Raw genomic sequence first — 57,671 nt, 5'->3', positions numbered from 1 at the left:
AGTCCAGGCCGAGCTTCTCCAGCGACACGTCGAAGGCGCGCAGCGTGGCGTCGTACCCCTGGTCGCTGTTCCAGAGCTTGGTGGTGACGAAGAGGTCCTCGCGCGGGACGCCGGACGCGGCGATCGCCCTTCCGGTGCCCTCTTCGTTGCCGTAGATCGCGGCTGTGTCGATGCTGCGGTACCCGGACTCCAGTGCGACGGCCACCGCCCGCTCCGCCTCGTCGTCCGGCACCTGCCAGACGCCGAAGCCCAGCTGGGGCATCTCTACACCGTTGTTGAGGATGATCGGGGGGACCTTGCTGCTCACGAGCTCTCGATCCTTCAGTCGTCGGGTGGTACTCATATCGTCAACGATCACGGGCCGTACCGCATTCCTGACCGCGAAATCCGTCCGGACACGCCGCCTGATCGATGCCCTCGGGCGAAGATTGGCGAGAAATGCATCCGACCTTTTCGGTCCGGACCATTGACCGCGGACCGTCGTGCCGCAACTCTGAAACACGCCGCCGGACGTGTGCGTGAACACGATACGTACCTGTGAACGTTTGTGCCTGTCGGGCCTCCGGGGAAGTACTTCCCCGGACGAGCGTGTCTGCGCACAGCGGCAGGTCACTCTCCAGGTTTCTGTAGCCAGCACATCGTATGCAGGAAACATCGGATGAAAAGGTGTGGCGAAGGCCTCGTTGACCCGGGCGCACAGGACGCTCTGGACGGCGGCGGCCCGCGATGCCTCCTCGCCCTCACCAACTGATCAGTCGGTCAATAGACCGGGAAAGGGAGGAACATGGGACGCCGACGTCTGCGCACGGGCCTGACCGCCGCGGCCCTCGCCACCGTCACCCTGAGCGGAGCGGCCCCACCGCTCGCGACGGCGGTCACGGCGAGCCGGCCGGCCGCCGCGCCCGACTGGTCCGTGGCCGTCGTCGACTCCACGGCGGCCCGCTACACACCGAGCACCATCGGCGGCTGGTCGTACCCGGTCGGCCTCTACCTCTACGGCCAGTACCTCACCTACAGGCGCACCCACGACCCCCGCTACCTGGCCTACATCAAGAGCTACGTCGACCGCTTCGTGAAGAGCGACGGCTCGATCGACCAGTCCTTCGACAGCCTCGACAGCATGCAGGCCGGCCGCCTCCTGGTGGTCCTCCACCACGAGACCGGCCAGGACCGCTACCGCAAGGCCGCCCAGAAGATCCGCGACCGCCTCGACACCTACCCGCGCACGAGTGACGGCGGCTTCTGGCACGCCGACAGCAGCAGCCGCGCCCATCAACTCTGGGCGGACGGCGTCTACATGGTGAACCCGTTCCTCGTCGAGTACGGCAAGGAGTTCGGCGACAGCGCGTACACCGACGACGAGGCGTCCCGGCAGCTGTACGTCTACGGCAGTCATCTCCAGGTAGCGGGCGGCCTGTTGAGGCACGCCTACGACGAGTCCCGCACCGCGAGTTGGGCCGATCCCGGCACCGGACTCGCGCCGGAGCACTGGTGCCGCGCGGTCGGCTGGTACGCGATGGCCGTCACGGACGTCCTCGACGCGCTCCCCGCCGGCCATCCGCGACGGCCTCAACTCCTGGCCATCTTCCGCTCGTTGGCGGCCGGGCTGGAGAAGTACCAGGACCCGGCGACCGGGCGGTGGTTCCAGATCATGGACAAGGGCGGCCGGAGCGACAACTGGACCGAGACGTCCTGCTCCAGCATGTTCGCCTACGCCCTCTCGCGCGGCGCACAGCGGGGCTATCTGGACCGGCACTACGCCGATGTCGCCCGGCGCGGCTACGAGGGCGTCCTCGCGAAGCTCTCGGTCGGCACCGACGGCCGCACGGACCTGGCCGGCATCTCCGTCGGCACGAACGTCGGCGACTACGCGTACTACGCCGCGCGCACCCGGGCCACGAACGACCTCCACGGCCTGGGCGCCTTCCTGATCATGAACGAACAACTGCGAGGTGATTAGTGTCATGAGCACGTCCAGAAGGGCGGTGCTCGGCGCCGCTCTAGGCGGAGCCGCCGGCGCGGCGGCCGGCCTCACGCCCGCCACGCCCGCTCACGCGGCCTCCTGGCAGCAGAAGTGGGCACCGACCGCGAGCGGCGACGGCCTCGGCGCCTTCGAGACCGTCGAGGACGACCGTGCCGACTCGCACCCGGCGGGCCACCCGCACATCCTCCCCACCGGGGACAACTGGCGTTTCACCATGCACACGGTCGACCGCGACACCTCGACCGACCGGCAGCGCCAGGAGGTCACCGGGCTGCGCACCGGAAGCGGCAGCTACCTCAAGTGGACCCGGGGGCAGACCTGGCGGATCACGTACTCGATGTACATCCCCAGCTCCCTGAAGGCGACCACGACCTTCACGCACATCATGCAGATGAAGCAGCCCGGCGACGGCACCTCGCCGATCGTCGTGCAGTCGCTGCGGCGGGTGAACGGGGCGCAGACCATCGAGCTGGACCTGCCGATCGCCGGTGTCCTGGTCGGCCGTACCGACCTCGGTCCGCTGCACGACCGCTGGACCGACGTCGACTTCCGGATCACGGTCGCCGACGGCACGGCCGGTTCGGTCCGCTGGATCCTCAACTCCGGCTCCACGACCGTGATCGACACGTCGAGAACTGGCGTCGACACCTTCCTCGCCGACCGGGTCCGCCCCAAGTGGGGCATCTACCGCTCTCTCGGCGACACCTCCGGGTCCCTTCAGGACACCTACCTCCTGCTCACCGATCTCCGCGGCCACCAGCTCGTGTGAGGAGCCCGTGCCATGAGACCCCCCACCGGATTTCGCATGAAACCCCCGATGTACAAGCGCAGTTGGGCGGCGAGCATGTTCTTCGCGTTCACCGTCGTCCTCGGCCTCGCCCACCCCTCGGCCCTCGCGGCGGCACCGCCCGCACCGCACGCCGCCGTGTACGACGTACGCGACTACGGCGCCAAGGGCGACGGGTCCGCCAACGACACCCCGGCCGTCAACAGGGCCATCACGGCGGCCAACGCGGCGGGCGGCGGCACGGTCCGCTTCCCCGCGGGCACCTACAAGTCCAAGAACACCATCCACATGAAGAGCGACGTGACGCTCCAGGTGGACACGGGCGCCACGATCCAGGGCTCGTCCGCGGACACCTACGACGCCCCCGAGTCCAACCCGGACGACCAGTACCAGGACTACGGGCACAGCCACTTCCACGACGCGATGATCTACGGCGACCGGCTCACGGACATCGGCTTCGTCGGCGGCGGGGTCATCGACGGACTGGGCAACCTGATCACCGGCAACCCCGAGCCGGGCGAGGCCGACAAGATCCTGTCGCTGACCCGCTGCGACGGACTGCGCATCGGTGACGGCCTCACCCTGCGCCGGGGCGGCCACTTCGCCGCGCTGATCAACGGCTGCACGAACGTCACCTCGGACCACCTGACCATCGATACCGCGAGCGACCGCGACGGCTGGAACATCATCTCCACGACGAACGTCACCGTCACCAACGCCAGCATCAGGGCGAACGACGACGCCCTCGTCTTCAAGAGCGACTACGCGCTCGGCGCGAAACTCCCCAACGGCCATGTGCGGGTGAGCGATTCGTATCTGTCGGCCAAGTGCTGCAACGCGCTCATGTTCGGCTCCGAGACCTGCGGGGACTTCTCCGACTACCAGTTCGCGAAGATCCGCATCGAGGGCGCCGACAAGTCCGGCCTCGGCATGGTCTCCATGGACGGCGCGAATATCTCCGACGTCCACTACCGCGACATCACCATGACCGGCGTCCACTCACCGATCATGGAGAAGATAGGCACGCGCAGGCGCTGCGGCGACAGTCCTGGGGTCGGTTCGATCAGCGACGTGACGTACGACGACATCACGGCCACCGGCAACAGCCCGTCCTTCAGCCCGACCCTGTGGGGCGAGAGCGGCCACCGGATCAGCGGGATCACCTTCACGAACGTCCACATCACCGTCCCCGGCGGCAACGGCACCATGTCCACCGGCGTGCCGGGCAACGACCCCAAGGACTACAACCCGAAGGCCATCGGCACCCGGCCGGCCTACGGCTGGTACCTGCACAACGCCGACACCGTCCACTTCACCGACAGCTCGGTGAAGTTCGCGGCGAACGACGGCCGCCCCGCGGTCATCGCCAACGCGGCGAGCGGTGTCCGGTTCTCCGGCTTCACCGCCCAGCGCGGTACGAACTCGCCCTACGACCTGGGCTTCCAGGACGTGGACGGCTACTGCGTCACCGGCGCCGGCGCCCCACGCGTGTCCAGCACCGGTTCCACGGAGAACTGCGCGACCGGAGGGGCCAGGGGGACCGGGGTGACAGGAGCGACCGCCGCGACCGCGAGCACTCGCCTGCCCGGTGCCGCCGCCCGCCCGCTCGACCTGGAGAACCCCCGCCAGGACTTCCTCCGGGGCTCGGTCGGCGGCCTCTTCCTCCACTGGGGCCTGCACACCGCGCCCGCCCACACCAGTTGCGGCGCCTGGGAGAGCGATGTCACGTCCGGCGGCTGGACCCCCGACTACTGGATCGACGAGGCCCGGAAACTGCACACCCAGTACCTCGTCCTGGCGACGTTCCACAGCCGCCTCGGCTACGCCCGCCCCTGGCCGTCCGGCATCCCCGGATCGTGTTCCACCCGGCGGGACTTCCTCGGTGAGCTGATCACCGCCGCGAAGGCCAAGGGCATGAAGGTCATCCTCTACATGACCGACGACCCGCAGTGGCACGACGAGGGCGGGCACGAATGGCTCGACTCGGCCGCCTACTCCGCCTACAAGGGCAAGAGCGTCGACCTGACCACCCGCGACGGCTTCGGGCAGTTCAGCTACGACAACTTCTTCGAGGTCATGGACCGCTATCCCGACCTCGGCGGCTTCTGGATCGACAACGACAACGCGTACTGGGAGAGCCACGACCTCTACCGGCAGATCTACCAGAAGCGCCCCGCCTGCACGCTCAGCAACAACAACGAAGACACCCCGATCATGGACATGATCAGCAATGAGCAGAAGACGGGGATGACCCCGGCCTACGACTACCCGCAGGCCGTCTACACCGCCCAACCCCGCCTGACCGAGGCCGACTTCAAACTGCCCTCGACCGGAGCCTGGTGGTACGACGGCTCCGACCCGGCCGTCGACCGGAGGCTCACCCTCGGCCGCCTCGTCACCAACGCCGGCTCCTCCGTCAAGGCGCCCACGGCGTCACCACCGTCAACCGCACCGACCCCGACCTCCAGTACATCCACGTCCTGACCCCGCCCAGCACCAGCACGCTGCGCATCCGCGACAACGGCTACCGCATCGCCTCCGTCACCAACCTCCGTACCGGAGAAGCGATTTCGTGGTCCCAGTCCGGCGGGGTGCTCACCCTCAGCGGCCTCGGCGGCTGGGACCCGTACGACACCGTCTTCAAGGTCACCACCGCCGGCCGGCAGGGCATCCTGTCCGGCGTCACCGTGAGCGCGAGCGCCTCGGCGAGCGGCCACGCGGGCTCGGCGGCGGGGGACGGCGACCACCTCACCTACTGGGACAACGGCAAGACCCTCCCCGTCACCCTCACCTTCGACCTGGGCAGTGCGAAGAAGGTGCGGTACATCGGGCTCAACCAGCGCGAGGACTCCGTCGCCTACGCCCGTTCCGACACCGAGCAGTCGGCGCGGATCAAGGCGTACAAGGTGTTCCTGAGCAACGACGGCACCACCTGGGGGAGCGCGGTCAAGACCGGCGAGATGCCAAGTCGGCGCGGAATCCAGGGGATTGACCTCACCGCGGCCACCGCGCGCTACGTCCGTCTCGAAGTCGACTCCACCTGGGCCGCCGCCACCGACACCACCCGCTACCAGCGGCTGCGCATCGACGAGGCGTGGATCGGCACGTCCTACGCGACGCCCGCGACGGCCTTCACCCCGAGGTTGGACAACGGCCGGTCGCAGCGCCCCGCCATGGGCTGGAGCAGCTGGAGCCACGTCCGCCGCACGCCCACCGAGGCGAAGATCAAGGCCCAGGCCGACGCCATGGTGGCGAGCGGCCTCAAGAACCACGGCTTCGTGTACGTCAACCTCGACGACTTCTGGCAGAAGTGCGACGCGAACGGCTTCACCGTCGACTCCTACGGCCGCTGGGCCGTCGACCCGGCCAAGTTCCCGTCCGGGATCAAGGCGCTGGCCGACCACGTCCACTCCAGGGGACTGAAGTTCGGCTTCTACGTCACCCCCGGCATCGCCAGGAACGCCGTCACCGCGAACACCCCGATCGAGGGCACGCCGTACCACGCGAAGGACATCGCGGACACGTCGAGGACGGAGAAGAACTACAACTGCAAGAACATGTACTACATCGACTACGGGAAGCCGGGCGCACAGGAGTTCGTCGACTCGTGGGCGAGGCAGTTCGCGTCGTGGGGCGTCGACTACCTGAAGATCGACGGTGTGGGCGGCGCCGACATCCCCGACGTCCAGGCCTGGGACAAGGCGCTGCGCGCGACCGGCCGTCCCATCGACTTCGCGCTCTCCAACAGCCTACCGATCGCGGACGCGGCCATCTGGCGCCGGTACGCGAACAGTTGGCGCACCCAGGGCGACGTCGAGTGCTACTGCGGTCCGGGCGCCAACGGCAGCGGCTATCCGCTCACCGACTGGTCGCACGTCTCCGCGCGCTTCGACACCGCCGCGTCCTGGCAGCCGTACGCCGGGCCGGGCGGCTGGAACGACCTGGACTCGCTGGAGGTCGGCAACGGCGACCAGGTGGGGCTGACCGCCGACCAGCGGCGCTCCCACTTCACCCTGTGGGCGATGGCGGGCTCACCCCTGCTGCTCGGCACCGACCTCACCCACCTCGACACCGTCGACACGGCGATGCTCACCAACGACCGCCTCATCGGCGTCGACCAGGACGGCGTCGCCGCGCGACGCGTCGTGAACAGCGGTGTCAAGCAGGCATGGAGCAAACGCGAGAGCGACGGCGCCCATGTGGTCGCGCTGTTCAACACCGGTACCTCCGGGAGCGCGACGGTCTCCGTGAACTGGTCGCAGGTCGGCTTCACCGGCACCGGCGACGTCACCGACCTCTGGTCCGGCTCCCACAAGGGCACGATCGCCGACGCGTACAGCGCGACACTGCGGCCGGGCGAGACCCGTCTGATCCATGTGAACCCGGTCAACAGCAGCCTGAGGGGGCGGTCATGACACGCGAAGGAAGGCTCGCACGGGGCGCATGGGGTCTCTCCCTGGTCCTCGCCCTGCCGCTCGCCGGACTCACCGGCGCCACCGCGCACGCGGCGAGCACCGACTACCAGGCCGAGGACGCCACCGTCGTCCAGGGCACCGTCGCCACCAACCACACCGGCTACACGGGCACCGGTTTCGTCGACTACACCAACGTCACCGGTTCCTCTGTGGAGTTCACGGTGAACGCGGCCGGCACCGGCACCGCACCGGTCGCCCTGCGCTACGCCAACGGCACCGCCGTGGACCGCCCGATGGACATCTCCGTCGACGGCACGGTCGTAGCGCCCGCGGTCTCCTTCCCGGCGACCGCCGACTGGAACACCTGGGCCACGAAGACCGTGAACGTCCCGCTGACGGCCGGCACCGACAGGATCCGGGCGACCGCGACCACCGCGAACGGCGGCCCCAACCTCGACCGCATCAGCGTCGGCACCGCGACCGACGGCCAGGCCCCGACCCGTCCCGGCCCGCCGAGCTGCTCGGACATCGGCGAGAACGGCCTCACCCTCACCTGGGGCGCCTCCACCGACGACGTGGGCGTCACGGCGTACGACCTCTACGAGCACGGCAACAAGATCGCTGAGGCGGCCGGGAGTTCGACCAGCAAGGCCCTCACCGGACTCGCCCCGAATACCACCTACGACCTCACCGTCATCGCCCGGGACGCGGCCGGGAACACCTCACCCGCCAGCCCGGTCGTCGACTGCACGACCGAACCCAGCTCCGACACCACCCCGCCCACCGCCCCCGGCACCCTGTCGGCCGCCGACATCACGGCGGACTCGGCCGCCCTCACCTGGGGCGCCTCCACCGACGACCGTGCGGTCGTCGCCTACGACATCCGCAGCGGGGACACCGTCTACAAGACGGTCACCACCGGCACCTCCACCACCCTCACCGGCCTCGCCTGCAACAGCCGGTACACCCTGGACACCGTCGCCCGGGACGCGGCCGGCAACGTCTCCGCGCCGAGCAACACCGTCACCTTCACCACGAAGGCCTGCGCGACCGACGGCGGTGTCCCCTCGTCGATCGCCACGCTCTCCAGCGGCTGGACCATCCCGTGGGGCACCTCCTGGATGCCCGACGGCCAGAGCGCCCTCGTCACCGAGCGGGACGACTTCAAGGTCTGGAAGACCACCAAGGACGGCACCAGGACCCAGGTCGGCACCGTGCCGAACACGGTCACCACCAACGGCGAGGGCGGCCTCCTCGGCGTCGCCGTCGACCCGAAGTGGGCCACCGACCACTACGTGTACTTCATGCACACCGCGTCCGAGGGCAACCGCGTCGTCCGCATGACGTACGACGGCACCACCCTCACCGGCTACACCGTCCTCCTCCAGGGCATCAAGAAGAACCGCTACCACAACGGCGGCCGCCTCGCCTTCGGCCCCGACGGCTACCTCTACGTCTCCACCGGCGAGGCCCAGACCCCCGACCTCGCCCAGGACAAGACCTCCCTCAACGGCAAGATCCTGCGCATGACGACGGACGGCAGGCCGGCCCCCGGCAACCCGTTCGGCACCTACGTCTACTCGTACGGCCACCGCAACCCGCAGGGCCTCGCCTTCGACCGCAACGGCCGGCTGTGGGAAGCCGAGTTCGGCAACAGCTCCAAGGACGAGCTCAACCTCATCAAGCCGGGCGCGAACTACGGCTGGCCCACCTGCGAAGGGACGTGCGGCGTCGCCGGCATGACCAACCCGAAGGCCACCTGGAACGTCGACGAGGCCTCGCCCAGCGGGATCGCCATCGTCCGCAACGTCGTCTACATGGCGTCCCTGCGCGGCGAACGCCTCTGGCGCGTCCCCATCAACGGCGACACCGAGACCGTCGGCACCCCGACCGCGTACTACGTCGGAACCTACGGCCGGCTGCGCACGGTCACCAAGGTCCCCGGCGCCGACCGGCTGTGGCTGACCACCACCAACTGCGACAACAACGGCAACCAGCCCGCCGGCTCGGACAAGCTCTTCCGCGTCGACATCGGCTAGACAGAAGGGAGTTCAGGCCCGGTACAGCGCCTCGACCTCGTTCGCGTACGTGTTCTCGATGGCCTTGCGCTTCAGCTTCAGCGACGGGGTCAGCAGACCGTGTTCCTCGGTGAAGGGCTGGGCCAGTATCCGGAACGTGCGGATCGACTCGGCCTGCGAGACCAGGGTGTTGGCGGCGACCACCGCGCGCCGCACCTCGGTCTCCAGGTCGGCGTCCCGCACCAGCTCGGCCGGCGACAGCTGCGGCTTGCCCCGCATGGTCAGCCAGTGCTCGACGGCCTCGTGGTCGAGGGTGACCAGGGCGGCGATGTAGGGGCGGTCGTTGCCGACGACGATGCACTGCGAGACCAGCGGATGGTCCCGCACCCGCTCCTCCAGCAGCCCGGGCGCGACGCTCTTGCCGCCGGAGGTCACCAGGATCTCCTTCTTGCGCCCGGTGATGGTGAGATAGCCGTCCTCGTCGAGCGAGCCCAGGTCCCCGGTGGCGAGCCAGCCGTCGTGCAGGGTCTCGTCGGTGGCCTTCTGGTTGTTGAGGTACCCGTGGAAGACGTTCGGGCCGTTGAGCCAGATCTCGCCGTCGTCCGCGATGTGCACGGTGACACCGGGGATGGCCTGGCCGACCGTGCCGTAGCGGGTCCGCTCGGGCGGGTTGGCGGTCGCCGCCGCCGTCGACTCGGTGAGGCCGTAGCCCTCGTAGATCTGGACGCCCGCGCCCGCGAAGAACAGTCCGAGACGGCGGTCCATGGCCGACCCGCCGGACATGGCGTTGCGGATACGGCCCCCCATGGCGGCCCGCACCTTGGAGTAGACGAGTTTGTCGAAGAGCTGGTGCTGCATGCGCAGGGCCGCCGACGGGCCCGGGCCGATGCCCCACGCCTTCGCCTCGATCGCGTCCGCGTACTTCACCGCGACCTCGACGGCCTTCTCGAACGGACCGGACTTGCCGTCCTTCTCGGCCTTGCGGCGGGCCGCGTTGAAGACCTTCTCGAAGATGTACGGCACGGCCAGGATGAACGTCGGCCTGAAGGCGACGAGGTCGGGCAGCAGCGCTGCCGCGTTCAGCTGGGGCTGGTGGCCGAAACGGACCCCGCCGCGGATCGCCGCGACCTCCACCATCCGCCCGAAGACGTGCGCCAGCGGCAGGAACAGCAGCGTCGCCGCCTCGTCGCCCCGCTTCGAGTGGAAGACGGACTCCCAGGAGTCGATGACCGTGTCCGCCTCGTACATGAAGTTGCCGTGCGTGATGACACAGCCCTTGGGCCTGCCCGTGGTGCCCGAGGTGTAGATGACCGTCGCGGTCGAGTCCGGGGTGACGGCCTGGCGGTGCCGGTGCACCACCTCGTCCTCGATGTGCGCGCCGGCGTCGTACAGCTCCTGCACGGCACCGGTGTCGAGCTGCCACAGCTGGTGCAGCGCGGGGAGCCGGTCGATGACGGTGGCGATGGTCATCGCGTGGTCCTCGTGCTCGACCATCGCCGCCGAGACCTGCGCGTCGTGCAGCATCCAGAAGCACTGCTCGGCCGACGACGTCGGGTAGATCGGCACCACGTGGGCGCCGATCGTCCACAGCGCGAAGTCGAACAGCGTCCACTCGTAGCGGGTGCGGGACATGATCGCGACCCGGTCGCCGAAGCGGACGCCCCGCGCGAGCAGTCCCTTGGCGAGCGCGAGGACCTCGTCACGGAACTCGGCGGCGGTCACGTCCCGCCACTCGTCCTGTTCGTCCTTGCGGCCGAGGGAGACATGGAGGGGGTCGTCCTGGGCACGTTCGAAGACGACGTCGGCCAGACCGCCCACCGGCGGTGCCAACGCCAACGGAGGGTTGTTGAACTCGCGCAAACCCCGCTCCCCGATCCTGTTGGCACTCCCCTTCAGCGCGGTGAAAGCTACCCCACGGGACAGGAGGGCGGGAGGGGGTCGGAATCCGGGACGTTCGACCGTCCGTACTGGTCAGCGGTGGAAAATGCCCGCACAAGGGGAAGGGCCGGACAGAAATCCTTACGGTTCCGTAGGTTTCGGGCCCGTAATCTCCACCGAATCTGTACGACCCGATTACGGCCGGCCGGTCACCCCGCCGTCACCCCCGCCGATGCAGCCGGTCCCCACCCGCGAGAATCGCCCCCGCCAACGCGTCCGCCGCCCCCTGGGCGGACGCCCGCCGCCGCCCGTGCACCACCACGAAGTCCACCACCCCCAGCTCAGGCAGCCCCACCCGCTCCGGCACCCGCACCAGCCCCGGCGGCACCATCCCCCGGGAGTGAGCCATCACCCCCAGCCCGGCCCGCGCCGCGGCGATCAGCCCGTTCAGACTCCCGCTGGTGCACGCGATCCGCCAGGCCCGCCCCTGCCGCTCCAGCGCCTCCAGCGCCAGCGCCCGAGTGATCCCCGGCGGCGGATAGACGATCAGCGGCACCGGCCGCTCCGCGTCCAGCCGCAGCCGCTCCGCCCCGATCCACACCAGCTTGTCGTGCCAGACCAGTTCCCCCCGCGGATCCTCCGCCCGCCGCTTGGCCAGCACCAGGTCCAGCTTCCCCGCGGCCAGTTGCTCGTGCAGTGTCCCGGACAGCTCGACCGTCAGCTCCAGGTCGACCTCGGGATGGTCGTGGCGGAACGCCTCCAGGATCTCCGGCAGCCGGGTGAGCACGAAGTCCTCGGACGCCCCGAAGCGGAGCCGCCCGCGCAACCGGGTCCCGGTGAAGAACGCCGACGCCTGCTCCTGCACCTCCAGCATCCGGCGCGCGAACCCGAGCATCGCCTCGCCGTCCTCGGTCAGCTCCACGGAATGCGTGTCCCGGGTGAACAGCTGCCGTCCCGTCGCGTCCTCCAGCCGCCGCACGTGCTGGCTCACCGTGGACTGCCGCAGACCGAGCCGCCGCGCGGCCTGCGTGAAACTCAGCGTCTGGGACACCGCGAGGAAGGTACGCAGGTGGCAGAGGTCGTACATACGGCCACGGTAACCGCTTATCGCCAAACGTGATGGCAGTCAGAGCGGTATGACGGATTCCCGATCAAGCGACCGGGGAGCAGGATGGGGAGGGCACGAGTCCGCCCCGGACGACGGGACGGACGTACAGCGAGGTAGTGGAGCACAGTGAAACGCCTGCGACGGCCGAGCCGGATGCCGATCGACCCCTACATCCTGCTGCTGCTCGGGACGGTGGGCCTCGCCGCGCTCCTCCCGGCCAGGGGCACCGGCGCCGACGTCGCCTCGGGCGCCTCCACGGCCGCGATCGCCTTCCTCTTCTTCCTCTACGGCACCCGGCTCTCGACCCGCGAGGCCGTGGAGGGCTTCAAGCACTGGCGGCTGCACACCACCGTGCTGGCCTGCACCTTCGTGGTCTTCCCGGTGCTGGGCCTGGCCGCCCGCGGGCTCGTCCCGGTACTGCTCACGCACCCCCTCTACCAGGGGCTGCTGTTCCTCACCCTCGTCCCGTCGACCGTCCAGTCGTCGATCGCGTTCACCTCGATGGCACGAGGCAACGTGCCCGCCGCGATCTGCGCGGGCTCCTTCTCCTCGCTCGCCGGCATCGTCATCACCCCGCTCCTCGCGGCGGCACTCCTCGGCGGCAACGCGGGCGGCTTCTCCGCCGACTCCCTCCTCAAGATCGTGCTGCAGCTCCTCGTGCCGTTCCTGGCGGGGCAGGTGCTGCGGCGCTGGATCGGCGGGTTCGTCACCCGGCACAAGAAGGTCCTCGGCTACGTCGACCGCGCCTCGATCCTCCTCGTCGTCTACACGGCGTTCAGCGAGGGCATGGTCCAGGGCATCTGGCACCAGGTCAGCGCGGTCCGCCTGGCCGGACTGCTGGCCGTCGAGGCCGTCCTCCTCGCGGTGATGCTCGCGCTGACCTGGTACGGCGGCAAGGCGCTGCGCTTCGACCGGGAGGACCGGATCGCCATCCAGTTCGCCGGCTCGAAGAAGTCCCTCGCCTCCGGACTGCCCATGGCCAGCGTCCTGTTCGGCGCACACGCCTCCCTCGCCGTGCTGCCGCTGATGCTCTTCCACCAGATGCAGCTGATGGTGTGCGCGGTCATCGCCAAGCGCCGCTCCCGCGATCCGCTCCCCGAGGCGGCCGGTACGGCCGGCCCGACCGCTGGGTCACGAGCGGCGGTCGGTACGGCCACACGATCCGGCTGAGGTTCCGCCGGACTCCGCCCGGGACGTCAGTGGCCGCCGCTCACGCGGTCCAACGGCAGCCACAGCACGGTGCCCGCGGCAGAGGGATGCCGCGCGGCGAGCTCGTCGTCCGTCACCAGCCGGTCCCAGACGTGGACGTCGTCGATCGACCCGGTGAAGTACTGCAGGCTGTCCACGCGTTGACCGATGTGCACACCGAACGGCGAGTTGCGGCTCACGGAGCCCACGACGTCCGCGGTGCTCACCGCCGTCCCGTCGACGGACAGCGTCAACTGCCCGCCGCCGCGCCGCAGTACGGCCTGGTGCCACTGGCCGTCGTTGTAGGCGCCGGCGGTCACCACGGAGGTGGTGCGGACGGTCGTTGAGCCGTCCCGGGTCGTGATCAGCGCCCGGACGTGGTTGCCCGCGGGCTCACCGCGCAGCCACACCTGCGGCTCGCTGGTGCCGACCCCGCCCATCCACAGGAACGGCTGGTCGCCGGTCGTGGCGGTGTAGCGGAACCAGAGCGACACCGTGAAGTCCTTCGTCCCCAGCGGGAGCCGGTCGCTGTACGGCAGCCGCACGGCGTCGTCGACCCCGTCGAAGGACAGGGCGCCGCCGGACACGCCGTCGGTCTCCTGGGCGCCGCCGAGGACCGCCGCGCGGTGCGCGTGCGGGGCGAGGTCGGCGGTCGTCGGGTCGGGGCCCCGGCGCGGTTGCAGCCAGGCCTCGTTGAAGCGGGCGAAGCGGATCTCGTCGGTCGCGGTCACGGCGCCGCCCTCGTAGAGCAGGCCCACCGTGTCGCCGTCGATGCGCGCCATGTCGGAGTAGCCCGACCAGTCCTTCGTCACGACCGTGCCGCGGTCCACGCTGTCCCAGGTGCGACCGCCGTCGTAGGAGGAGCGGATCATCATCGTGCGGCGACGGTCGGGGTCGGCGTCGCAGGCCAGCAGGATGCGGGCGCCGGCGCCGAGGGTCGAGCACTGGACCTGCGGGGCGTACAGGTCCGGGAGCGCGTGGAACGGCGCGGTGAAGCTGTCGCCGCCGTCGCGGCTGACGGTCTGGGTGCGCTGCCCGAGGTCGGTGCCGTCCTGTTCGCGGCCGCTCACCAGGATCGACCCGTCGGTGCGCTCGGTCAGCGTCACCTCGGACGGTTTCTGCCGCCAGGTGCCGTCGGCCGCGATCGGGTACGAGTCGGTCGCGCCGATCCTCCAGTGGTCGCCGCCGTCGTCGCTCACGATCAGTGCCGCGTTGTTCGCGGTGACCCGACTCCCGTCCCACGTCTCGGTGTTGACGCCGAACACGAGCCGTCCCCTGTGCCGGCCACGGGTGAGCTGGATGCCGTGGACGGGGCCCGTGGCGTACCAGGAGTTCCAGTTCGGGGGCAGGATCTCGTCGCTCAGGTCGCGCGGCTGCGACCAGGTCAGGCCGTCGTCGTCGCTGTACTGGAGGTGGGGGGTGCGGTCGCAGGGGACCGAGCAACTGGCGCTGTCCGTACGACCCGTGTTGTACGTCTCGGCGATCAGGATGCGGCCGGTCCCGCGGTCGACGATCGGGGCGGGGTTGCCGTGCGTGTCGCCGCCGCCGTGGTTGACGACCCGCAAGGGGCTCCAGGTGAGGCCGTCGTCCGTGGAGCGCTTGACGACGATGTCGATGTCGGCGGCGTCACCGCAGTTGAGGACCCGGCCCTCGGAGAACGCGAGCAGGGTGCCCGCGTCGGTCCGCACGATCGCGGGGATCCGGAAGCAGGCGTAGCCCGGGTCCTGGGAGGCCTTGAAGAGGACCTGCTGGTCGAACTCGGGTGCGGGGGCGGCGGTTTGGGCGGTGGTGGCGTGCGCGTGGCTCGGGAGCATGAGCAGCGCGGCCAGGGTGAGTACGGCGGTGAGGGCCGATCTCAGACGTGCGCGAGGACTCGACGGCATGGTGCTTCCTGCCCTTCATTCATCTGGACATCCGGACATCCCACGTCCAACGGGCGCGTCACAGACGTTAGTTGCGGCCTCCGGCGCCTCACAAGAAGCGTGCAGCGCTCGTCACCCGACAACTCCGCTGGGCGGGACGCATGGTGAGGGAGCGTCGGATGGGGCGGTCTTCTCAGGGGCGCAGCACGACCTTGCCGAGATTGCTCCGCGACTCGATCACCCGGTGCGCCTCCGACGCCTCCGTGAGCGCGAACTCCCGGTGCACGGCCGGTTTCAGGGCCCCGTCGGCGAACAGCCGCCACACCTCCTGCCGCCACCGCTTGTACAGCTCCGGCTTCCCGCGCGCCGTCCGCGCCATCTGGAACCCGATCACCGCCTTCGCGCCCACGAGCAGGTCGTACGCCCGGATCGTCCCGCCGCCCGAGCTGTACGCCACGAGCCGGCCGCCCGGGGCGAGCGCCGCGACCGCCGGGGTGAGCAACTCACCGCCCACCGCGTCGAGTACGTAGTCGACGCCGTCGCCCGACTCGGGCCCGCCCAGCCGGTCGTAGGTGATCACCTCGTCGGCGCCCAGCGCCCCCACGAAGTCCGCCTTCGCGGGGCCGGACACCGCGCCGACGACCCGTCCGGCACTGCGCGCCCGCGCCAACTGCACGGCGAGATGGCCGACTCCGCTCGCCGCCGCCGTGATCAGCGCGGCCTCGCCGGGCTCGGGGCGGGCCGCGTCCAGCGCCCCCAGGGCCACCAGCCCGCTGCGGACGAGCGCGACCGCGTCGACGGCGGAGGCCGTGTCCGGCACGGGGGAGGCCATCGCCTCGTGCAGGACCGCGAAGTCGGCGTACCCGTGCCCGAAGCACAGCCCCGTCACCCGCGCGCCCGCCCGGAACCGGGTCACCCCCTGTCCTGCGGCGGCCACCTCGCCCGCGATCTCGCCGCCCAGCGGGATCGGCTCGGCGGCCTCGGCGACCTTGCGGACGACGGGCAGGGTGACCCCGATCGCCTCGGTACGGACGAGGAGTTCACCCGGGCCCGGCACGGGGACGGGAGCCTCCTCCAGGAACAGCGGGCCGCCGGTGGACTCGTACCGGACGCGACGCATCGCACCTCCGGGGATCGGCGGGAATCGGCAGAGATCCCCGAAAACCGTTGGGAGTCCCCATGGTATTCACGATTTCATTGGGAAGTCCAATGGCTTTTCGCTAGGCTGCCCGCATGGCCGAAGCACCCCTCCTCGCGATCCGCTCCCTCCCCAGCTGGCTCCTCGGCCGGGCCGCCGCGCGCGGCCGGGCGCTGGTCGCCGACGCGCTGGCCGCCGAAGGACTGAAGATGTGGCACCACGTGGTGCTCTCCGCCGTCCGCGACCTCGGCCCCGTCGCCCAGGCCGACCTCGGCCGCAGCGTCGGGCTCGACGCCAAGGACCTGGTCGGCGTCCTGAACGACCTCCAGTCCGCGGGCTCGGTCGTACGGGAGCCGGACGCGAAGGACCGCCGCAAGAACGCGGTGTCGCTCACCCCGGCGGGCGCACGCCTGCTCAAACGCTGCGAGAAGGCCGCGCACACCGCCAACGAGGAACTCCTCGCCCCGCTGTCGGAGGCCGAACGCGCCCGGTTCACGGCCCTGTTGACCCGGATCTCCGGTACGGACGGCTGACCGCCGACGGCGCCGCCTCCGGTACGGGGCGGCCGTCCCCGTCAGACGAGGAGCGTGCCGCCGTCCACGACCACCGTCGAACCGGTGCTGTAGCCGCCGCGCATCAGATACAGGTACGCCTCCGCGACGTCCGCCGGCTCACCGATCCGCCCGACCGGCAGCGAACCCGCGACGGACGCGAACAGCCCGTCCCGCTGCTCGGCGCCCAGCTCCCGCCACAGCTCGGTGCGGACCACACCGGGCGCGACCACGTTGACCCGCAGCGGGGCCAGCTCCAGGGCCAGCGCACGGGTCAGCGACTCCATCGCCCCGCACAGGGCGGACGCTACCGCCGTGCCGGGGAGCGGCCTGCGCCCCGCGGTACCCGTCGTCAGGACCACGGAACCGCCCTCCCGGATCGAGGAGGCGCCGTACTTCACCGCCGCACAGGCGCCCCACAACCGGGTGTCCAGAAAGGCGCGGGCCCGCCCGAGATCGGACTCCGCGAGACCCTCCATCAGCAGCGCCTCACCGGCCGTGTAGACGAGATGGTCGTAGCCGCCGAGCCCCGCGAAGAACTCCCGTACGGCGTTCTCGTCGCCCGCGTCGAGCACCCGGCCCTCCGCGTCCTCGGGCAGCCGCTCCAGCGCCGCGTCCACGCTCTCCTGCCGGCGCGAGGCGACCACGACCCGGGCGCCCTCCCGTCCGGCCGCCTCCGCGACCGCGAGTCCGATGCCCGCCGTACCGCCGATGACGACGATCCGCTGTCCTCGCAGTGCCATGTCCTGCCCCTTCCGTGTCGCTGTCACGCGGTCCAGCCTGCGGCCGGGGCCGCGCCGCCGTCCAAGACCTCTTCCGGCGGTGGCGATACCCTGAAGGCATCGCCGACGGCGCGGGAAGGGCGGCACCCATGGACCTCGACCTGCGGAAGGTCCGCTACTTCGTGGCGGTCGCCGAACTGCTGCACTTCGGGCGCGCGGCCGAGCGGCTGCACATCGCGCAGCCGGTGCTGAGCCGTCAGATCCGCTCCCTGGAGAAGGACTTGGACGCCCCGCTGTTCGAACGCGACAGCCACGGCGTGTCGTTGACCACGGCCGGACACCAACTCCTCGACAACGGACGTGCGTTGCTCGCCTCGGCGGACGCCACGCGCCGCAGAGTGCGACGGTCCGCACGCGGCCCGCACCGGCTCGTCGTCGGCTTCCGGGCCGGCATCGTGCTCACCCGCACACTGCGCGCCTACGGCGCCGCCCACCCCGGCATCGAGGTCAGGGCCCGCCGGGTCGAGTGGGACGACCAGGAGCGGCTGATCCTCGACGGCACCGTCGACCTCGCCTATCTGCGCCGCCCGATCCGCGAGGACGGCCTCACGCTGCTGCCGCTGTTCACCGAGACCCGGGTGGCGATGCTGCCCGGCGACCACCGCCTCGCGGGCAAACCGGACCTCGTGCGGGCCGACCTCGACGGCGAGACCTGGCTGCGGTACGCGGACCCGGGCCCGGACGACGTACCGATCCGCAGCATCGAGGAGAAGTTCGAGGCGGTCGCCTCCGGCGCAGGCATCACGCTGGTTCCCGTCTCCGTGGCCGAGCAGTACTCGCGCCCCGACATCACCTACGTGCCCGTCACCGACGCGGAACCCGACCAGGTGGTCCTGGCGTGGGAGGCGGCCCGGCGCTCGGCCCTGATCGAGGGGTTCGTGCAGAGCGTGCGGGGTGCGCGGGACTGAGGGACGCCGGACCTCGCGGGGGCTCGGCGAGGCCGGTGTGCGCCGCGGGGCCGAGCCCGGGCCGACGTGCGCTGCGGGGCCGAGGCGGGGCCCCTGCGGCGCAGGGGGCGCTCCCCGCCGGTCGGGGCCCCGCCGCCGTGCCGCGGGGCGCGGGCCTCAGCCCTGGGTGGCCGCGGCCTGCAAGGCGATGCGGTCCTCGCCCGCGTACACGTTCATGTTGCTGCCGCGCAGGAAGCCCACCAGGGTCAGGCCGGTCTCCGCCGCCAGGTCCACGGCGAGCGACGAGGGCGCCGACACCGCCGCCAGCACCGGGATGCCGGCCATCACGGCCTTCTGCGCCAGCTCGAACGAGGCCCGGCCCGACACCAGCAGGATCACCCGGGACAGCGGCAGGTCCCCGTTCTGCAGGGCGCGGCCCACCAGCTTGTCGACCGCGTTGTGCCGGCCCACGTCCTCCCGTATGTCCAGCAGTTCGCCCGCCTCGCTGAACAGGGCCGCGGCGTGCAGACCCCCGGTCCGGTCGAAGACCCGCTGGGCCTCGCGGAGCCGGTCGGGGAGGCTCGCGAGCAGCGCGGGTTCCACCCGGACCGGGGGAGTGTCGGCGATGGGCCAGCGCGCCGTCGTACGGACCGCGTCCAGGCTGGCCTTGCCGCACAGGCCGCACGAGGACGTCGTGTACACGTTGCGTTCCAGCGTGATGTCCGGGACGACGACATCGGGGGAGGTCCGTACGTCCACCACGTTGTACGAGTTCGAGCCGTCCACGGTCGCCCCCGCGCAGTAGACGATGTTCTGCAGATCGTATGCGTTCGCCAGTACACCTTCGCTGACCAGGAACCCGGCCGCGAGCGCGAAGTCGTCGCCCGGAGTGCGCATGGTGATCGCGAGCGGCTTGCCGTTGAGGCGGATCTCCAGCGGTTCCTCGGCGACCAGCGTGTCCGGGCGGCTGGAGACCGCGCCCTCGCGGATCCGGATCACCTTGCGTCGTTCCGTGACTCGTCCCATGTCCTGATCAGCCCCGGTTCTGTACGTACTGGTGGCCGGAACGGCCCTTGTCGCGGAGGCGGCCGCGGCCCACCGGGCGGTCGAGCGCGGAGGCGGCCCTCGCCGTCCCATTGTCCTGCACGCGCCCTCCCGCCGGTGCGGCGCGGTTCCTCACGCGGCGCTCCGCAGCGCGAGGAGGTCCGAGATGGCGTGCACGGTGCGCAGGGTGGGGACCTCCACACCGGTGATCTCCGCCAGCTCGACCACGGCCGCGAGAAGCACGTCGAGTTCGAGCGGCTTGCCGCGTTCCAGGTCCTGGAGCGTCGAGGTGCGGTGATCGCCGACCCGCTCCGCGCCCGCGAGCCGGCGTTCGATTGAGACACCGACCTCGCAGCCCAGGGCCTCGGCGACGGACAGCGTCTCGGCCATCATCGTCTCGATGACCTTGCGGGTGCCGCCGTGCAGACACATCTGCCGCATGGTGGCGCGGGACAGCGCGCTGATCGGGTTGAAGGAGATGTTGCCGAGCAGCTTGAGCCAGATGTCGTTGCGCAGCTCCGGCTCGACCGGGCACTTCAGGCCACCGGCCTGCATCGCCTCGCTCAGCGCCAGACAGCGCGCCGAGACGCTCCGGTCGGGTTCGCCGATCGAGAACCGGGTGCCTTCGAGATGCCGGACGACTCCCGGTCCCGCCAGCTCGGTCGCCGCGTAGACGACACAGCCGACGGCCCGCTCGGGCGCGAGCACCGCACTGACCGCGCCGTCCGGGTCCACGCTCTGGACGCGCTGCCCGTCGTAGGGGCCGCCGTGCGCGTGGAAGTACCACCAGGGGATGCCGTTCTGGGCGGCGACGACCGCCGTGGTCCCGTGCAGCAGGGGCTCGATCAGCGGCCCGCACGCCGCGTACGAGTTGGCCTTCAGACCGAGGACGACGAAGTCGACCGGGCCGATCTCGGCCGGGTCGTCGGTGGCGTGGACGCGGACCGTGAAGTCACCGCGCGGGCTGAGCACTTGGACACCGTGCTGCCTCATGGCCGCGAGATGCGGTCCACGGGCGACGAGATGCACATCGGCGCCCGCGCGATGGAGCGCGGCACCGACATAGGCGCCGATCGCGCCGGCACCGAGGACTGCGACTTTCACCGGAGACTCTCCGTTCGGTCGAGGGAGTACCGCGGAGGTGGCTGTCGTCGTGTCCGGGACCGGGCGGAGCCGGAGGCGAACACTGTCGACGAAATATTGTCTACAGTATGGAAGATGGAGCGGCAAGGGTTCCGGCAGGGACTGGAACGAGGGAAAGCGCGCAAGGGCCGACCCCGCCCCGCGCTAGCGTCGGTTCCATGATCGTATGGCTCAACGGCACCCACGGCGCGGGCAAGACGACGACCGGCCCGCTCGTGCAGCAACTGCTCCCGGACTCACGGGTGTTCGATGCCGAGAAGGTCGGCGAGACACTCATGGACATCACGCCGGGACTCCCCGCGACGGACAACTTCCAGCACTGGCCGCCCTGGCGCCCGCTCGTCGTCGAGACCGCCCGCCACGTCCTCGACTACACCGGCGGCACACTGGTGATCCCCATGACGGTCCTGGTCGAGCGGTACTGGCGCGAGATCAGCACGGGCCTCGCCCGACACGCCATCCCCGTACGGCACTTCGTCCTGCACGCCGACCAGGACACGCTCCGCGCCCGCATCGCGGGCGACGCCGTTCTCGGCCCCGACTCGCCCTTCAGGCTCCGGCACCTGGAGCCCTACGCCGAGGCGGCCCGCACCTGGCTGCACCGGGAGGCGGAGGTCGTCGACACCACGCACCTCACCCCTGCCGAGGCCGCCCGGCGGATCGCGGAGTCCGTACGGGGCTGAGGGCCGCGCCGCGCGCGGGAAGCGGCGCGAGAACAGGCGCCGGGGGAGAGCGGGTTCAGGTGCGTGCACCGGTCTCCGTACCGGTCTCCGTACCGGTTTCCGCGCCGGTGCGGGAGCGGGCGAGGGATCCCGGCGGCGACCGTTCGGCGCAGTCTGCATACCGCTCATCGCATACGGTCGACGCGCCGCCTTCTCAACTCCCGTGCCGCTCCCTACCGTCCGGGATCATGAGTCCCCCCGTCGCACCCCGGGCGTGGAGCCGCTGGCTGGTTCCACCCGCCGCCCTCTCCATACATCTCTCCATCGGCCAGGCCTACGCCTGGAGCGTGTTCAAGCCACCGCTCGAGTCCTCGCTGAACCTCAGCGGCACCCAGAGCGCGCTGCCCTTCCAGCTCGCGATCGTGATGCTCGGTCTGTCGGCCGCGTTCGGCGGCACCCTCGTCGAGCGCAACGGGCCACGCTGGGCGATGACCGTCGCCCTGGTCTGCTTCTCCTCCGGCTTCCTGATCTCCGCACTGGGCGCGGAGACGAAGCAGTTCTGGCTGATCGTCCTCGGCTACGGCTTCGTCGGCGGGATCGGCCTCGGCATCGGCTACATCTCGCCGGTCTCCACCCTGATCAAGTGGTTCCCCGACCGGCCCGGCATGGCCACCGGCATCGCCATCATGGGCTTCGGCGGCGGCGCGCTCATCGCGTCCCCGTGGTCGGCCCAGATGCTGAAGTCGTTCGGCTCCGACAACACCGGCATCGCCCAGTCGTTCCTCGTACTCGGTCTTTCGTATGCGGTCTTCATGACGCTCGGCGTCCTGCTCGTGCGGGTGCCGCGCACCGAGAAGCCCGTCGCGGACGCGCCCAGCGTCCTCTCGGGCGTCCAGGTCTCGGCCAACACCGCCGTACGCACACCGCAGTTCTGGTGCCTGTGGGTCGTCCTGTGCATGAACGTGACCGCGGGCATCGGCATCCTGGAGAAGGCCGCCCCGATGATCACGGACTTCTTCGCGGACACCTCCACCCCTGTCTCCGCCTCGGCCGCCGCCGGCTTCGTCGCGCTGCTCTCCGCGGCCAACATGGCGGGCCGCATCGGCTGGTCGACCACCTCCGACCTCATCGGCCGCAAGAACATCTACCGCGTCTACCTCGGCGTCGGCGCGGTCATGTACGCGCTCATCGCACTGTTCGGCGACTCCTCGAAGCCGCTGTTCGTCCTGTGCGCGCTGGTCATCCTCTCCTTCTACGGCGGCGGCTTCGCGACCGTACCCGCGTACCTGAAGGATCTCTTCGGGACCTACCAGGTCGGCGCGATCCACGGCCGGCTGCTCACCGCCTGGTCCCTGGCCGGTGTCCTCGGACCGCTGATCGTCAACTGGATCGCCGACCACCAGAAGGACGCGGGCAAACACGGCGCGTCCCTCTACGACACCTCCTTCCTCATCATGATCGGGCTGCTCGTCGTCGGCTTCGTCGCCAACGAACTCGTCCGGCCCGTCGACGCCCGCCACCACGTCCCCGCCCCGAGGGAGGCCGCAGATGTCGAACGACAGCAGTCAGAGTCCGCCTGACCGCAGGCCGCTCATCGCCTTCGCCTGGCTCTGGGTGGGCGCCCCGCTCGTGTACGGCCTGTACGAACTCGTCCTCAAGGCGAAGCAGCTGTTCACCGGCTGAATGTTCGGGCGACACCGACCGTCACAGGACGGATGACGGAAGCCGACAACCCGGACGGCAGTTTCCTGTGGCATCACCTGCCGCCGTACCCGCGAGTCACTGGCAACACTGGTGGATCCCGCTACCCAAGGCAACGAGGGGAACCACCCATGAACGGCACGCGGATCGCCGCCGTCGGCCACTACCAGCCCGCCAAGGTACTCACCAACAAGGACCTGGCGGGCCTGGTCGACACCAGTGACGAGTGGATCACCTCCCGGGTGGGCATCCGGACCCGTCACATCGCCGGACCCGACGAGCCCGTCGACGAGCTGGCCGCGCACGCCGCCGCCAAGGCCCTCGCCGCCGCAGGACTCACGCCCGGGGACATCGACCTGGTCCTCGTCGCCACCTCCACGGCCATCGACCGCTCCCCGAACATGGCCGCCCGCGTCGCCGCCCGCCTCGGCATCCCCTCGCCGGCCGCCATGGACGTCAACGTCGTGTGCGCCGGCTTCACCCACGCCCTGGCCACCGCCGACCACGCCGTCCGCGCGGGAGGGGCCACCCGCGCCCTGGTCATCGGCGCCGACAAGATGTCCGAGGTCACCGACTGGAGCGACCGTACGACCTGTGTCCTGGTCGGTGACGGAGCGGGCGCCGCCGTCGTCGAGGCCGCCGAGGAACCCGGCATCGGCCCGGTGCTGTGGGGTTCCGTGCCCGAGATGGGCAACGCGGTACGGATCGAGGGCACGCCCCCGCGGTTCGCGCAGGAGGGGCAGAGCGTCTACCGCTGGGCCACCACCCAGCTCCCGCCGATCGCCCGCAAGGCCTGCGAGAAGGCGGGACTGACCCCCGCCGACCTCGCCGGAGTCGTCCTGCACCAGGCGAACCTGCGCATCATCGAGCCCCTCGCCGAGAAGATCGGCGCCGTCAACGCGGTCGTCGCCCGCGACGTCGTCCAATCGGGCAACACCTCCGCCGCCAGCATCCCGCTCGCGTTCTCGAAACTCGTCGAACAGGGCGCCGTCCGCACCGGCGACCCCGTCCTGCTGTTCGGCTTCGGCGGAAACCTGTCCTACGCGGGCCAGGTCGTCCGCTGCCCGTGACCTGCGGCTCCGTTCGACGCGGCACCGGATGTGACGCGATCGACTCCCGTGGTCTCTGGCGGGTGTGCGCCGTAGACTGTAGACGATAGACAATCGATACTGGGCGGTACGGCTCCTGCCGTCCGTCCACTGTCCGCCGACCGCTGTCTACTGTCTGCACCATGCCGATGCTGCCCAGGAGGGGGACCGCGATGTTGTCGCAAGGACTGCCGCAAGGTGCCGTGCCCAAGCTCGAACGTCCGGGCCCGCTGCGCGACCGCGTCTACGAGGCCCTGCTCGAACTCATCACCACACGCGCCCTGCAGCCCGGCCAGCATCTCGTCGAGAGCGAACTCGCCGGACACCTCGGAGTGTCCCGGCAGCCCGTGCGGGAGGCCCTGCAGCGGCTCAACACCGAGGGCTGGGTCGATCTGCGGCCCGCCCAGGGCGCGTTCGTGCACGAGCCCACGGAGGACGAGGCCGACCAACTCCTCACCGTCCGCACCCTGTTGGAGGCCGAGGCCGCCCGGCTCGCCGCCGTCAACGCGGGCAAGGCGGGCATCACCGTCCTGGAGGAGCTGTGCGCCGAGGGCGAGCGCGCGGTCGACGCCGACGACGTGGACGCCGCCGTCGCCATGAACGCCCGCTTCCACGCGAAGATCATGGAGCTGGCCGGCAACGCCGTCCTGGCCGAACTCGCCGCGCAGGTCGACCGCCGGGTCCGCTGGTACTACACGCCGGTGGCCCGCCAGCGCGGCCTGTCGTCCTGGATCGAGCACCGCAGTCTGATCGACGCCATCGCGGCCCGCGACGAACTGCGTGCCGGCCTGCTGATGCGCGAACACACCGAGCACACCCGGCGGTCGTACCACGAGCGCGCCGACTCCTGACCCCGGGAGGGCGGTCGGCCCGGAGGATGCCCGCCGTCCCGGTGCCGGCGCGGCGCGATGGCCCTCCCGGCCGGGGAGGGCCACCAGCCGGTCCGACGACCGTGGCCGGCGAACTGTCAGGCTGCGGGCTGCGGTTGGTGAACCTGGGTCGACACCCGGTCGCCACGCCCTGGTTGACGCAGCAGCAGGGCGATGGCCGCCGCCACCATCGAGACACCTCCCGCGAGTGCGTACGCGCCGTTGTAGCCCCAGGCCGCGACCACCATCGAACCGAGGCCGCCGCCGAACAGGCCGCTGATGAGCTTTCCGCTGTACACCAGGCCGTAGTTGGTGGCGTTGAAGTTCTCGCCGAAGTAGTCCGGGGTCAGGGCGGCGAACATCGGGTAGAAGGCGCCGCCGCCGAAGCCGGAGAGGAAGGCGAAGAACAGGAACAGCCACTCACTGCGCAGATGGCCGGCCCAGATCACGCCGAACTGGGCGAGGCCCAGGACCAGGATGACGAAGACCAGGGTGAGTTTGCGGCCCCACAGGTCGGACAGCCAGCCGACGACGGCGCGGCCGATGCCGTTGATGACGGCCATGATGCCCATCGAGGACGCCGCCACCAGCGGACCGAAACCGACGTCCTTGGCGAAGTCGACCTGGAAGGAGATGCCGAAGATCGACACCCCGGCGGTGAGCACGATCGACAGCCACATCAGGGGCAGCATGCCGGTCCGGATGGCCTCCTTCGGGGTGAACTGCCGTACGGCGGGCGGGTTCTTGGCGAGACTCGTCGCGCTCTTGCCGCTGCCGCCGTGGGTCAGCGGGTCGATGTCGTGGGGCCACCAGTTCTGCGGCGGGTCCTTGAAGAAGAACGCGCAGCCGAACACCACGATCAGGATGTAACACCCGATCAGATCCAGGACCCGGTGGTAGTTCCCGGTGTCGAACGCGTAGTTGAAGATGAAGATGAACGGCAGCGAGCCGTACGCGAAGCCACCGTTGACGAACCCCGTGCGGGCGCCCCGCCGTTCGGGGAACCACTTGCCGACCATGTTGATGCAGGTCGCGTAGACGAGCCCCGCACCGACGCCGCCGATCACGCCGAAGCCGACGATCGCCAGCCACACGTTGCTCAGGTGCGACAGGGCCAGGAAACCGATGACGCACAGCACCGAGCCGATGAACATCGCCCGGCGCGCCGTCAGGATGCCCTTCTCGCGCATCCACCCCGCCGGGAAGGCGATACCGGCCTGGAAGAAGACCCAGATGCTGAGGATCCAGAAGGTGTTGCTCTGCGTCCAGCCGTGCGCGCTGGACAGGGTGTCCTCCGCCGAGCCGTACGCGTACTCGAAGACACTGATCGCCATCATGGCGATCCACGGCAGATAGATCATGATCTTTCGCGAGTGGCCGAGGATGTCCCGGTCGGTCTCGCCGACGCGGTAGACCCGGCCGTGGGCGTCGGTCACTTCACGGTAGGGACGGTTCGCGGCGCCGGATTCGTTCGTGGTGATGGGATCTGCGGTCATATCACGCCATCTCCTCGCCGAGCGGTTGCGGATTGGGCACGATGCGCCGGGCACTGGGCCTGCCCGGCGCCTTGAGGAAGAGCGCCAGCACCGCGGAGGCCAGGCCCACCGAACCGGCCAGGACGAACGCGCCGTGGTAGTCCCACTCACCCACGACGACCGCGCCCAGACCGGAGCCGACGAGCCCCGAGATCAGCTTCGAGCTGTAGACCATCCCGTAGTTGCCGGCGTTGTGGTTCTCGCCGAAGTAGTCGGCCGTCATGGCGGCGAACAGCGGGAAGATCGCCCCGCCGCCGAAACCCGAGACCATGGAACAGAACAGGAAGAACGGCATGCTGCCCATCTGGCCCGAGACCAGCACGCCGAACTGCGCCGTACCGAGCACGAGACACACGATGATCAGCGTGTGGCGGCGGCCGTAGCGGTCGGAGATCCAGCCGATGACCCCGCGCCCGGTGCCGTTCACGATCGCCTTGAGGGACATCGCCGTGGCCACGATCCCGCCCGCGAAGCCCATGTCCTTGCCGAACGGCACCTGGAAGGCGATGCCGAAGATGTTGATGCCGGCCGTGCACAGCAGACAGAACCACATCATCCAGAGCACGGGGGTACGGGCGGCCTCCTTCGGTGTGTACTGCTTGACCGCCGGCGGGTTCTTCTCCAACGCCCGCCGGATCCTGGGGTCTTGGGCCGCCTTCAGCGGATCGACGTGCGGAGGCCACCAGTTCTTCGGCGGATCGCGGAAGAACCAGCCGGCCGACGCCACCACCAGACACAGCCCCACGCCGACCAGACTCAGCAGCACCTTGTAGTTGCCGAGGTCGAGGACGGAGGTGAAGAGGAACACGAACGGCACGGAGCCGTAGGCGAATCCGCCGTTGACGAAGCCGGTCTTGCCGCCCTTGCGCTCCGGATACCACTTGCCGACCATGTTCACGCAGGTCGCGTACACCAGGCCTGCGCCGATCCCGCTGCACATGCCGAAGCCGAGGTAGGCGACGAGCACGTTCGGCGCGAAGGCCAGTGCCAGATAGCCCAGCAGGGTGCCGAGCGCGCCGAGCAACATGGCCGTGCGCGCCGGGAGTCGGCCGCTCTCGCGCAACTGCCCGGCGGGGAAGGCCACGGCCGCCTGGAAGAACACCCAGACGCCCATCAGCCAGAAGATGTGCCCACTGCTCCACAGATGCGCGTCATGGAGCGTGTCCTCCGCCGACGTGAACGCGTACTCGGCGGAACTGATGCCCATCATGCCCACCCAGGGCAGGACGACCATCCACTTGCGCGCCCGGCCCATGATGTCGGCATCGGACTCCCCGATGCGGTACATCCGGCCGTGACGGTCCGTCACTTCCCGGTAGGGGACGGACGTCGAGCAGTCCGTTGTTGCCATCGCTCAGTGCCCCTTGCGTCGAAAGTTGTGGCCAGCGCCCCCTGTCCATCGCCTTTCGCGTGCGCACGGGTCCCCGGGGCCGGCCGACCGCACTGTCGGCCGGCCCCACGTCGGCTCACGTCATGAACCACCGCCCAACAGGCCTGCCGCGCGCGCCCATCGGTACTTCGCGGCGAGCACCGCCACCGGCTTCTCCGTCGTGTACGGGTACGCCACCACCCCGCGCTCGTACAGGTACTGGCAGGCCTCCTCGACCTCCACGTCACCCGCGAGCGAGGCCACCACCGGCTTCTCGACGCCGCGTTCCCTGAACTCGGCGACCACCCGCGCGGTCAACTCGGCGAAGACCATGGGGGGAGTGACGATGGTGTGCCAGTAACCGAGGACCAACGCGTGGATGCGCGGGTCCTCCAGACCGAGCCGGATCGTCGCCGCGTACGTCGACGGCGGCTCGCCCCCGGTGATGTCGACCGGGTTGCCCGCGGCGCCGAAGGGCGGGATGAACGTCCGGAAGGACGCGTCCAGATCGGCCGGAATCTCCATCAGGGAGAGGCCGTTGTCGGTCACCGCGTCCGAGAGCAGCACACCGCTGCCGCCGGCGCCGGTGATGATGACGACGTTGTCCCCCCGCGGAGTCGGCAGCACGGGCAGCCCGCGCGCGTACTCCAGCATGTCGTTGAGCCCGGGGGCCCGGATGACGCCGGCCTGCCTGAGGATGTCGTCGTACACCGCGTCGTCACCGGCCAGCGCGCCCGTGTGCGAACCCGCCGCCCTCGCGCCCGCCGCCGTACGACCCGCCTTGAGCACCACGACCGGCTTGCGGGGTACGGTCTTCCGCGCCGCCTCGACGAACGCGCGGCCGTCCTTGAGGTCCTCCAGGTGCATCGCGATGCACTCGGTGTGCGGGTCCTCGCCGAACCAGGTCAGCAGGTCGTCCTCGTCCAGGTCCGACTTGTTGCCGAGCCCGACGATCGCCGACACCCCCGTCCTGGTGGTCCGCGCGAAGCCGAGGATGGCCATCCCGATGCCGCCGGACTGCGAGGTCAGCGCCACCCCGCCCTTCACGTCGTACGGCGTGCAGAACGTGGCGCACAGGTCCTGCCAGGTCGCGTAGTAGCCGTAGATGTTCGGGCCGAGGAGACGGACGCCGTGCCGTTCGGCGATCGCCACGATCTCCTCCTGGAGGGCGACTTCACCGGTCTCCGCGAACCCGGAGGGGATGAGGACGGCGTTGGGGATGTTCTTGCGGCCCACCTCCTCCAGCGCCGTCGCCACGAACCGGGCGGGAATGGCGAAGACGGCCACATCCACCTCACCGGGAACGTCCGTGACACTCTTGTACGCCTTGCGGCCCAGAATGTCATCGGCCCTGGGGTTCACCGGATGGATCTCCCCGGCGAAGCCGCCGTCGAGGAGATTGCGCATCACCGAGTTGCCGATCTTGCCCGGCTCGTTCGAGGCACCGATCACGGCGACCGAGGCCGGCTCCATGAGGCGGCGCATGGTCGTCAGGATCTCGTCGTGTGTATACCGTCGACGGGCCACCGGCTGCGATTCCGCGAGGATCACCCGGATGTCCGCCGCGACGGCGCCCTCCGGAGTCGCGATCACCGGATTGAGATCCACCTCGGCGATCTCCGGGAAGTCCGCGACCAGTTGGGACACCCGGCGGATCTGCTCGGCGACGGCCCACCGGTCGACCGCCGCCTGTCCGCGTACCCCGCGCAGGATCTCCGCCGCCCGGATCGAGTCCAGCATCGACAGCGCCTCGTCCGGGGTCACGGGAGCGAGCCGGAACGTCACGTCCTTGAGGACCTCGACCAGCACCCCGCCGAGCCCGAACGCGACGACCTTCCCGAACGTCGGGTCGGTCACCGCGCCGACGATCACCTCCTGCCCCTGCGGCAGCAGCTCCTGCACCTGGACGCCCTCGATGCGGGCCTGCCCGTCGTAGGCCCGCGCGTTGTCGACGATCGTGTGGAACGCGGCCCGTACCTCCGCCGCGCCCTCGACCCCGACGACCACTCCGCCGGCGTCGGTCTTGTGCAGGATGTCGGGGGAGACGATCTTCATCACGACGGGGCCGCCGAACCGCGCCGCGTACGCCACCGCCTCGTCGACGTCCGTCGCCAGTTCCTCGCCCGGTACGGCGATCCCGTACGCGTCGGCGATCACCTTGCCCTCGGGCGCGGTGAGCGCCAACCGCCCTTCGGCCCGCACGGAGTCGAGCAGCGCACGCACCCTGAGGGTCCGGTCCTCCGCCATCACGTCAGATCACCCCGTTCGACTTGAGCAGGCGCAACTCTTCGTCGCCGAGACCGAGTTCGCCGACGTAGACCTCTTCGTTGTGCTCGCCGAGCAGCGGTGAACCGGTCACGTGCACGGGGGAGTCGGAGAGCTTCAGCGGGCTGCCGACGGTGACGAACTCGCCGCGCTCGGGGTGCGGCACCGTCACGACCATCTCGTTGGCGACCAGCGACTCGTCCTCGATGATCTCCCTGGTCGACAGGATGGGCCCGCACGGGATGTTGTGGGCGTTCAGCCGCTCCAGCACCTCCCACTTGGGCAGCGTGGACGACCACTCCTCGATCAGCTGGAACATCTTGGAGAGCTGCGGCAACCGGGCCTCGGGCGTGGCCCACTCGGGATCGTCGCCCAGCTCGGGCCGGCCGATCAGCTCCGTCAGCGGCTTCCAGCCGACGGGCTGCACGATCACGTACACGTAGTCGTTCGGGCCGCCCGGCGCGCACTTGACCGCCCAGCCGGGCTGCCCGCCGCCGGACGCGTTGCCCGAGCGCGGCACCTCGTCGCCGAAGTCGTCGTTCGGGTACTCGGCGAGCGGCCCGTGGGCCAGGCGCTGCTGGTCGCGGAGCTTCACCCGGCACAGGTTGAGCACGGCGTGCTGCATGGCCACGTTGACACGCTGACCCCGGCCGGTGTGCTCACGCTGGAAGAGTGCCGCCAGTATCCCGGCTACTGTATGCACTCCTGTGCCCGAATCGCCGATCTGAGCGCCCGTGGCCAGCGGCGGCCCGTCCTCGAAGCCCGTGGTCGACATCGACCCGCCCATCGCCTGTGCGACGACCTCGTACGCCTTGAAGTTGGTGTACGGACCGTCCCCGAAGCCCTTGATGGACGCATACACGATGCGGGGATTGATCTCCTGTATGCGATCCCAGGTGAACCCCATACGGTCGACCGCGCCCGGCCCGAAGTTCTCGACCATGACGTCGGAGCGGCGGATCAGCTCGGTGAGGATCTCCTTGCCGCGCTCGGTCTTGGTGTTGAGGGTGATGCTCCGCTTGTTGCAGTTGAGCATCGTGAAGTAGAGCGAGTCGACGTCCGGGAGGTCGCGCAGCTGCTTGCGCGTGATGTCGCCGGTCGGCGCCTCCAGCTTGACGACGTCGGCGCCGAGCCAGGCGAGCAGTTGGGTCGCGGAGGGGCCGGACTGGACGTGCGTCATGTCGAGGACGCGGATGCCCTCAAGTGCCCTGGCGGTCATGGCCGTTCACCTCACTTGTACATCGTCTGGTTCATGGTTCCGGGGGCGTACGCGTCCGGGTCGACCCAGACGTTGATCAGCGACGGCTTGCCCGACTCCCGGGCCCGTCGCAGCGCGGGGCCGATGTCGGCGGGGTCGCGGACCTCCTCGCCGTAACCGCCCAGCAGCTGGGCGAACTTGTCGTAGTGGACGTCGCCGAGGGTGTTGCCGACCCGCTCGCGCTCCAGGCCGTACTTGGCGGCCTGGCCGTAACGGATCTGGTTCATCGAGGAGTTGTTGCCGACGATCCCGACGAACGGGAGGTCGTAGCGGACGAGGGTCTCGAAGTCCCAGCCGGTCAGGGAGAACGCGCCGTCGCCGAAGAGCGCGACGACCTCCTTGTCGGGACGGGCCTGCTTGGCGGCGAGGACGAACGGGACGCCGACGCCGAGGGTGCCGAGGGGGCCCGGATCCATCCAGTGGCCGGGCGACTTGGGCTGCACGACCTGCCCGGAGAAGGTGACGATGTCGCCGCCGTCGCCGATGTAGATCGAGTCCTCGGTGAGGAAGTCGTTGATCTCACTGACGAGCCGGTACGGGTGGATCGGTGACGCGTCCGACCTGAGACTCGGCAACCGCTTCTCGATCGCGGCCTGTTCGACGGCCCGCAGCTCGTCGAGCCACTCCTTGCGCCGGGACGCACCGCCGTTGAGGCGTCCCGAGGCGGCCTCCGCCACCGACTTCAGGACGAGCCCCGCGTCCCCGACGATGCCGAGGTCGATGTCGCGGTTCTTGCCCACGGTGCGGTAGTCGAGGTCGATCTGCACGACGGTCGCGTCGGGGGAGAGGCGCTTCCCGTAGCCCATGCGGAAGTCGAAGGGCGTGCCGACGATGACGATGACGTCGGCGTGGGAGAAGGCGTGCCGCCGCGAGAGCTGGAAGTGGTGCGGGTCGCCGGGCGGGAGGGTGCCGCGGCCCGCGCCGTTCATGTACGCGGGGATGTTGAGCGTGCGGACGAGGTCGATGGCCGCCTCGGTGCCGCGCGTCGTCCACACCTGGCTGCCCAGCAGGATCGCCGGCTTCTCGGCGTGGACCAGCAGGTCGGCGAGCTTCTCGATCGCCTCGGGGTCGCCGGCCGTGCGGGTCGAGGCGCGGTAGGCGCCGGGCCTGGGCACCCGCGCCTTGCCCACCGGCACCTTCGCGTCGAGGACGTCGCGCGGTATCTCCAGGAAGGAGGGGCCCGGCGCGCCGTGGTAGCACTCGCGGAACGCCATCGACACCATGTCGGCGGCCCGGGCCGTGTCCGGCACGGTCGCCGCGAACTTGGTGATCGGCGTCATCATGTCGACGTGCGGCAGGTCCTGGAGTGACCCCATCCTGTGCTGGGTGAGGGCCCCTTGGCCGCCGACGAGCAGCATCGGCGACTCGGCGCGGAAGGCGTTGGCGACACCGGTGACGGCGTCGGTCGTACCGGGTCCCGCGGTGACCACCGCGCAGCCGGGCCTGCCGGTGATCCGCGCGTAACCGTCCGCCGCGTGGGCCGCCACCTGCTCGTGGCGTACGTCGACGACTTCTATGCCCTCGTCGACGCAGCCGTCGTAGATGTCGATGATGTGGCCGCCGCACAGGGTGTAGATGCGGTCGACCCCCTCGGCCTTCAGGGCTTTGGCGACGAGATGACCACCGGAAATCACGTCCTGGGTGTCGTCGGGCATGGCGGAGTCCTGTCCCTTCGTAGGGGGTTGGAACGCTCTCGCGGTACATTGCATACAGTCGACGAATACTGTATGAAGCTTGTTATCCCGCATCCGGTGGGTGGTGTCCAGGGGGCGTGCGGCACTTTTCGAGGGACTCGTGGTAGCTCCCGGGCAGACACAGTGGGCAGGAGCCGAGATGGACCTGTACGAGCACCAGGCACGGCAACTCTTCGAGGACCACGGCATCTTGGTGCCCCGGGCCGAGGTCACCGCCTCGTCCAAGGAGGCACGGGAGATCGCCCGCAGGCTGGGCGGACGCGTCGTGGTGAAGGCGCAGGTCAAGACCGGCGGACGCGGCAAGGCGGGCGGGGTCAAACTCGTCGCCGACCCGGCCGCCGCCGAACTGACGGCACGCCAGATCCTCGGCATGGACATCAAGGGACACACGGTCGGCAGCGTGATGCTGGCCCAACCCGTCGACATCGAGAGCGAGTTCTACGTCTCCTACGTCCTCGACCGCGCGGCGGGACGCTTCCTCGCCATCGCGTCGGCCGAGGGCGGTACGGAGATCGAGGAGGTCGCCGCCCGCCGGCCGGAGGCGGTGGCCCGCATCCACATCGACCCCGCCGAGGGCGTCACCTCGGCCAAGGCGGCCGAGATCGCCGACGCGGCCGGCCTGCCGCCGCAGACCGTCGACGTCCTCGTACGGCTGTGGGAGGTGCTGGTCCGCGAGGACGCAGTCCTCGTCGAGGTCAACCCGCTCGTCCGGACCCGGCAGGGACAGATCCTCGCCCTCGACGGCAAGGTGACCCTGGACGACAACGCCCGCTTCCGGCAGTCGCGTTGGGGAGGCGAGGACTCGTCGCACGACGATCCGCTGGAGGCCGTCGCCGCCGCGAAAGGGCTCAACTACGTCAAGCTCGACGGCGAGGTCGGCATCATCGGCAACGGCGCGGGCCTGGTCATGTCGACACTCGACGTGGTCGCCGGCTGCGGCGCCCGCCCCGCCAACTTCCTCGACATCGGCGGCGGGGCATCGGCCCAGGTCATGGCCGACGGACTGTCCGTCATCCTCTCCGACCCGTCCGTGACCTCGGTGTTCGTCAACGTCTTCGGCGGGATCACCGCATGCGACGCGGTGGCCGACGGCATCGTACGGGCCCTGGAAACCGTCGAGTTGACCAAGCCGCTGGTCGTCCGGCTCGACGGGAACAACGCGGCCAGGGGCCGGGCCGTCCTCGACGGTCACGCGCATCCGCTGGTCCAGCAGGCCACCACCATGGACGGCGCCGCCCGCCGGGCCGCCGAGCTCGCCGACGCACGCTAAGGAGCCGGGACATGGCGATCTACCTCACCAAGGAGAGCAAGGTCCTCGTCCAGGGCATGACCGGCGGCGAGGGCATGAAGCACACCCGCCGGATGCTCGCGGCCGGCACGGACGTCGTCGGCGGCGTCAACCCGCGCAAGGCGGGCCGTACCGTCGACTTCGACGTCCCCCAGTACCCGAACGGCCCGGGAGGCACCTCCATGGCCGTGCCGGTCTTCGGGTCGGTCGCCGACGGTATGCGGTCGACGGGAGCCGATGTCAGCGTCGTGTTCGTGCCGCCGGCCTTCGCCAAGGCCGCCGTGATCGAGGCCGCCGACGCGGGCATCGGCCTCGCCGTCGTCATCACCGAGGGCATCCCGGTCCACGACTCGGTCGCCTTCACGGCGTACGCCGCGTCGAAGGGCACCCGGGTCATCGGTCCCAACTGCCCCGGCCTGATCACCCCCGGCCAGGCCAACGCGGGCATCATCCCCGCCGACATCACCAAGCCGGGCCGCATCGGCCTGGTCTCCAAGTCCGGCACCCTCACCTACCAACTCATGTACGAACTCCGGGACATCGGCTTCTCCACCTGCGTCGGCATCGGCGGCGACCCCGTCGTCGGCACGAGCCACATCGACTGCCTCGCCGCGTTCCAGGACGACCCCGACACCGAACTCGTGGTCCTCATCGGGGAGATAGGCGGCGACGCCGAGGAACGCGCCGCCGCCTACATCCGCGACCACGTCACCAAACCGGTCGTCGGCTACATCGCCGGCTTCACCGCCCCCGAGGGCAGGACGATGGGCCACGCCGGCGCCATCGTGTCCGGTTCCTCCGGAACGGCGGCGGCGAAGAAGGCGGCGCTGGAGGCCGTGGGCGTCGCCGTAGGAAGCACGCCGACGGAGACGGCGCGGCTGGTGCTGGACCGTCTCGGCGCCGAGGAGCCGGCGAGTGACGTCACTCATAGCTGAGGTGCCGTGACTGCCGCGCTCCTCCGAGCGCAACTAGCTTCATACGCAAGGCCGTTCGGCCGTACAAGCAGCTAAGCCGTACACGGTTCAGCCGTGCAGCGGTTCGCGCGTAGGACGGCTCGCGCGTACGGCGATTCGTGCCGTGGACCGTTCCTGTTTCACCCCGCCCCGACTGTGCACCGAGAGCGGAGCAGAAGCATGGCATCAACCCTCACACCCGGCATCACCCCCACCCCCGCACCCTCCGTCCGTCCCCCGACCCTCAAGGCGGGCACGTCCTGGGAGGACGCCTGGCGGCGTTGTCTCGCCGTCGCGCCCGAGGCGTTCCAGGACGACCGTGTCCTCAACCTCTGGAACGCGGCCTGGCAGCGGGACGGCCGGGCCCTGCCCGCCACCACCCCCGTCGACGGCAGCCCCATCGCCGGGCCGCCCCGGCTCGACCGTTCCGCCGCCCACCGGGCCGTGCGTGCCTCCCTCGACCAGCACCGCGCCTGGCGCCATGTCCCGCTCGACGAACGGCGCGCCCGCGTCGCCGCCACGCTGGACGCGCTGACCGAACACCGTGAACTCCTCGCGTTGCTGCTGGTCTGGGAGATCGGCAAGCCCTGGCGGCTCGCGCAGGCCGACGTGGACCGGTCCATCGACGGTGTGCGCTGGTACGTGGACGGCATCGAACCGATGCTCGCCGGCCGCGGTCCACTGGACGGCCCGGTGTCCAACATTGCGAGCTGGAACTACCCGATGAGCGTGCTCGTCCACGCGATGCTGGTCCAGGCGCTGGCCGGGAACGCGGTCATCGCCAAGACCCCGACCGACGGCGGTGTCGCCTGCCTCACCCTGGCCGCCGCGCTGGCCGCGCGCGAGGGAATTCCGGTCACCCTCGTCAGCGGCAGCGGGGGCGAGTTGTCGGAGGCGCTGGTCCGCGCGCCCGAGATCGGCTGCGTCTCCTTCGTCGGCGGGCGCGACACCGGAGCCGCGGTGGCCACGGCCGTGGCCGACCTCGGCAAGCGGCACATCCTCGAACAGGAAGGACTCAACACCTGGGGCATCTGGCACCACACCGACTGGGACGCGCTCACCGCCGTCGTCCCCAAGCTCTTCGACTACGGCAAACAGCGCTGCACCGCGTATCCGCGCTTCGTCGTCCAGCGCGAGCTCTTCGACGACTTCCTCGCGGCCTACCTCCCGGCCGTCCGCAGCCTGCGCGTCGGACACCCGTTGGCCGTGCAGGACGCCCAAGACCCGTACCCGCGGCTCGACTTCGGCCCGTTGATCAACGCGGCCAAGGCCAAGGAACTGCACGACCAGGTGGCCGAGGCGATCGACCGCGGCGCCGTACCGCTGCACCGCGGCAAGCTGTCCGACGCCGACTTCCTTCCGGGGCAGGACACTTCGGCGTACGTCCGTCCCGTCACGCTCCTCAACCCGCCGCCGTCGTCCCCGCTGCACCACGCGGAACCGTTCGGACCGGTCGACACCATCGTCCTGGTCGACACGGAGGCGGAGCTGCTCGCCGCGATGAACGCGTCCAACGGCGCGCTGGTCGCCACCCTGTCCACCGACGACCGGGCGACCTACGACCGACTCGCCCCGCAGATAAGGGCGTTCAAGGTCGGCCACGGCACACCCCGCTCACGCGGCGACCGTGACGAACTGTTCGGCGGCTTCGGCGCGTCCTGGCGCGGAGCCTTCGTCGGCGGCGAACTCCTCGTCCGCGCGGTGACGTACGGGCCGGTGGGGGAGCGGTTGCCGGGGAACTTCCCGGAGTACCAGCTGATGCCGTGAGCGGCGGCCGGGCGGCGCTCGTGTCCGCTTCCGGCGGGCGCCGCCCGGGCGGCTGCGGCGGCGCCCGTGCCCAGGCTGTCGTAAGCCGTCACCCTCCCGGGTGATCAGGCGATCAGGTGATCAGGTGTGCTGACGATCAGCTCCAGGACGCAGTCGGGATACGGTCGGCGCATGGCCCACGATGAGCGTCCCGCGCCTCTGGAGTCCCGGCTCGGATACCTCCTCAAGCAGGCCCAGGCGCGGCTGGCGCGGGCGTCGGCCGAGGCGTTGGTGCCGCACGGAGTGGACGGGCACGAGCTGGGTGTGCTGGCGGTGCTGTCGGCGGGGGAGTCGTTGTCGCAGGTCGAGGCCGCCGGGCGGCTCGGGGTGGACCGCACCACGATGGTGTCGTTGATCGACGGCCTGGAGGACCACGGTCTGGTCGAACGCCGGCGCAGTCCGCACGACCGCAGGAAGAACATCGTCGAGCTGACTCCGGAGGGCCGGGACTGCCTGCGCAGGGCCGAGCAGGCCCGGCGCACCGCAGAGCGCCGCTTCCTCGCGCCGCTCGACGAGGAGGCGGCGGCGACCCTCGTCCGGGCACTCCAGACGCTGGTGATCGCCGAGCGCGGGTGAGCGGCGGGAACCGGCCCGCGGCCGTAGCCGATCGCTCACCCGCGGTGGCGGTTTCGCACAGGTCACCGGGTGTCCGCGAGCGGCTCCCGCAGGGACGGATATGCAGGTGAAAGGCGCTCCGAAAGCTTGGTATTGTTGTCCATGTCGCCGCGGGGAACACCCCCGGCCAGGCGGCAGACACCTGGTCCGGGTGGCGGAATGGCAGACGCGCTAGCTTGAGGTGCTAGTGCCCTTTATCGGGCGTGGGGGTTCAAGTCCCCCCTCGGACACAGCGAGACGCAACACCCGCCTCCGGCGAAAGTCGGAGACGGGTGTTCTGCTGTGTCAGGGGGAGTGCGTGTGTCGGGGGAGCGTGCCGGGACTCGGCCCGAGCCCTCAGCTCAGCGTGAAGTCGTCCGCCGTGACCGCCGACTGCCCGTACCAGCCGTGGACGTAGACCGTGACGGTTCCGGAGCTGCCGGTGGTGAAGGGGACCTTGAGCTGGTTCCAGGTCGTGTTGTTCGACCAGGTGCTCGCGGTGGCGCCGCCCGAGACTCCGAGGTAGGCGTACGGGCCCTGCACCCAGGCGGTGAGGGTGTAGCTCTTGTTGGGGGACAGGGTGACGGTCTGGTCGCACTCGGCGGTGCCGGCGGCTGTCGGGGTGACCTGGAGGCTGTGGCTGCCGCTGTGGACCGGGCTGGAGACCACCGCGCCGCCCGCCGCACACGTCCACGGGCTGAGACTCCCGGTCTCGAAACCGGCGTTGGTCAGTGAACCGCCCCCGCCGCCGGTCGTCGTGACCGTGAGTGTGTAGGTCGCGCTGTGGCTGCCGGACGCCGCGCTGCCCGTGACGGTGATCGGATAGCTGCCCGCGGCTACGGACGAGCCGACCGTCGCCGTCAGTGTCGAGCTGCCGCCCGAGGTCACGGACGGAGGACTGAAGGCGATGGTGACGCCGGTCGGTGCGCCGGAGGCGGTGAGGGCGACGGACTCGGCGCTGCCGGAGGCGACGGCGGTGGAGACGGTCGCCGTGGCCGAGCCACCCTGCGTGACCGACGCCGAGCCCGGCGACAGGGAGAGGGAGAAGTCCGTGCCGGTGCCTCCGCCGCCCCCGCCGCCCGTGCCCTCGTACGGTACGAACGCGTCGGTGAACGCGAGGCTGTTCTGGCTGATCTGGCTGCACGTGGGAAGGGAGTTGGCGTTTCCGCCGCATGCCTGGTCCCGGGTGATCGCCCAGAAGGCCAGCCGTCCGACGCCGTTCTGCGCGGCGAAGCTCTCCACCGTCTGCGCGTCGGCCAGCGTGAAGGTGGAACCGTCGTCGTTCTTGCCGATCATCGGCGTGATGCCGAGGTTGGCATAGGTGTAGCCGGAGTCGACCGACTGCATCTGCGCCAGCGTGGCCTTCGCCGCGGAGACCGCGCCCTGGCCCATCTCGGTGCCGGTGCCCGCGTAGTAGTCCATGGCCATGACGTTGACCACGTCGATCTTGATACCCGCGTTCTTGGCGGCCTTGAGGATGTTGACGCCGTCGTTCGTCAGCCCGCTCGTCAGCACCGGCAGGGTCATGGAGAACTGCAGGCCGGGGTTGGACGCCTTCAGGTCCTTCATCGCCTGCATCTGGCGGGCCGCCGCGGCGGTGTCCGCGATGGCGGCGCCCTCGATGTCGAAGTCGAGCTGGGTGACGCCGTAGTCGTTGATGATGGCCTGGTAGCCGGCGTCGATGCTGCTCTGAGTGGAGCAGGTCCAGGCGAGCGGTTCGCCGCTGGCCCCGCCGGAGGAGACGATGACGGAGGCACCTTCGGACTTGGCCCTGGCGATCTCGGGGTCGGTGAAGGAGTCGTTGCCGATGGGGAGCGTGTCGCCCCAGATCTGCGTACAGCCCACGCCGAGGACGAAGGCCGCGGTGTACGCCTTGAGGTGGTGGCCGGTGATGGCGGTGTCGAGCAGTCCTTCCTGACCGTTCGACATGTCGACGTAGGGGGCGACGGAGTAGACGCTGCTCCCCGCGGCGCTGCTTGCGGGGGCCAGGGCGACGGTGACGCCGGTGACCGAGAGCGCGAGGGCGGACACGGACGCCGCCAGTCTTGCCAAGTGCATGACAGTTCCCCTTTCGGGGGTGCCCATCGGGGCGGGGTGAGGGATGCGTGCGTGGTGACTGGATGCGGTGACGGAATGCGGTGAGGGGTGAGATGCCTGGGTGCGGTGCGGTGCGCAGGTGAGATGCGGGTGTGCGTCGTGCGAGTTATTGGTACATACCAAACAACTCGCCGGGCTCTCCGTCAAGAGGACTAGACCAACTTGGTTCGTGCCTCAACTCCCTTGCGGAGCAAGCCCGCCGGAGTCCTACGTCCCTGACGGGCCGACCGTGTGTCGACGTCGAGCCCGTGCTCCACGGCGCCCGCCAGGGGAGATGCGGATGGTCGGCCACCCCGTCGGCCGCGCGTGAACTCGGGCCGACGGCCACGCGGTTGGACCCTTGCCAACTTCACACCCAGAAAGTCGTGCCCGCCTCGTTGACATGCCATCGGCGCAGGCGTTTCACTCGACACTCGTGCATGGCAACGTTGTCAGGCCGTGGGAGCGACCAGGAACTGTTGCCTGTCGCCGGCGTTCCGGTGCATTCCGGCGCGCCGCCACCTGATGTGCGAAGCACGAACCGCTGCGGAGGCGACCGATGGTGAGACCCCGACGTCCAGCCGTGCCACGTGACCGAAACAGATTCCGCCAACGCCTTGCCGTCGTCTGCGTGTTGGGCATGACGGCCCTCACGCTTCCGGCGATCGGGACCGCCTACGCCGCGAGTTCCGCGACGCCGTCCCTGGTGACGGATCCCGCGTCCCTCGTCAACCCGCTCATCGGCACCTCCGGCGCGGTGGACACCTTCCCCGGCCCGGACATGCCGGCCGGCATGGTGCAGTGGGGGCCGGACACCACGCCCCACCGGCCCGACGGCGGCGGCTACGAGTACCAGGACAAGAAGCTCTCCGGCTTCAGCCTGACCCACATCTCGGGACCCGGCTGTCCCGTGGCGGGCGACCTGCCGATCCTGCCGGTGACCGGCGCGCTGTCGGGCGACCTCGGCAGTACGTCCGTCGGGTTCAGCCACGCCGACGAGAAGGCCGGCATCGGGAGTTACCAGGTCACCGACGCGAACGGCGTGAAGACCGAACTGACCGACACCACGCGCGCCGGGCTCGGCAGCTTCACCTTCCCGACGGGTCAACAGGCCAACCTGCTCTTCAAGTTGAGCGGTGGCGCGACGCAGGTGGACGGGACCCGCGTCCAGGTGGTCAGCACCAAGGAGATCAGCGGGGCGATCGACAGCGGTCACTTCTGCGGCGCCGGCAACCGGTACACGCTGCACTTCGACATCAAGTTCGACCGGCCGTTCACCGCGAGCGGCACCTGGGTCGGCGGCACCATCAACCCCGACGCGAAGTCGCTGAAGGCCGGAAAGGCCCAACTCGCCCCGCAGGCCGCCGAGTCGGCGCCGCTGAAGGAGAAGCACTTCACCGTCCCGGCCAAGCCGGCCCCGACGGTCCACGGGACCGGCGCCAAGGGCACGCCGTCCGCCACGGCCAAGGCCGCCCAGCCGCCCACCACCGGCGCCAACGGCATGTACCTCACCTTCGACACCTCCGCGAACCCCACGGTCACCGCGAAGGTCGGCGTCTCGTACACGAGTGACGCGGGCGCGGCGAACAACCTCGCCACCGAGATCAAGAACTGGAACCTCGGCGCCGTCGAGCGGGCCAACCACGACGCGTGGAACGCCGTGCTGAACAAGGTCCAGGTGGGCGGTGGATCCGCCGACCAGCAGACGCAGTTCTACACGGCCCTCTACCACGCGCTGCTGCATCCCAACGTCTTCTCGGACGACGACGGCCAGTACATGGGCATGGACAACCAGGTCCACAAACTCGCCAAGGGACAGAAGGCCCAGTACGCCAACTACTCGGGCTGGGACACGTACCGCTCCCAGACCCAGCTGATGGCCATGGCCGAACCCAAGGTCGCCTCCGACGTCGTCACCTCGATGCTCAACGGCTATGACCAGACGGGCCTGTTGCCCAAGTGGGCCTCGAACAACGGCGAGAGCTACGTCATGGTCGGCGACCCGGCCGCCGGCATCATCGCCGACGCGTACGCGTTCGGCGCGACGGACTTCGACACAGGCAAGGCCCTCGCCGCCCTCCAGCACGAGGCCACCGTCCCGAACAACGACCGCCCCGGCGAGGCGGTGCGGGACGCGAAGGGCTATCTCCCGCTCGACGAGAACGACTACAACTGCTGCAACTTCTACGGCCCGGTCTCCACTCAACTCGAGTACGACTCCGCCGACTACGCCATCGCGGCCTTCGCGAAGTCGCTGGGCAAGACGTCGGTCTACGAGAAGTTCGCCACCCGTGCCCAGGACTGGATGAACGTCTTCAACCCGCAGACCGGCTACATGCAGGCCAAGAACAAGGACGGCCAGTTCGCGAGCGGTTTCACCCCCGGCACCTCCAACGGCTTCGTGGAGGGAACCTCCGCGCAGTACACGCCGATGGTCCCGTTCAACCTCAAGCAGTTGATCCAGGCGCGCGGCGGCGCGAAGGAGTACTCGTCGTACCTGGACAGCCTGCTCGACGACATCACGAGCCCCGGCAACACGGATGCCGACCTGAGCAACGAGCCCAGTGTGGAGATCCCCTGGGAGTACGACTACACGGGCCAGCCCTGGAAGACGCAGGCAGCCGTCCGTGAGGCGCAGCAGAAGCTGTACTTCAACGCTCCGGTCGGCTCGTTCGGCAACGACGACCTCGGCGCGATGAGTTCCTGGTACGTCTGGTCCGAGCTGGGCATGTACCCGGAGACCCCGGGCACGGACACGCTCGCGCTCGGCAGCCCGGCCTTCCCGGCGGCCAAGGTGACCTTCGGCAACGGGAAGACGGTGCGGATCAACGCGCCGCAGGCCGCGACCGACGCGCCGTACGTGCAGTCGCTCGCGGTCAAGGGCCAGGCCTGGAACGCTCCGTGGCTGACCTACCAGAAGTTCCAGGGGGCCGGCTCCCTCGACTTCACGCTCGGTACGCAGCCCAACACCGCCTGGGCGTCCGCCCCTTCGGCGGCGCCGCCGTCGGACACCACGGGCGGCGGACGGGTGCTGGCCGCGACCGGTCCCGCGAACGGCCTGGTGCTCCAGCCGGGTTCGGCCGGTGACGGCACGCTCGACCTGACCAACCTGGGCAGTACGGCCGTCATCGTCGACTGGAAGGCGACGGCGCCCTCCGGCGTCACGCTGGACAGCGCGTCCGGTTCGCTGACGGTGCCCGCCGCGGGCAGTGCCGAGGCCAAGGTCCGGGTGACGGCGGGCGCGGACGAAGGGCTGTTCCCGGTCACGTTCGCGCTCACCGACCACGGCACCGGTGCGGCGCTGGCCGGGGCGTCCCTCCGGGTGGCGGTGGCCAAGGCCGGTGCGCTGTGGCCGTACGACACGAACGAGGGCATCTATCCCGACGGCGCCACCTTCTCGGGCGGGTTCGACGGCGGGGGCTGGGCCTTCTCGCAGAACGCGCTCGCGGCGGCCGGTGTCACCAGTGGTGCGCCTCTCACGGTCGACGGCATCGACTACACCTGGCCCACGGTGACGTCGGGTCAGCTGGACAACCTGGAGATGGCCGGACAGACCATCTCGATGCCGGCCGGCACGTCGGGTGCGTCGCTCGGGCTGCTGGGCACGGCGACCAACGCGCCGACCGACGGCAGCGGGGTCTCCGGCGCGGTGACCGTCACGTACACCGACGGCACCACCTCACAGGGGACGGTCACCTTCCCGGACTGGACCCTCAACGGCGGTTCCAGCAAGCCGATTCCGGGTGACACGACGGCCGCGACGACGGCCTACCGGAACACCGGGAGCGGCGGCCGGGACAGTGTGAAGACCTATGTCTTCGCCACGAAGGTCGCGTTGGACCCGTCCAAGCAGGTCGCGTCGATCACGCTGCCGGTGACGGGCTCGACGGGCACCGACCATCTGTTCTCCTACGGCTTCGGCCAGTAGGCGGGACGGGACGGAGGCCAGGGAAGGGGCCGGTTCCGGGCGCACGCCTGGGGCCGGCCCCGCCGGCAACGGGGTTGTCCCCGGGGTCGGTTGGGTCATTTGAGGTGGACCAGGATCCGGCCTGCGTTGGTCGGATCCGTCTCCACCCGGGCGTAGAGCTTCCTGAGGTGCTTCTGCGCCAGCACGGCCAGCACCCGCTTCTTCAGCTGGCCGGTTCCCTTGCCCGGGATGATCTGGACGGTGTCGACCCCGGTGGCCGCGGCCTTGAACAGGGTCTGCCGCAGGGCCGTGTCGATGGCGCGGTCGCTGCGGAAGACGGGGTGCAGATCCAGGGTGAGCAGGGCCATCGCCTCCGGGGTTCGGCATACGGTCGTGGCGGCCGGTTTCGCCATGGCCGACCGTAAGCCGTAGCCGGCCACGCCTCAAGGTGTACGTCCCTGGGCCGACAGGCCGCCCGGAAATCCACCGGAGGCCCGATGACGGCGCCCCGGGTCCGGCAGCAGGGTGGCGGCCATGGGTGAACCCGGAGAACTGACGAAGCGTCACAGACGTTCCTTGACGAGCCGGTTGGCGGCAGCCGCCGCCGTCCTCTGCCTCACCTCGGCCACCGTCGCTCTGCTCCCCGCCTCCTCGTCCGCCGTGACGGGACAGGGCGGCGAGACGGTGGCCGAGGGCGGGCACACGGTGCGGATCAGCCGGACCGAGTACGGCGTACCGCACATCCTGGCCCGGGACTTCGACGGGCTCGGATACGGATACGGGTACGCCTTCGCGCAGGACAACGTGTGTGAACTCGCCGACCACATAGTGACCTTGAGAGGTGAGCGGTCCCGGTTCTTCGGGCCCGACGGAGAGCCCGGCGAGGGCGACCCGGACCGTTCCAACCTCGCGAGCGACACGTACTACGGCGGACAGCTGCGCGCGGGCACCGTCCGTCAACTGCTGGCCCGGAAGGCGCCGTTGGGGCCGACCACCGAACTGCGCCGGATGGTCGAGGGATACGCCGCCGGGTACAACCGCTACCTCCGCGACACCGGCGTCGACCACCTCCCGGACCCCACCTGCAAGGGCAGGCCCTGGGTTCGGCCGATCACCGCGCTCGACCTGTGGAGCGTCGTCTACGACGTCAACAGGGTCACCGCGACCGTGCCGTTGGTCCCGGACATCGGCGATGCGAAGCCCCCTGCGGCGACTTCGTCCGGCACCGGCGGCAGCGCTGGTGCCCGCACCGCGTCCATTCCGGCGTCCACCGCATCCCCCCTGACACCCACCGCCCCCGGAATAGGCAGCAACGGCTGGGCACTCGGCCGGGACGCCACCCGGACCGGCAACGCGATGGTCCTCGCCAACCCGCACCTGCCCTGGGCGGTCGGCTACTTCCGCTTCTACCAGGTGCAGTTGACGATCCCCGGCACCCTGGACGTGTCCGGCGCCGGTCTCTACGGCACCCCGCTGGTCGAGATCGGCCACAACAGCACCCTGGCCTGGACGCACACCGCGAGCGACGCCCAGCACTCCTCCGTCTACGCGCTGAAGCTCGCGCCCGGCGATCCGACCAGCTACGTGCTCGACGGCAGGACCGTCCCCATGGACCGCCGCACGGTCCCGGTCACCGTCCGGGACGCGGAGGGAAGGCTGTCGACCGTCCAACGGACCCTGTACTCCTCGAAGTTCGGGCCCGTGCTGTCCACCGGCTGGACCACGACCACCGCCTACGCGATCCGTGACGCCAACACCGGCAACCTGCGCTCCATGAACACCTGGCTGGCCATGGGCAAGGCCCGCAACCTGAGCCGGTTCCGTGCCGCACAGGACACGACCCAGGGCGTCCCCTGGACCTACACCCTCGCGGCGGACACCAGCGGCAGCACCTACTTCACCGACTCCTCGGCCGTCCCGCACCTCACCGACGCCCAACTCCGGCGCTGCACCCTCCCGGAGGGCGACGGGCCCACCGCCCTGGACGGCTCCACATCGGCCTGTGCCTGGGGCAGTGACCGCGACGCGCTGGTGCCGGGCCTCTACGGACCGTCCCACCAGCCGAGGTCGAGCCGCACGGACTACGTCGCCAACTCCAACAACGGTCCCCAGTACGTCAATCCGGCAGCGCCGATCACCGGCCTCCCGGGTGTGTACGACACCGATCCCCGACTCGACGAGCGGGCCCGGCTCGGGCTGCGCATGATCGCCCAACGCCGGGACGGCACCGACGGGTTGGGCGCACCGGGGTTCACCGAGAGCACCCTGCGCGCGTCGATGCTCGGCAACCGTGTCCTGTCCGCGGAGACGGGCCGCGACGACGTGGTCGCCCTGTGCCGCGCCCGTCCGACCCTGAGCGCCACGGACGGCAGTCGGGTCGACGTGTCACGGGCGTGCGCGACGCTCGCCCGCTGGGACACCCGCGCCGACACCACCAGCCGGGGCATCGTCCTGTGGAGCACGTTCTACGACTTCCTCGCGGCCGACGGCCCGTTCGGCACCTGGCACCGCGTCCCCTACGACCCGGCGCACCCCCTCACCACGCCACGCGGCATCAACGGCGACGACCCGCGCGTCCCACACGCCCTGGCCGACGCGGTCCAGGACCTCGCCGCCCGTGACCTCCCGGTCGACGTCGCGCTCGGCGCCGTACAGAAATGGAACGGCATCCCGCTGCCCGGCTGCGACGTGGGCTGCTTCGACGTCGTGGAGGCCGGCCCCGACTCGGGCACCGGCACGCCGACCGCGGGCGCCTTCGGCAGCAGTTTCCTGATGACCGTCGAACTGACCCCCGACGGCCCCCGCGCCCACACCCTCCTCACCTACGGCGAGTCCGCGAATCCGGCATCGCCCCACTTCTCGGACCAGACCCGCCTGTTCTCGCGCAAGCAGTGGGTCGCGGAGCGCTTCACGCAGGCGAAGATCGCCGGTGACCCAGCGCTGGAGGTGACGACTCTGCGCAGGTGAGAGGGGTCGACGCGACGCGGGCCGGTCGTAACCCGGTTGCTCGGATGGCGGGTTGACTGGTCTATACCCTTGACTGGTACAGACCAATACGGTTCAGTGGGCGGGACATCCCCCACCACGGCCGCCCCCCCCACGCCGTGACCGGTCCGACCGGCCCGTGCGCACGAAGGCTCCGCTCCGCCCTGCCCTTCCGCGGGGAACGGCCGTGCTCCACAGAGGAGTTGAACCCTGTGTCGAGACGCCGCATCGCCGCAGTGCTGACCGCACTCGTCCTCGGTAGCCTGACGCCCGTGGTCCTACCCGCCGCCGGCGCCTCCGCCGCCTCCTGTTCGAGCTATCCCAACTGGGTGGCCGGCAAGTCGTACGTCACCGGCAACATCGTGCGCTACACCGATGGCAAGGCGTACATCGCCGAGCACGACAACCCGGGCTACGACCCGGTCATCAGCACCTGGTACTGGGAGCCGTACGCCTGCGACGGCGGTTCCGGCACGCCCGTCGGCAACTTCGTCGTGAGCGAGGCCCAGTTCAACCAGATGTTCCCGAGCCGGAACTCCTTCTACTCCTACAGCGGTCTCACCGCCGCCCTCAGCGCCTACCCGGGCTTCGCGAACACCGGCAGCGACACCACGAAGAAGCAGGAGGCCGCGGCCTTCCTCGCCAACGTCAGCCATGAGACGGGCGGGTTGGTCTACATAGTCGAGCAGAACACCGCCAACTACCCGACGTACTGCGACTGGAGCCAGTCGTACGGCTGCCCTGCCGGTCAGTCCGCCTACTACGGGCGCGGTCCGATGCAGCTCAGCTGGAACTTCAACTACAAGGCCGCCGGGGACGCGTTGGGCATCGATCTGCTGAACAACCCCTGGCTGGTGCAGAACGACTCGGCCGTGGCCTGGAAGACCGCGCTCTGGTACTGGAACACCCAGAGCGGTCCCGGCACCATGACCCCGCACAACGCGATCGTCAACGGCGCCGGCTTCGGCCAGACCATCCGCAGCATCAACGGCTCGGTCGAGTGCGACGGCAGGAACCCCGCACAGGTGCAGAGCCGCGTGGACGCCTACACGCGGTTCACCTCGATCCTCGGGACCAGCACCGGGGGCAACCTCTACTGCTGACGGTGCGGTGCGGGCACCGGCCGGACCACTCCATCGGCCGGTGCCCGTCCCACTCACGCGTTCCAGGGACATCACGTCCCCGCAGGTCAGACCCTGTGCGAGCGTTCCGGCTTCCCGTTTCCCCCGGTCGGTCGTAGCGGCTGGGACGGTTCGCCGTGCACGCTGCGGTTGTTCGACAGCGAGGCCCACCACGACCCGGTGGCCCGCCTTCCGGCACCGCATCCAGGGGGAACCCGATCATGTCCAGCACGACCTTCCGCCGCCGTACCGCGCTCCTCACCGCCGGCTTCGCCGCGGTCGCCTCACTCGCACTGACCGCCGGTGGAACGGGCCCGCACACCGGTGCCCTGCCCGCCCCGAACACCGTCGTCGACGCCGAGGCCGCGGCCTTCGGCACGACCGTCCCGAAGACGGGCCAGGGGACCAAGGCGTCCTCGGCCGGGGTCACTTGTACCGGCGCCAACACCAAGGTCACCGCGCGGACCGTGACGCGTCCGGTGAACCACATGCTGCTGACCGTCAAGAACACCGGCTCCAGGACCTGTCACCTGTACGGCTACCCGGCGCTCCGTTTCCAGTTCGCCCAGGCAGTGCCCCCGGTCGTCGAGGACTCGCAGCCGCAGGCGGTCACCACTCTCGACCCCGGACAGTCGGGCTACGCGGGCGTCAACCTCTCCAGCGCCGACGGCAGCGGCACCGGCGGCTACACCGCGAAGACCCTCGCGGTGATCTTCCAGAACCGCGCCCTCGACTTCGTCGGCTCCGGCGTCGGCGTCCCGCTGCCGGGCAAGGGCGTCCACATCGACAGCTCGCTGCGCACCACCTACTGGCTGAGCGACCCCCAGGACGCCCTCAGCTGGTAGGCGGCGCCGGCCGACCGCGGGCTGCCCCCGCCGACAGGGGCAGCCCCGCGCGAGTACCGCCAGGGGAGGTGCGGTGACGGGCGCCTTGCCATGACAGCCGTGGGGTTGACCAACACTGCCGGCACCCGTGACCTCCGTTCCCCTGGCGGTAGGAACAGCCTGGGGTGCCGGGTGGGGGCGGAGGGCGTGAACTCCTCGATTTCGGTGGGGATATCGGTGCACGTAGCGTCGGCTGGGGAGACAGCGGGGGTACGTAGGTACCGGATACCTACGGCGAGTTGGTGCCCCCGGGGTGGGCCGCGGCCAGGATCTCGGTACGCGAGGTGATGCCCAACTTGGCGAGGATGTGCTCTACATGGGCGTCCACGGTGCGTTTGGAGATGACGAGCCGTTCCGCGATCTCCCGGTTGGACAGCCCCTGGGTGACCAGCGCGGCGACCTCGCGTTCCCGGCGGGTGAGGGAATCGGCGGGGCGGTTGGCGGGCGTCGCGGTGCGGGTCGCGGGGATGCCGGGCGGTTCGTCCGCGTCCGCCCGTACGGCGTCCAGGAGTTCGCGGCCCGACATGCGGGCGCCCGCCGCCCGCCACCGTTCGTACGGTTCGTCGCCCAACGCCGCCCTCACCGCCCGCTGCTGGGACTCCTGTTCCTCCAGCAGCCGGGGGAGCATGCCGACCGGGTCGCCGCCGAGCCGTCGCGCGTGCTCCGCGTACCCCAGCAGCCAACAGGCCCGGACGTACCGCTTCTGCCCGGCCGCGTGCCAGGCCAGGCCCAGCGAGGCGAGCGCGGCGACCAGCACCTCGCCGATCTCGCCCGCCGCCTCCAGACCGCGGCGCAACGCCGTCGCGCTCTCCTCGGGGCGGCCGACGAGCCAGAGGATGACGCCCTGGACGGTGAGCGTGGAACCGTACAACTGGCGCTCTCCGCGCCCCTCCAGATACGTCAGACCCGTCTCGCACCATTCCAGCGCGCGGTCCGTGAAGCCCAACGCCGCGTAGAGCAGGGCCCCTTCGTAGTGGACGACGCCGATGCCCAGCGCGTCGTCGACCGCGATCATCCGGACGCGGACCGCGTCGAGCGCCGCCGAGCCCTCCTCCACGGCCCCGCCGAGCAGGGCCAGGGCGCCCAAGTAGCCCTCGCTGAACAGCTCGACGCGGCTCTCGCCGATCCGGCGTGCCATGTCGAGGGCCTGCGGGAACCGGTCCAGCGCCCTTTCCAGATCGGCCGTCCACACCCCGAACACGCCGGTCATGAACAGGCCCCAGGCCCGCACCGGGGAGTCCTGCGGGGCGAGCCCGAGCCCCTTGTCGATCCAGTACCGGCCCTCGGACAGCGTTCCCGCCGCCCGCCAGTACGCGCCGAGCCGGGTCGCCAGCCAGAGCGCGTCCGCCGCCCGGCCCTCGGTGGCGCAGCCGTACTCCAGGGCGGCCCGCACGTCGGCGATCTCCGCGCGCACGGCATGGTGCAGCCGGACCTGGTCCCGGCCCGTCAGACCGGTCCAGAAACGCTCGACGAGGTCGTCGTAGTGGGCGAAGTGCCGTCGCCGTACGGCCTCGGCGTCCTCCGTGCCGGCCAGCCGCGCGGCGCCGTACTCGCGGATGGTGTCCAGGAGCCGGTACCGGCCGCCGTCCTCGCCGATGCGCTGGACGACCGACTTGTCGACCAGCCCGATCAGGGCCTCGACGACCTGCTCGCCGTCGAGCCGGACCGTGCCGACCGGGTCGGTGCCCGCGCACACCCGCTCGGCGGCGGAAAGTTCGAAGGACCCGGCGAACACCGACAGCCGCGCCCACAGCAGTTGTTCCTGCGGTGTGCACAGGTCGTGGGACCAGTCGATGGCCGCGCGGAGCGTCTGGTGGCGGGTGAGTGCGGTGCGGCGCCCGCCGGTCAGGACCTCGCAGTGCCGGTCCAGGCGGGCGACGAGTTCCGCGAGGGGAACGGCCCGCAGGCGTACGGCGGCGAGTTCGAGGGCGAGCGGGATGCCGTCGAGGCGGTCGACGAGGGCGAGGGTGCTCTCGCGGTCGGCGCCGTCGAGGGCGGGACCCCCGGTGACGGCCGCGGCGCGCTGTACGAACAGGTCGACGGCGTCGGCGCGGGCCAGCGGGGCGATCGGCAGACAGCGCTCACCGGGCACGTCCAGCGGCTGCCTGCTGGTGGCGAGGACGCTCAGGCCGGGGGCCTCGCGCAGCAGGATGTCGCAGAGCATCGCGCACGCGTCGACCAGGTGCTCACAGGTGTCGAGGACGATCAGCATGCGGCGCCCGCGCAGGTGTTCCACGATGGCGTCCAACGGTGTCATGCCGGACTGTTCGGGCAGTTCCAGCACGCCCGCGAGGGTCGGCGGCACCAACTCCGGGTCGTGCAGGGCCGACAGCTCCACCAGCCGCACCCCGTCGGCGAACCGGTCCGCGACCGCGCGGGCCGCCCGCAGCGCCGTACGGCTCTTGCCGACGCCACCGGGGCCGACCAGCGTCACCAGCCGGGACCGGGCCAACTCGCCCTGGAGCACGGCGAGTTCTTCGACGCGTCCGACGAAGCTGGTCAACTCCACGGGGAGTTGACCGCCCCGCCGCTGTCCGAAGCCGTATCCCATGCCGCCCCCATACCCGTCCGCCAACCGGTCACCACAGCGTAGGCGAGTGACTCCCGAGCGTGAACGGTAGTCCAGTCCGGTGGGCGGGCGCGAGATCGCGCGGGCGCTCGGCGGCGCTCCGGTCAGGCGGCGCGCGCGCCGTTCACGCCGGGCTCACCCAGGCGCCGGTCTCCACGGAACGCACCATGGCGTCCACAACCGCCGCGCTGCGCACGGCATCCGTGAGCGTCGCGCCGTACGGCGTGCCCTCGGCGACGGAGCGCAGGAAGCGGTACGCCTCGATCACCTTGAGGTCGTCGTAGCCCATCGCGTTCGCCGCGCCGGGCTGGAACGCCCCGAACTCGCCGTCGCCCGGGCCGACATACACCGTGGTGACGGGCTGGTCCTGGTAGGTCGTGCCGCGGCTGACCGCCAGCTCGTTCATCCTGCGGAAGTCCCAGAACACCGCGCCCTTGGTGCCGTGGATCTCGAAGCCGTAGTTGTTCTGCTCGCCGACCGAGACCCGGCTGGCCTCCAGGACACCCCGGGCGCCGGAAGCGAACCGCAGCAGGCAGTTGACGTAGTCCTCGTTCTCCACCGGGCCCAACTCCCCTCCGGTGGCCAGCGCGTGGCCCGCCGTCGCACCGGTGGGGCGGGCCCGCTCCGGCAGGAAGATCGCCGTGTCGGCGGCCAAAGACGTGATGTCGCCGAGGAGGTACCGGGCCAGGTCGGCGCCGTGCGAGGCGAGGTCGCCCAGGACTCCGTGGCCGCCGCGCTCCAGCTCGTAGCGCCAGGTCAGGGCGCCGTCCGGGTGGGCCGCGTAGTCGCTGAAGAGGCGGACGCGGATGTGGGTGACCGTGCCCAGCTCGCCGGAGGCGATCAGGTCGCGGGCGGCCTCCACGGCGGGCGCGTTGCGGTAGTTGAAGCCGACCGCGCCCTGGACGCCGGCCTTCGCGACCGCGTCGGCCACGGCGGAGGCGTCCGCCGTCGCCAGGCCCACCGGCTTCTCGATCCAGATGTGCTTGCCGGCCTCGGCCATCGCGACGCCGATCTCGCGGTGCAGGAAGTTCGGCGCGGTGATGCTCACCGCCTGCACGCGCGGGTCGTCGACCACCTCGCGCCAGTCACGGGTGGTGGAGGCGAAGCCGAACTGCTCGGCCGCCTGCTCGGCCCGCCCGGGCACGTCCTCGGCGACCGTCACGAGCCGCGGTCGCACGGCCAGCTGCGGAAAGTGGTGCGGCACCCGGGCGTAGGCCTGCGTGTGCACCCGCCCCATCCACCCGAAGCCCACGACGGCAACACCGAGCGAGGTCACCATGACTGCCCTTCTTTGGACCGGTCCACAAACTGTCCCGGCAACACTCGAACCCATTCGTCCTAATGTCAAGACGTGGACGTCGACGCCGGGCATCCATGCCGTCTGACCAGGCCTTTCGTCGGGAGGGTGACGGCGTGGAAGCGGGTCGGTGCGCCGAGAACCCCGGTCTCCCTCACATCCGGGACCTCAGCACATCGACCTCGCACCCCGGCGCGAACGGGTCGAAACCGTGCTCGCTCAGCCAGCGGACGATCAGCAGGCTGCGCAGCGACCACCACGCGCGGATCACATCGAGGTCGACGTCGACGCCGTAGCCGATGAGGAGGTCGTCGAGGCGTTCCTCGTGTCCGAGGGTCAGGGTGGCGAGGTCGAACAGGGCGTCGCCCGGGCCCGCCTCGGACCAGTCGATGATGCCCGTCACCTCGTCGCCGTCGACGAACACGTGGGCGATCTGCAGATCGCCGTGCGTGAACAACGGCGTCCACGGCCGGAGCGCGGCCTCGGCGACCCGACGGTTGCGGGCGACCAGGTCGACGGGCAGGACACCGTTCGTCACGAGCCGTTCGCACTCACGGTCGAGGTCCGCCGCCAGCTCGTCGAGGCTCCTGCCCCGGCGGGGCCAGGGCGGCAACGGCGCGTCGTGCAGCTTCCGGATCGCGGCACCCGCAGCGGCCCACGCCGCCGGGGACGCGGTGGACGGCTCGCCGAGCCGGCCGAGCGCGGTGCCCCGGACCGCGGCGATGGCGAGCACGGGCGGCCTGCGCCACAGGACCTCCGGGGTCGGCACCGGCACCAGGCCCATCGCCTCGACCTCGACGTCCAGTCGCGCCTGATCGGCGTCCACCTTCAGAAACACGTCGCCGACGCGCAGGGTGGCACGCTCGGAGTGGGCGACGACGACCTCGACCTCATCCATGGGCGCCCAGTATTCCGGTGGCGACCACAACCCGCCCGGATTATCCACATCGCCCGGGTCCATGTCCCTCATAACCCGTTACGTCACCATCTACCCGTCCACGCTGGTACGTTGCTCGAACCTCGACATAAGGAGAGCCCTCCGTGGCCCCGCACGGGACGCGCCGCAGTCCGCCGGCCCTGTTCGCCCTCGCCGCAACCCTCGCGTTCGCGCTGCTGGCCGGACCGGCCTGCGTGCCCGGTGCCGAATCACCGCCCCCGCCCGCGCGAGCCACCCCGATCCGCCCGGCCGTTCCGTCGGCCACCTCGCCGGCCGACTACGGCGCCTACGTCGGCTACGGCGCCCAAGCCGTGCGCAGGGTCGCGGAGTTCGGCGCCTGGCTCGGCCGCCCCGAACCCCTCGTCGGCCACGCGTACCTCCCCGGCGACAACTGGAGCGACATCGAGGGCGCCTCCGCCGACCTCGCCCTCTGGGCCGACTGGCGCCGGGCCCGGCGGGACCGCCTGCTCGTCCTCAACGTGCCGATGCTGGACCGCAACGAGGCCCACCTCCCCGACAGCGTGGTCCGCACCGAACTCGGCCAGGGAGCGGCCGGACGCCACGACGACCACTTCCGCGTCCTCGCCCGGCGCCTGGTCCAACTCGGCCTCCCCGACGCGGAGATCGTCCTCGGCTGGGAGATGAACGGCACCACCTACACCCACCGCTGCGCCCCCGACCCCACCTCCTGGAAGCGCTACTGGACCCGCATCGTCACCGCGATGCGCTCCGTCCCGGGCCAGCGCTTCCGCTTCGACTTCACGCCCAACCGCGGCCGCGACGCGATCCCCTGGACCGACTGCTACCCGGGCGACCGCTTCGTCGACGTCATCGGCATGGACGCCTACGACGCCCCGCAGGGCCTGTCCTTCTCCCGCCAACTCACCGAGCCGTACGGCCTGTTGGCGCAGGCCGACTTCGCCCGCGCGCACCGCAAGCCCGTCGCCTATCCCGAATGGGGCTTGTACGAGAACGGCGACAACCCCACCTACATGCGCGGCATGCTCACCTGGATGGCCGCCCGGCACCCGCTCTACCAGACCATCAGCGACTACTGCCCCCACGGCGTCTGGCGATGCCGCGCCAACCCCAAGTCCTCAGCCGTGTACCGGTCCTTGGCGGGAAGTCAGCCATGAGAGGGGGGCCGGGGGCGACGGTACCGCCGCCCCCGGCCCCTCCCTTTTCACCGATCCCGAACTACCGCCCTACGGCGTCCACTTCACGTTCGGGTTCACCTGTCCGGTCCAGTTGAAGACCGCCATGTTGTCCCAGCCGTCCCCGCTCCCCGAGATGTTGGCCGGGTCCCAGCCGTTGCCGGTGACGGCGTACCAGGTCGGCTCCCAGTAGAAGACCCCGATCGCCCCCGCGCTGCGGGCCGTGTTCTGCACGGCGGTGAACTCCGCGCCCTGGCCCGCCCAGGTGAGCGGATAGCCCGTGCACCCCGAGGTCACCGAGTTCGCCGTGCTGTCCGCGTCGGACGTGGTGAACGGGTAGGCCGTCTCCGCGATGATGACGTCCTTGCCGTAGCGCGACTTCATGTCCGAGACGACGCTGCCCATGTTGGCCAGCGTGCCGTGCCACATGCAGTAGTAACTCAGCCCGGTGATGTCCCAGTTGACGCCCTGCGCCTTGATGCCGTCGTAGAACCAGCGGGCGTTGGCGTCGCTGTCCGCGTCGGCGGTGTGGATGATCACCTGGGTGGAACTGTTGCACGCCTTGGTCGCGTTGTAGCCCGACTTCAGCAGCAGGCCGAGGTTGGTGAAGTTGTTGTTGACGACCTTGCCGTCGTCCCACAGCATGCCGACGTTGATCTCGTTGCCGATCTGCACGCTGTCCGGGGTGGTGCCCTGTGACTTGAGGCTGTTGCAGACGTCGTAGGTGTAGTTGTAGACGTCGGTCTGCAGCGCGCTGATGCCGTGGCTCGCCCAGGCCGCCGGCTTGTACTGCTTGCCCGGGTCGGCCCAGGTGTCCGAGTAGTGGAAGTCGATCAGCAGCTTGAGGCCCTTGGCCTTCACCTGCTGCGCGTACGCCAGCACCTTCGCCTTGTTGTTGTAGCCGCTGGCGGGGTTGTTCCAGATCCGCAGGCGGACGTAGTTCACGCCGGCGCCCTTGAGGATGTCGAGCGGGTCCTTGGCGACGCCGTTCGCGTCGTAGTACTTGGCGCCGAGGTCGATGGCGCGCTGCGCGGACGAGACGTCGGCGCCGAGCATGGTGAGCGAGTTGGCGGCGGTGGCGTTCGTGGGGGTGAGCAGCGCCGCCGGCAGGGCGACTGCGGCCAGGAGCAAGGCGGCTTTGACTATGCGGCCCGGGCTTCTCACGGGGATCCCGACCTCCTTGGGTCGACTGACATGCGCATGCGGGTTAGTTCTGAGAACGTTCACAGTAGGAGAGGTGGCAGACACTGTAAATATGTGTGTCGGTTGTATTTCCCGCAGTTGGCAGGCCACAGTCTGCGGACTTATGAAGTGGGAACGTACACATCTCGAAGCGGGTAGTGGTACCGCGGTACTACGCCCGCGCCCTCAATGACCCCGCGGTACGACGGCTTCGGGGTCCCGCGCTCCTAGCGTTCACGGTGGACGGCCCAGTGGGGGCGCCGGCACGTGAGCGTGAGGGAAACCGATGATCGAGGCACACCAACTGACCAAGCGGTACGGGGAGAAGACGGCCGTCGACCGGCTGGACTTCGTCGTCCGGCCCGGCACGGTCACCGGCTTCCTGGGCCCGAACGGCGCCGGCAAGTCCACCACGATGCGCATGATCGTCGGCCTGGACGCGCCCACCGCCGGCACGGTCACGGTCAACGGCAGGCCCTACGCCGAGCACGGCGCGCCGCTCCAGGAGGTCGGCGCGCTTCTCGAGGCCAAGTCGATCCACCCCGGCCGCTCCGCGTTCGACCACCTGATGGCGCAGGCTCATACGCACGGCATCCCGCGCCGCCGGGTCGACGAGGTCATCGACATGACCGGCCTGCAGTCCGTGGCGAAGAAGCGGGCCGGTGCCTTCTCCCTCGGCATGGGCCAACGGCTGGGCATCGCCGCCGCGCTGCTCGGCGACCCGGCGACCGTCATGCTCGACGAACCCGTCAACGGCCTCGACCCCGAAGGCGTGTTGTGGATCCGCAACCTGCTGACCGGGCTCGCCGCGGGCGGTCGTACCGTCTTCGTCTCCTCGCATCTGATGAGTGAAATGGCGCTGGTGGCCGACCACTTGATCATCGTCGGACGGGGCCGGTTGCTCGCCGACACCACCGTGCGGGACCTGGTCCGGCACGCGGGCGGCGACACCGTCACCGTCGCCTCCGAACAGCCCGCCCGGCTGCGCGAGGTCCTCGCCGGACCCGGGGTCGAGATCACCGGCGAGGTCGGCTCCGAGGAACTGCACGTCACCGGGCTCACCGCGCGGGCCATCGGACTCAAGGCCGCCGAGCACGGCATCCCGCTCTTCGAACTCAGCGCGCGCACCGTCTCGTTGGAGCAGGCGTTCATGGACCTGACCCGGGACGCCGTCGAGTACCACGGCTCCACCACCGTCGAGATCCCCGGGAGGGCCGCGTGAGCACCGCCACCGTGACCGACAGCGCCGCACCCGCGCCGGCGAAACCGGACCGCCCGCACTACAAGGTCACCGGCCGTCGCGTGCTGCGCTCCGAGTGGGCCAAGCTGTGGTCCCTGCGCTCCACCTGGATCACGCTGGGCCTCGGCCTGCTGTTCCTGGTCGCGTTCGGCCTGATCGCCGCCGCGCACTACAAGTCCTCCTACGGATCAGGGCACTTGCGGCCGGACGACGCGAACTCCAGCGCGCTCGACATCTCCCTCTTCGGCACGAACTTCGCGCAGCTCGCGCTCGGTGTGCTGGGCGTCCTGGTGACCGCGGGCGAGTACTCGACCGGCATGATCCGCTCCACGCTCGCCGCCGTACCGCGCCGCCTGCCCGTGCTGTGGTCCAAGTCCGCCGTGTTCGGCGTGGTCGCGCTCGGCGTCTCCCTCGTCGGGGTGTTCGTCGCCTTCCCGATCGTGAGCGGCATC

General features: G+C 70.3%; 41 protein-coding genes, 1 tRNA gene and 1 pseudogene (2 of these 43 only partly in view). 24 read left to right on the top strand and 19 right to left on the bottom strand.

Translation table 11 applies throughout. The features are described 5' to 3' along the window. Window positions 1-307 carry the 5' end (the start) of an aldo/keto reductase gene (locus ACIPTO_RS02125; protein ID WP_401188679.1) on the bottom strand. It extends 530 nt beyond the left edge of the window, so only the first 307 of its 837 coding nucleotides appear in the window; it begins with the start codon at window positions 305-307; the stop codon falls past the left edge of the window. Between the two features lie 477 nt (window positions 308-784). Between ACIPTO_RS02125 and ACIPTO_RS02120 the strand changes: the two genes are divergently transcribed. The 4 genes and pseudogenes from ACIPTO_RS02120 (at window position 785) to ACIPTO_RS02105 (ending at window position 9,225) form a co-directional block, all read left to right on the top strand. After that, window positions 785-1,960 carry a glycoside hydrolase family 105 protein gene (locus tag ACIPTO_RS02120; protein ID WP_401188676.1) on the top strand — a complete coding sequence of 392 codons (1,176 nt, stop codon included), beginning with the start codon at window positions 785-787 and terminating at the stop codon, window positions 1,958-1,960. Window positions 1,961-1,964: 4 nt separating this feature from the next. Further along, a complete protein-coding gene (locus tag ACIPTO_RS02115; protein WP_401188674.1) occupies window positions 1,965-2,753 on the top strand; it encodes a Tat pathway signal sequence domain protein in 789 nt (262 codons plus the stop codon). 156 nt (window positions 2,754-2,909) lie between these two features. Then, window positions 2,910-7,165: pseudogene (locus ACIPTO_RS02110) on the top strand (discoidin domain-containing protein); the annotation flags it as partial. 17 nt (window positions 7,166-7,182) lie between these two features. Next, window positions 7,183-9,225 carry a PQQ-dependent sugar dehydrogenase gene (locus ACIPTO_RS02105; protein WP_401188671.1) on the top strand — a complete coding sequence of 681 codons (2,043 nt, stop codon included), beginning with the start codon at window positions 7,183-7,185 and terminating at the stop codon, window positions 9,223-9,225. Between the two features lie 12 nt (window positions 9,226-9,237). Here the strand turns inward: ACIPTO_RS02105 and ACIPTO_RS02100 are convergent, their stop codons facing one another. Together ACIPTO_RS02100 and ACIPTO_RS02095 are read right to left on the bottom strand one after the other, a co-directional pair. After that, window positions 9,238-11,064: an AMP-dependent synthetase/ligase gene (locus tag ACIPTO_RS02100; RefSeq protein WP_401188668.1), complete on the bottom strand. Its 1,827-nt coding sequence runs from the start codon at window positions 11,062-11,064 to the stop codon at window positions 9,238-9,240. 238 nt (window positions 11,065-11,302) lie between these two features. After that, window positions 11,303-12,169, bottom strand: coding sequence for a LysR substrate-binding domain-containing protein (locus ACIPTO_RS02095; protein WP_401188665.1), 867 nt, complete (start codon window positions 12,167-12,169; stop codon window positions 11,303-11,305). A 174-nt stretch (window positions 12,170-12,343) separates the two neighbouring features. Between ACIPTO_RS02095 and ACIPTO_RS02090 the strand changes: the two genes are divergently transcribed. Next, window positions 12,344-13,360, top strand: a complete 1,017-nt coding sequence (locus ACIPTO_RS02090; RefSeq protein ID WP_401189672.1) for a bile acid:sodium symporter family protein — start codon at window positions 12,344-12,346, stop codon at window positions 13,358-13,360. A gap of 26 nt (window positions 13,361-13,386) precedes the next feature. Here the strand turns inward: ACIPTO_RS02090 and ACIPTO_RS02085 are convergent, their stop codons facing one another. Together ACIPTO_RS02085 and ACIPTO_RS02080 are read right to left on the bottom strand one after the other, a co-directional pair. Then, on the bottom strand, window positions 13,387-15,261 hold the full coding sequence (locus ACIPTO_RS02085) for an exo-alpha-sialidase (RefSeq protein ID WP_401188662.1): 1,875 nt from the start codon (window positions 15,259-15,261) through the stop codon (window positions 13,387-13,389). A gap of 172 nt (window positions 15,262-15,433) precedes the next feature. Then, window positions 15,434-16,360 (bottom strand): zinc-binding alcohol dehydrogenase family protein, encoded by a 927-nt coding sequence (locus ACIPTO_RS02080; RefSeq protein ID WP_401188659.1) that lies wholly within the window; start codon window positions 16,358-16,360, stop codon window positions 15,434-15,436. Window positions 16,361-16,473: 113 nt separating this feature from the next. Between ACIPTO_RS02080 and ACIPTO_RS02075 the strand changes: the two genes are divergently transcribed. Then, on the top strand, window positions 16,474-16,911 hold the full coding sequence (locus ACIPTO_RS02075; protein ID WP_401188656.1) for a MarR family winged helix-turn-helix transcriptional regulator: 438 nt from the start codon (window positions 16,474-16,476) through the stop codon (window positions 16,909-16,911). A 41-nt stretch (window positions 16,912-16,952) separates the two neighbouring features. Here ACIPTO_RS02075 and ACIPTO_RS02070 read toward each other — a convergent pair whose 3' ends face one another. After that, entirely contained in the window at window positions 16,953-17,672 is a 720-nt protein-coding gene (locus ACIPTO_RS02070; RefSeq protein WP_401188654.1) for an SDR family oxidoreductase, read from the bottom strand. Window positions 17,673-17,800: 128 nt separating this feature from the next. On the opposite strand from ACIPTO_RS02070, the gene ACIPTO_RS02065 reads away from it, so the two are divergent. Next, window positions 17,801-18,619: a LysR family transcriptional regulator gene (locus tag ACIPTO_RS02065; protein ID WP_401188651.1), complete on the top strand. Its 819-nt coding sequence runs from the start codon at window positions 17,801-17,803 to the stop codon at window positions 18,617-18,619. A 156-nt stretch (window positions 18,620-18,775) separates the two neighbouring features. Here ACIPTO_RS02065 and fdhD read toward each other — a convergent pair whose 3' ends face one another. After that, window positions 18,776-19,624: a formate dehydrogenase accessory sulfurtransferase FdhD gene (gene fdhD / locus ACIPTO_RS02060; protein ID WP_366311476.1), complete on the bottom strand. Its 849-nt coding sequence runs from the start codon at window positions 19,622-19,624 to the stop codon at window positions 18,776-18,778. A 150-nt stretch (window positions 19,625-19,774) separates the two neighbouring features. Beyond that, window positions 19,775-20,746 (bottom strand): 2-dehydropantoate 2-reductase, encoded by a 972-nt coding sequence (locus ACIPTO_RS02055; protein WP_401188648.1) that lies wholly within the window; start codon window positions 20,744-20,746, stop codon window positions 19,775-19,777. Between the two features lie 197 nt (window positions 20,747-20,943). Between ACIPTO_RS02055 and ACIPTO_RS02050 the strand changes: the two genes are divergently transcribed. From ACIPTO_RS02050 to ACIPTO_RS02030, 5 genes are all read left to right on the top strand, one after another. Continuing rightward, the gene (locus ACIPTO_RS02050) at window positions 20,944-21,468 is read left to right on the top strand and encodes an ATP-binding protein (RefSeq protein ID WP_401188645.1); all 525 of its coding nucleotides are present in this window, start codon (window positions 20,944-20,946) and stop codon (window positions 21,466-21,468) included. A gap of 227 nt (window positions 21,469-21,695) precedes the next feature. Next, window positions 21,696-23,027, top strand: coding sequence for an OFA family MFS transporter (locus tag ACIPTO_RS02045; protein ID WP_401188643.1), 1,332 nt, complete (start codon window positions 21,696-21,698; stop codon window positions 23,025-23,027). Then, window positions 22,996-23,130, top strand: coding sequence for a hypothetical protein (locus ACIPTO_RS02040; protein ID WP_019065011.1), 135 nt, complete (start codon window positions 22,996-22,998; stop codon window positions 23,128-23,130). Before ACIPTO_RS02045 ends, ACIPTO_RS02040 begins: the two co-directional genes overlap by 32 nt. A 149-nt stretch (window positions 23,131-23,279) precedes the next feature. Beyond that, on the top strand, window positions 23,280-24,218 hold the full coding sequence (locus tag ACIPTO_RS02035) for a beta-ketoacyl-ACP synthase III (RefSeq protein WP_366311467.1): 939 nt from the start codon (window positions 23,280-23,282) through the stop codon (window positions 24,216-24,218). Between the two features lie 191 nt (window positions 24,219-24,409). Continuing rightward, window positions 24,410-25,087 (top strand): GntR family transcriptional regulator, encoded by a 678-nt coding sequence (locus ACIPTO_RS02030; protein WP_366311465.1) that lies wholly within the window; start codon window positions 24,410-24,412, stop codon window positions 25,085-25,087. Between the two features lie 116 nt (window positions 25,088-25,203). Here the strand turns inward: ACIPTO_RS02030 and ACIPTO_RS02025 are convergent, their stop codons facing one another. The 5 genes from ACIPTO_RS02025 to ACIPTO_RS02005 form a co-directional block, all read right to left on the bottom strand. Further along, window positions 25,204-26,601, bottom strand: coding sequence for an OFA family MFS transporter (locus tag ACIPTO_RS02025; RefSeq protein WP_401188637.1), 1,398 nt, complete (start codon window positions 26,599-26,601; stop codon window positions 25,204-25,206). 1 nt (window position 26,602) lies between these two features. Further along, window positions 26,603-27,991 (bottom strand): OFA family MFS transporter, encoded by a 1,389-nt coding sequence (locus ACIPTO_RS02020; RefSeq protein ID WP_401188634.1) that lies wholly within the window; start codon window positions 27,989-27,991, stop codon window positions 26,603-26,605. A gap of 120 nt (window positions 27,992-28,111) precedes the next feature. Further along, a complete protein-coding gene (locus ACIPTO_RS02015; RefSeq protein WP_401188632.1) occupies window positions 28,112-30,256 on the bottom strand; it encodes an acetate--CoA ligase family protein in 2,145 nt (714 codons plus the stop codon). A gap of 4 nt (window positions 30,257-30,260) precedes the next feature. Further along, a complete protein-coding gene (frc, locus tag ACIPTO_RS02010) occupies window positions 30,261-31,493 on the bottom strand; it encodes a formyl-CoA transferase (RefSeq protein ID WP_401188629.1) in 1,233 nt (410 codons plus the stop codon). Between the two features lie 11 nt (window positions 31,494-31,504). Continuing rightward, window positions 31,505-33,187: a thiamine pyrophosphate-binding protein gene (locus tag ACIPTO_RS02005; RefSeq protein WP_401188627.1), complete on the bottom strand. Its 1,683-nt coding sequence runs from the start codon at window positions 33,185-33,187 to the stop codon at window positions 31,505-31,507. A 178-nt stretch (window positions 33,188-33,365) separates the two neighbouring features. Between ACIPTO_RS02005 and sucC the strand changes: the two genes are divergently transcribed. The 5 genes from sucC (at window position 33,366) to ACIPTO_RS01980 (ending at window position 38,118) form a co-directional block, all read left to right on the top strand. Next, on the top strand, window positions 33,366-34,496 hold the full coding sequence (gene sucC / locus ACIPTO_RS02000; protein ID WP_401188624.1) for an ADP-forming succinate--CoA ligase subunit beta: 1,131 nt from the start codon (window positions 33,366-33,368) through the stop codon (window positions 34,494-34,496). An 11-nt stretch (window positions 34,497-34,507) separates the two neighbouring features. After that, window positions 34,508-35,449 carry a succinate--CoA ligase subunit alpha gene (sucD, locus tag ACIPTO_RS01995; protein WP_366311451.1) on the top strand — a complete coding sequence of 314 codons (942 nt, stop codon included), beginning with the start codon at window positions 34,508-34,510 and terminating at the stop codon, window positions 35,447-35,449. Window positions 35,450-35,647: 198 nt separating this feature from the next. Then, a complete protein-coding gene (locus ACIPTO_RS01990; protein ID WP_401188620.1) occupies window positions 35,648-37,234 on the top strand; it encodes an aldehyde dehydrogenase family protein in 1,587 nt (528 codons plus the stop codon). Window positions 37,235-37,405: 171 nt separating this feature from the next. Beyond that, window positions 37,406-37,849 carry a MarR family transcriptional regulator gene (locus tag ACIPTO_RS01985; protein WP_366311447.1) on the top strand — a complete coding sequence of 148 codons (444 nt, stop codon included), beginning with the start codon at window positions 37,406-37,408 and terminating at the stop codon, window positions 37,847-37,849. 184 nt (window positions 37,850-38,033) lie between these two features. Then, window positions 38,034-38,118 (top strand) — tRNA-Leu (locus tag ACIPTO_RS01980). Window positions 38,119-38,224: 106 nt separating this feature from the next. Here the strand turns inward: ACIPTO_RS01980 and ACIPTO_RS01975 are convergent. After that, window positions 38,225-39,925 carry a carbohydrate binding domain-containing protein gene (locus ACIPTO_RS01975; protein WP_401188617.1) on the bottom strand — a complete coding sequence of 567 codons (1,701 nt, stop codon included), beginning with the start codon at window positions 39,923-39,925 and terminating at the stop codon, window positions 38,225-38,227. A gap of 658 nt (window positions 39,926-40,583) precedes the next feature. Here ACIPTO_RS01975 and ACIPTO_RS01970 point away from each other — a divergent pair. Beyond that, the gene (locus ACIPTO_RS01970; protein WP_401188614.1) at window positions 40,584-43,871 is read left to right on the top strand and encodes a lectin; all 3,288 of its coding nucleotides are present in this window, start codon (window positions 40,584-40,586) and stop codon (window positions 43,869-43,871) included. Window positions 43,872-43,966: 95 nt separating this feature from the next. Here ACIPTO_RS01970 and ACIPTO_RS01965 read toward each other — a convergent pair whose 3' ends face one another. After that, window positions 43,967-44,263, bottom strand: coding sequence for a Smr/MutS family protein (locus ACIPTO_RS01965; RefSeq protein WP_401188611.1), 297 nt, complete (start codon window positions 44,261-44,263; stop codon window positions 43,967-43,969). Window positions 44,264-44,426: 163 nt separating this feature from the next. Between ACIPTO_RS01965 and ACIPTO_RS01960 the strand changes: the two genes are divergently transcribed. The 3 genes from ACIPTO_RS01960 (at window position 44,427) to ACIPTO_RS01950 (ending at window position 48,801) form a co-directional block, all read left to right on the top strand. Next, the gene (locus ACIPTO_RS01960; protein WP_401188608.1) at window positions 44,427-46,817 is read left to right on the top strand and encodes a penicillin acylase family protein; all 2,391 of its coding nucleotides are present in this window, start codon (window positions 44,427-44,429) and stop codon (window positions 46,815-46,817) included. Window positions 46,818-47,047: 230 nt separating this feature from the next. Continuing rightward, window positions 47,048-47,938, top strand: a complete 891-nt coding sequence (locus ACIPTO_RS01955) for a glycoside hydrolase family 19 protein (protein WP_366311439.1) — start codon at window positions 47,048-47,050, stop codon at window positions 47,936-47,938. Between the two features lie 239 nt (window positions 47,939-48,177). Beyond that, complete coding sequence (locus ACIPTO_RS01950) at window positions 48,178-48,801, top strand: DUF4232 domain-containing protein (protein WP_401188604.1); 624 nt, start codon at window positions 48,178-48,180, stop codon at window positions 48,799-48,801. A gap of 268 nt (window positions 48,802-49,069) precedes the next feature. Here the strand turns inward: ACIPTO_RS01950 and ACIPTO_RS01945 are convergent, their stop codons facing one another. From ACIPTO_RS01945 to ACIPTO_RS01935, 3 genes are all read right to left on the bottom strand, one after another. Next, window positions 49,070-51,391 (bottom strand): LuxR C-terminal-related transcriptional regulator, encoded by a 2,322-nt coding sequence (locus ACIPTO_RS01945; RefSeq protein WP_401188601.1) that lies wholly within the window; start codon window positions 51,389-51,391, stop codon window positions 49,070-49,072. A 142-nt stretch (window positions 51,392-51,533) separates the two neighbouring features. Continuing rightward, window positions 51,534-52,688: a Gfo/Idh/MocA family oxidoreductase gene (locus ACIPTO_RS01940; RefSeq protein ID WP_366311433.1), complete on the bottom strand. Its 1,155-nt coding sequence runs from the start codon at window positions 52,686-52,688 to the stop codon at window positions 51,534-51,536. Window positions 52,689-52,860: 172 nt separating this feature from the next. Beyond that, window positions 52,861-53,604: an aminoglycoside phosphotransferase family protein gene (locus ACIPTO_RS01935; RefSeq protein ID WP_401188598.1), complete on the bottom strand. Its 744-nt coding sequence runs from the start codon at window positions 53,602-53,604 to the stop codon at window positions 52,861-52,863. 143 nt (window positions 53,605-53,747) lie between these two features. Here ACIPTO_RS01935 and ACIPTO_RS01930 point away from each other — a divergent pair, with 143 nt between their 5' ends. Continuing rightward, complete coding sequence (locus ACIPTO_RS01930; RefSeq protein ID WP_401188595.1) at window positions 53,748-54,779, top strand: glycoside hydrolase family 26 protein; 1,032 nt, start codon at window positions 53,748-53,750, stop codon at window positions 54,777-54,779. A 69-nt stretch (window positions 54,780-54,848) separates the two neighbouring features. Here the strand turns inward: ACIPTO_RS01930 and ACIPTO_RS01925 are convergent, their stop codons facing one another. Next, window positions 54,849-55,928 (bottom strand): glycosyl hydrolase 53 family protein, encoded by a 1,080-nt coding sequence (locus ACIPTO_RS01925; RefSeq protein ID WP_366311428.1) that lies wholly within the window; start codon window positions 55,926-55,928, stop codon window positions 54,849-54,851. Window positions 55,929-56,265: 337 nt separating this feature from the next. On the opposite strand from ACIPTO_RS01925, the gene ACIPTO_RS01920 reads away from it, so the two are divergent. Further along, a complete protein-coding gene (locus ACIPTO_RS01920; protein WP_401188592.1) occupies window positions 56,266-57,201 on the top strand; it encodes an ABC transporter ATP-binding protein in 936 nt (311 codons plus the stop codon). After that, window positions 57,198-57,671, top strand: partial view of an ABC transporter permease gene (locus ACIPTO_RS01915; RefSeq protein WP_366311424.1) — the 5' portion only. Its footprint extends 372 nt past the window's final position; only the first 474 of its 846 coding nucleotides appear in the window; the start codon lies at window positions 57,198-57,200; its stop codon lies off the right edge, out of view. The genes ACIPTO_RS01920 and ACIPTO_RS01915 overlap by 4 nt, the downstream gene beginning before the upstream one ends.

The sequence above is a fragment of the Streptomyces sp. NPDC090083 genome (assembly GCF_044747445.1).
In the GTDB taxonomy this organism is placed as follows: Bacteria; Actinomycetota; Actinomycetes; order Streptomycetales; family Streptomycetaceae; genus Streptomyces.
The sequence above is the reverse complement of the archived record's forward strand: the minus strand, read 5'-3'. Positions and strand labels throughout refer to the sequence as shown.

Coding starts and splice junctions, on each gene's coding strand:
- ACIPTO_RS02015 (WP_401188632.1), bottom strand. CDS start 30,256: ATGGCGGAGGACCGGACCCTCAGGGTGCGTGCGCTGCTCGACTCCGTG.
- ACIPTO_RS01975 (WP_401188617.1), bottom strand. CDS start 39,925: ATGCACTTGGCAAGACTGGCGGCGTCCGTGTCCGCCCTCGCGCTCTCG.
- ACIPTO_RS02090 (WP_401189672.1), top strand. CDS start 12,344: ATGCCGATCGACCCCTACATCCTGCTGCTGCTCGGGACGGTGGGCCTC.
- ACIPTO_RS01940 (WP_366311433.1), bottom strand. CDS start 52,688: ATGGTGACCTCGCTCGGTGTTGCCGTCGTGGGCTTCGGGTGGATGGGG.
- ACIPTO_RS01945 (WP_401188601.1), bottom strand. CDS start 51,391: ATGGGATACGGCTTCGGACAGCGGCGGGGCGGTCAACTCCCCGTGGAG.
- ACIPTO_RS02035 (WP_366311467.1), top strand. CDS start 23,280: ATGAACGGCACGCGGATCGCCGCCGTCGGCCACTACCAGCCCGCCAAG.
- ACIPTO_RS02105 (WP_401188671.1), top strand. CDS start 7,183: ATGACACGCGAAGGAAGGCTCGCACGGGGCGCATGGGGTCTCTCCCTG.
- ACIPTO_RS01985 (WP_366311447.1), top strand. CDS start 37,406: ATGGCCCACGATGAGCGTCCCGCGCCTCTGGAGTCCCGGCTCGGATAC.
- ACIPTO_RS02030 (WP_366311465.1), top strand. CDS start 24,410: ATGTTGTCGCAAGGACTGCCGCAAGGTGCCGTGCCCAAGCTCGAACGT.
- ACIPTO_RS02025 (WP_401188637.1), bottom strand. CDS start 26,601: ATGACCGCAGATCCCATCACCACGAACGAATCCGGCGCCGCGAACCGT.
- ACIPTO_RS01965 (WP_401188611.1), bottom strand. CDS start 44,263: ATGGCGAAACCGGCCGCCACGACCGTATGCCGAACCCCGGAGGCGATG.
- frc (WP_401188629.1), bottom strand. CDS start 31,493: ATGACCGCCAGGGCACTTGAGGGCATCCGCGTCCTCGACATGACGCAC.
- ACIPTO_RS01990 (WP_401188620.1), top strand. CDS start 35,648: ATGGCATCAACCCTCACACCCGGCATCACCCCCACCCCCGCACCCTCC.
- sucD (WP_366311451.1), top strand. CDS start 34,508: ATGGCGATCTACCTCACCAAGGAGAGCAAGGTCCTCGTCCAGGGCATG.
- ACIPTO_RS01970 (WP_401188614.1), top strand. CDS start 40,584: ATGACGGCCCTCACGCTTCCGGCGATCGGGACCGCCTACGCCGCGAGT.
- ACIPTO_RS02095 (WP_401188665.1), bottom strand. CDS start 12,169: ATGTACGACCTCTGCCACCTGCGTACCTTCCTCGCGGTGTCCCAGACG.
- ACIPTO_RS02045 (WP_401188643.1), top strand. CDS start 21,696: ATGAGTCCCCCCGTCGCACCCCGGGCGTGGAGCCGCTGGCTGGTTCCA.
- ACIPTO_RS02070 (WP_401188654.1), bottom strand. CDS start 17,672: ATGGCACTGCGAGGACAGCGGATCGTCGTCATCGGCGGTACGGCGGGC.
- ACIPTO_RS02050 (WP_401188645.1), top strand. CDS start 20,944: ATGATCGTATGGCTCAACGGCACCCACGGCGCGGGCAAGACGACGACC.
- ACIPTO_RS02075 (WP_401188656.1), top strand. CDS start 16,474: ATGGCCGAAGCACCCCTCCTCGCGATCCGCTCCCTCCCCAGCTGGCTC.
- ACIPTO_RS01935 (WP_401188598.1), bottom strand. CDS start 53,604: ATGGATGAGGTCGAGGTCGTCGTCGCCCACTCCGAGCGTGCCACCCTG.
- ACIPTO_RS01920 (WP_401188592.1), top strand. CDS start 56,266: ATGATCGAGGCACACCAACTGACCAAGCGGTACGGGGAGAAGACGGCC.
- ACIPTO_RS02080 (WP_401188659.1), bottom strand. CDS start 16,360: ATGCGTCGCGTCCGGTACGAGTCCACCGGCGGCCCGCTGTTCCTGGAG.
- ACIPTO_RS02005 (WP_401188627.1), bottom strand. CDS start 33,187: ATGCCCGACGACACCCAGGACGTGATTTCCGGTGGTCATCTCGTCGCC.
- ACIPTO_RS02040 (WP_019065011.1), top strand. CDS start 22,996: ATGTCGAACGACAGCAGTCAGAGTCCGCCTGACCGCAGGCCGCTCATC.
- ACIPTO_RS02085 (WP_401188662.1), bottom strand. CDS start 15,261: ATGCCGTCGAGTCCTCGCGCACGTCTGAGATCGGCCCTCACCGCCGTA.
- ACIPTO_RS02020 (WP_401188634.1), bottom strand. CDS start 27,991: ATGGCAACAACGGACTGCTCGACGTCCGTCCCCTACCGGGAAGTGACG.
- fdhD (WP_366311476.1), bottom strand. CDS start 19,624: ATGGGACGAGTCACGGAACGACGCAAGGTGATCCGGATCCGCGAGGGC.
- sucC (WP_401188624.1), top strand. CDS start 33,366: ATGGACCTGTACGAGCACCAGGCACGGCAACTCTTCGAGGACCACGGC.
- ACIPTO_RS02115 (WP_401188674.1), top strand. CDS start 1,965: ATGAGCACGTCCAGAAGGGCGGTGCTCGGCGCCGCTCTAGGCGGAGCC.
- ACIPTO_RS02120 (WP_401188676.1), top strand. CDS start 785: ATGGGACGCCGACGTCTGCGCACGGGCCTGACCGCCGCGGCCCTCGCC.
- ACIPTO_RS02065 (WP_401188651.1), top strand. CDS start 17,801: ATGGACCTCGACCTGCGGAAGGTCCGCTACTTCGTGGCGGTCGCCGAA.
- ACIPTO_RS01950 (WP_401188604.1), top strand. CDS start 48,178: ATGTCCAGCACGACCTTCCGCCGCCGTACCGCGCTCCTCACCGCCGGC.